The 57671-nt window shown below is 62.8% G+C and carries 46 protein-coding genes, 1 tRNA gene and 3 pseudogenes (2 of these 50 only partly in view); 25 read left to right on the forward strand and 25 right to left on the reverse strand.

All coding sequences use genetic code 11. The annotated features are described in order from the left end of the window. Both QX124_RS11585 and QX124_RS11590 read left to right on the forward strand, forming a co-directional pair. Nucleotides 1–637 carry the 3' portion of an acyl-CoA dehydrogenase family protein gene (locus QX124_RS11585; RefSeq protein WP_315797219.1) on the forward strand. Its footprint begins 560 nt before the window's first position, so only the last 637 of its 1197 coding nucleotides appear in the window; its start codon lies off the left edge, out of view; the stop codon is at nucleotides 635–637. Nucleotides 638–828: 191 nt separating this feature from the next. After that, nucleotides 829–1690, forward strand: a pseudogene (locus QX124_RS11590) (tyrosine-type recombinase/integrase); the annotation flags it as partial. Nucleotides 1691–1979: 289 nt separating this feature from the next. On the opposite strand, the gene QX124_RS11595 reads toward QX124_RS11590, so the two are convergent. The 9 genes from QX124_RS11595 to QX124_RS11635 form a co-directional block, all read right to left on the reverse strand. Continuing rightward, the gene (locus tag QX124_RS11595) at nucleotides 1980–2600 is read right to left on the reverse strand and encodes a CpaD family pilus assembly lipoprotein (protein WP_315797220.1); all 621 of its coding nucleotides are present in this window, start codon (nucleotides 2598–2600) and stop codon (nucleotides 1980–1982) included. Nucleotides 2601–2623: 23 nt separating this feature from the next. After that, on the reverse strand, nucleotides 2624–3970 hold the full coding sequence (locus QX124_RS11600; RefSeq protein WP_315797221.1) for a type II and III secretion system protein family protein: 1347 nt from the start codon (nucleotides 3968–3970) through the stop codon (nucleotides 2624–2626). Between the two features lie 2 nt (nucleotides 3971–3972). Continuing rightward, nucleotides 3973–4665 (reverse strand): tetratricopeptide repeat protein, encoded by a 693-nt coding sequence (locus QX124_RS11605; protein WP_315797222.1) that lies wholly within the window; start codon nucleotides 4663–4665, stop codon nucleotides 3973–3975. A gap of 76 nt (nucleotides 4666–4741) precedes the next feature. Beyond that, entirely contained in the window at nucleotides 4742–6742 is a 2001-nt protein-coding gene (locus QX124_RS11610; protein WP_315797223.1) for a flagellar biosynthesis protein FlhA, read from the reverse strand. A gap of 69 nt (nucleotides 6743–6811) precedes the next feature. Then, nucleotides 6812–7801: an EscD/YscD/HrpQ family type III secretion system periplasmic domain-containing protein gene (locus QX124_RS11615; protein ID WP_315797224.1), complete on the reverse strand. Its 990-nt coding sequence runs from the start codon at nucleotides 7799–7801 to the stop codon at nucleotides 6812–6814. A 106-nt stretch (nucleotides 7802–7907) separates the two neighbouring features. After that, entirely contained in the window at nucleotides 7908–8090 is a 183-nt protein-coding gene (locus QX124_RS11620; RefSeq protein ID WP_315797225.1) for a hypothetical protein, read from the reverse strand. A gap of 225 nt (nucleotides 8091–8315) precedes the next feature. Then, nucleotides 8316–8831: a hypothetical protein gene (locus QX124_RS11625; protein ID WP_315797226.1), complete on the reverse strand. Its 516-nt coding sequence runs from the start codon at nucleotides 8829–8831 to the stop codon at nucleotides 8316–8318. A gap of 263 nt (nucleotides 8832–9094) precedes the next feature. Then, nucleotides 9095–9307, reverse strand: coding sequence for a hypothetical protein (locus QX124_RS11630; protein WP_315797227.1), 213 nt, complete (start codon nucleotides 9305–9307; stop codon nucleotides 9095–9097). Nucleotides 9308–9368: 61 nt separating this feature from the next. Continuing rightward, nucleotides 9369–9956: a secretin N-terminal domain-containing protein gene (locus tag QX124_RS11635; protein WP_315797228.1), complete on the reverse strand. Its 588-nt coding sequence runs from the start codon at nucleotides 9954–9956 to the stop codon at nucleotides 9369–9371. 336 nt (nucleotides 9957–10292) lie between these two features. Between QX124_RS11635 and QX124_RS11640 the strand changes: the two genes are divergently transcribed. From QX124_RS11640 to QX124_RS11735, 20 genes and pseudogenes are all read left to right on the forward strand, one after another. Further along, nucleotides 10293–10730 carry a hypothetical protein gene (locus QX124_RS11640; protein WP_315797229.1) on the forward strand — a complete coding sequence of 146 codons (438 nt, stop codon included), beginning with the start codon at nucleotides 10293–10295 and terminating at the stop codon, nucleotides 10728–10730. Next, on the forward strand, nucleotides 10727–11590 hold the full coding sequence (gene sctJ / locus QX124_RS11645; RefSeq protein ID WP_315797230.1) for a type III secretion system inner membrane ring lipoprotein SctJ: 864 nt from the start codon (nucleotides 10727–10729) through the stop codon (nucleotides 11588–11590). Before QX124_RS11640 ends, sctJ begins: the two co-directional genes overlap by 4 nt. Nucleotides 11591–11653: 63 nt before the next feature. Next, nucleotides 11654–12316: a SctK family type III secretion system sorting platform protein gene (locus tag QX124_RS11650; protein ID WP_315775765.1), complete on the forward strand. Its 663-nt coding sequence runs from the start codon at nucleotides 11654–11656 to the stop codon at nucleotides 12314–12316. Continuing rightward, complete coding sequence (sctL, locus tag QX124_RS11655) at nucleotides 12313–12930, forward strand: type III secretion system stator protein SctL (protein WP_315797231.1); 618 nt, start codon at nucleotides 12313–12315, stop codon at nucleotides 12928–12930. Before QX124_RS11650 ends, sctL begins: the two co-directional genes overlap by 4 nt. Continuing rightward, on the forward strand, nucleotides 12930–14273 hold the full coding sequence (locus QX124_RS11660) for a FliI/YscN family ATPase (RefSeq protein ID WP_409997691.1): 1344 nt from the start codon (nucleotides 12930–12932) through the stop codon (nucleotides 14271–14273). The genes sctL and QX124_RS11660 overlap by 1 nt, the downstream gene beginning before the upstream one ends. A gap of 32 nt (nucleotides 14274–14305) precedes the next feature. Next, the gene (locus QX124_RS11665; RefSeq protein ID WP_315797233.1) at nucleotides 14306–14758 is read left to right on the forward strand and encodes a hypothetical protein; all 453 of its coding nucleotides are present in this window, start codon (nucleotides 14306–14308) and stop codon (nucleotides 14756–14758) included. Next, on the forward strand, nucleotides 14755–15822 hold the full coding sequence (gene sctQ, locus QX124_RS11670; protein WP_315797234.1) for a type III secretion system cytoplasmic ring protein SctQ: 1068 nt from the start codon (nucleotides 14755–14757) through the stop codon (nucleotides 15820–15822). Before QX124_RS11665 ends, sctQ begins: the two co-directional genes overlap by 4 nt. A 9-nt stretch (nucleotides 15823–15831) precedes the next feature. Next, nucleotides 15832–16479: a type III secretion system export apparatus subunit SctR gene (sctR, locus tag QX124_RS11675; RefSeq protein WP_315735421.1), complete on the forward strand. Its 648-nt coding sequence runs from the start codon at nucleotides 15832–15834 to the stop codon at nucleotides 16477–16479. A 24-nt stretch (nucleotides 16480–16503) separates the two neighbouring features. Then, nucleotides 16504–16773: a type III secretion system export apparatus subunit SctS gene (gene sctS, locus QX124_RS11680; RefSeq protein WP_315797235.1), complete on the forward strand. Its 270-nt coding sequence runs from the start codon at nucleotides 16504–16506 to the stop codon at nucleotides 16771–16773. A gap of 51 nt (nucleotides 16774–16824) precedes the next feature. Continuing rightward, nucleotides 16825–17643: a type III secretion system export apparatus subunit SctT gene (gene sctT, locus QX124_RS11685; RefSeq protein ID WP_315751851.1), complete on the forward strand. Its 819-nt coding sequence runs from the start codon at nucleotides 16825–16827 to the stop codon at nucleotides 17641–17643. Next, complete coding sequence (locus QX124_RS11690; protein ID WP_315797236.1) at nucleotides 17640–18689, forward strand: EscU/YscU/HrcU family type III secretion system export apparatus switch protein; 1050 nt, start codon at nucleotides 17640–17642, stop codon at nucleotides 18687–18689. The genes sctT and QX124_RS11690 overlap by 4 nt, the downstream gene beginning before the upstream one ends. A 287-nt stretch (nucleotides 18690–18976) precedes the next feature. Next, the gene (locus QX124_RS11695) at nucleotides 18977–24487 is read left to right on the forward strand and encodes a hypothetical protein (RefSeq protein WP_315797237.1); all 5511 of its coding nucleotides are present in this window, start codon (nucleotides 18977–18979) and stop codon (nucleotides 24485–24487) included. A gap of 818 nt (nucleotides 24488–25305) precedes the next feature. Next, a complete protein-coding gene (locus tag QX124_RS11700; RefSeq protein WP_315797238.1) occupies nucleotides 25306–28212 on the forward strand; it encodes a helix-turn-helix transcriptional regulator in 2907 nt (968 codons plus the stop codon). 257 nt (nucleotides 28213–28469) lie between these two features. Then, nucleotides 28470–29183, forward strand: a complete 714-nt coding sequence (locus tag QX124_RS11705) for a GntR family transcriptional regulator (RefSeq protein WP_315735411.1) — start codon at nucleotides 28470–28472, stop codon at nucleotides 29181–29183. 162 nt (nucleotides 29184–29345) lie between these two features. Continuing rightward, nucleotides 29346–31205 (forward strand): ATP-binding protein, encoded by a 1860-nt coding sequence (locus QX124_RS11710; RefSeq protein WP_315797239.1) that lies wholly within the window; start codon nucleotides 29346–29348, stop codon nucleotides 31203–31205. A gap of 18 nt (nucleotides 31206–31223) precedes the next feature. Then, nucleotides 31224–32582 (forward strand): sigma-54 dependent transcriptional regulator, encoded by a 1359-nt coding sequence (locus QX124_RS11715; protein WP_315797240.1) that lies wholly within the window; start codon nucleotides 31224–31226, stop codon nucleotides 32580–32582. 282 nt (nucleotides 32583–32864) lie between these two features. Further along, nucleotides 32865–34142 (forward strand): MFS transporter, encoded by a 1278-nt coding sequence (locus QX124_RS11720; RefSeq protein ID WP_315797349.1) that lies wholly within the window; start codon nucleotides 32865–32867, stop codon nucleotides 34140–34142. Nucleotides 34143–34154: 12 nt separating this feature from the next. Beyond that, nucleotides 34155–34934: a GntR family transcriptional regulator gene (locus QX124_RS11725; RefSeq protein WP_315797241.1), complete on the forward strand. Its 780-nt coding sequence runs from the start codon at nucleotides 34155–34157 to the stop codon at nucleotides 34932–34934. Between the two features lie 325 nt (nucleotides 34935–35259). Then, nucleotides 35260–35595: pseudogene (gene tnpA / locus QX124_RS31855) on the forward strand (IS66-like element accessory protein TnpA); the annotation flags it as partial. A 114-nt stretch (nucleotides 35596–35709) separates the two neighbouring features. Then, nucleotides 35710–36423: pseudogene (locus tag QX124_RS11735) on the forward strand (transposase); the annotation flags it as partial. A 205-nt stretch (nucleotides 36424–36628) separates the two neighbouring features. Here QX124_RS11735 and QX124_RS11740 read toward each other — a convergent pair. From QX124_RS11740 to QX124_RS11785, 10 genes are all read right to left on the reverse strand, one after another. Continuing rightward, nucleotides 36629–36705: transfer RNA gene (locus QX124_RS11740), tRNA-Arg, on the reverse strand. Between the two features lie 140 nt (nucleotides 36706–36845). Continuing rightward, complete coding sequence (locus tag QX124_RS11745) at nucleotides 36846–37250, reverse strand: YccF domain-containing protein (protein ID WP_315797242.1); 405 nt, start codon at nucleotides 37248–37250, stop codon at nucleotides 36846–36848. A gap of 145 nt (nucleotides 37251–37395) precedes the next feature. Beyond that, on the reverse strand, nucleotides 37396–40497 hold the full coding sequence (locus QX124_RS11750; RefSeq protein WP_315797243.1) for an EAL domain-containing protein: 3102 nt from the start codon (nucleotides 40495–40497) through the stop codon (nucleotides 37396–37398). Between the two features lie 204 nt (nucleotides 40498–40701). Beyond that, nucleotides 40702–41772, reverse strand: coding sequence for a branched-chain amino acid ABC transporter permease (locus QX124_RS11755; protein ID WP_315735395.1), 1071 nt, complete (start codon nucleotides 41770–41772; stop codon nucleotides 40702–40704). After that, the gene (locus QX124_RS11760; protein WP_315773245.1) at nucleotides 41769–42779 is read right to left on the reverse strand and encodes a branched-chain amino acid ABC transporter permease; all 1011 of its coding nucleotides are present in this window, start codon (nucleotides 42777–42779) and stop codon (nucleotides 41769–41771) included. The genes QX124_RS11755 and QX124_RS11760 overlap by 4 nt, the downstream gene beginning before the upstream one ends. Beyond that, nucleotides 42776–43498 carry an ABC transporter ATP-binding protein gene (locus tag QX124_RS11765; RefSeq protein WP_315773244.1) on the reverse strand — a complete coding sequence of 241 codons (723 nt, stop codon included), beginning with the start codon at nucleotides 43496–43498 and terminating at the stop codon, nucleotides 42776–42778. The genes QX124_RS11760 and QX124_RS11765 overlap by 4 nt, the downstream gene beginning before the upstream one ends. Next, a complete protein-coding gene (locus QX124_RS11770; RefSeq protein ID WP_315735388.1) occupies nucleotides 43495–44259 on the reverse strand; it encodes an ABC transporter ATP-binding protein in 765 nt (254 codons plus the stop codon). The genes QX124_RS11765 and QX124_RS11770 overlap by 4 nt, the downstream gene beginning before the upstream one ends. Nucleotides 44260–44326: 67 nt before the next feature. Then, nucleotides 44327–45520, reverse strand: coding sequence for a substrate-binding domain-containing protein (locus tag QX124_RS11775; RefSeq protein ID WP_315773241.1), 1194 nt, complete (start codon nucleotides 45518–45520; stop codon nucleotides 44327–44329). Nucleotides 45521–45651: 131 nt separating this feature from the next. Further along, complete coding sequence (locus QX124_RS11780; RefSeq protein WP_315797244.1) at nucleotides 45652–47430, reverse strand: putative bifunctional diguanylate cyclase/phosphodiesterase; 1779 nt, start codon at nucleotides 47428–47430, stop codon at nucleotides 45652–45654. A 191-nt stretch (nucleotides 47431–47621) separates the two neighbouring features. Beyond that, nucleotides 47622–48590, reverse strand: a complete 969-nt coding sequence (locus QX124_RS11785; protein WP_315735382.1) for a sensor histidine kinase — start codon at nucleotides 48588–48590, stop codon at nucleotides 47622–47624. A 181-nt stretch (nucleotides 48591–48771) separates the two neighbouring features. Between QX124_RS11785 and QX124_RS11790 the strand changes: the two genes are divergently transcribed. Then, nucleotides 48772–49614: an SDR family oxidoreductase gene (locus tag QX124_RS11790; RefSeq protein WP_315797245.1), complete on the forward strand. Its 843-nt coding sequence runs from the start codon at nucleotides 48772–48774 to the stop codon at nucleotides 49612–49614. A gap of 172 nt (nucleotides 49615–49786) precedes the next feature. Here QX124_RS11790 and QX124_RS11795 read toward each other — a convergent pair whose 3' ends face one another. From QX124_RS11795 to QX124_RS11815, 5 genes are all read right to left on the reverse strand, one after another. Beyond that, nucleotides 49787–51163, reverse strand: coding sequence for a cytochrome P450 (locus QX124_RS11795; RefSeq protein ID WP_315797246.1), 1377 nt, complete (start codon nucleotides 51161–51163; stop codon nucleotides 49787–49789). A 945-nt stretch (nucleotides 51164–52108) separates the two neighbouring features. Beyond that, on the reverse strand, nucleotides 52109–52267 hold the full coding sequence (locus QX124_RS11800) for a hypothetical protein (RefSeq protein WP_213737209.1): 159 nt from the start codon (nucleotides 52265–52267) through the stop codon (nucleotides 52109–52111). 226 nt (nucleotides 52268–52493) lie between these two features. Next, nucleotides 52494–52640 (reverse strand): hypothetical protein, encoded by a 147-nt coding sequence (locus QX124_RS11805; RefSeq protein WP_315735374.1) that lies wholly within the window; start codon nucleotides 52638–52640, stop codon nucleotides 52494–52496. Between the two features lie 144 nt (nucleotides 52641–52784). Further along, complete coding sequence (locus tag QX124_RS11810) at nucleotides 52785–53564, reverse strand: hypothetical protein (protein WP_315735372.1); 780 nt, start codon at nucleotides 53562–53564, stop codon at nucleotides 52785–52787. A 250-nt stretch (nucleotides 53565–53814) separates the two neighbouring features. Then, nucleotides 53815–54126 (reverse strand): hypothetical protein, encoded by a 312-nt coding sequence (locus QX124_RS11815; RefSeq protein WP_315735370.1) that lies wholly within the window; start codon nucleotides 54124–54126, stop codon nucleotides 53815–53817. Between the two features lie 235 nt (nucleotides 54127–54361). Here QX124_RS11815 and QX124_RS11820 point away from each other — a divergent pair, with 235 nt between their 5' ends. Next, nucleotides 54362–54484 carry a hypothetical protein gene (locus QX124_RS11820; RefSeq protein ID WP_315797247.1) on the forward strand — a complete coding sequence of 41 codons (123 nt, stop codon included), beginning with the start codon at nucleotides 54362–54364 and terminating at the stop codon, nucleotides 54482–54484. 211 nt (nucleotides 54485–54695) lie between these two features. Here QX124_RS11820 and QX124_RS11825 read toward each other — a convergent pair whose 3' ends face one another. Further along, a complete protein-coding gene (locus tag QX124_RS11825) occupies nucleotides 54696–55937 on the reverse strand; it encodes an LLM class flavin-dependent oxidoreductase (RefSeq protein ID WP_315797248.1) in 1242 nt (413 codons plus the stop codon). 442 nt (nucleotides 55938–56379) lie between these two features. Between QX124_RS11825 and QX124_RS11830 the strand changes: the two genes are divergently transcribed. Continuing rightward, nucleotides 56380–57671, forward strand: the 5' portion of a protein-coding gene (locus tag QX124_RS11830; RefSeq protein ID WP_315797249.1) for a PHB depolymerase family esterase. The gene runs 175 nt beyond the window's last position; only the first 1292 of its 1467 coding nucleotides appear in the window; it begins with the start codon at nucleotides 56380–56382; the stop codon falls past the right edge of the window.

Here is a 57671-nt window from a genome sequence, read left to right on the forward strand (position 1 = left end):
GCCCGGCGCACGCGGCATCTCCGCCTTCGTCGTTTTCCCGGACGACCCCGGCTTCTCCGTCGCCGAGCGCATCGAGGTGATCGCACCGCATCCCCTGGCGACGCTCCGCCTGCAGAATTGCCGCATCCCGGCCAGCCGCCGGCTCGGCGCGCCCGGCGGCGGCTTCAAGCTGGCGATGCAGACGCTCGACATCTTCCGTGCCTCGGTGGCGGCTGCGGCCCTCGGCTTCGGTCGCCGCGCCCTCGACGAGGCGCAGGCGCATGCCTCGAGCCGGCAGATCTTCGGCGGCGCGCTGGCCGACCTGCAGATGACGCAGGCCGCCTTCGGCGACATGGCGACCGAGACCGATGCCGCAGCGCTGCTGACCTACCGCGCGGCCTGGCGCCGCGACGTGCAGAAGCTGCCGACCACGCGCGAGGCGGCGATGGCCAAGCTCGCCGCCACCGAGACCGCCCAGCGCGTCATCGACCGCGCCTTGCAGATGTTCGGCGGTCGCGGCGTCCGCAAGGGCGAGATCGTGGAGAGCCTCTACCGCGAGATCCGCGCGCTGCGCATCTACGAAGGCGCGACCGAAGTGCAGAAGCTGATCGTTGCGCGCGAGTTTCTGAAGGCGCGGGCCGGCGTGGTGCGTGGTTGAGGCGCGCTGCGCGTCGGGCCCGCAGACGCAAGGGCGCCTGCCAGCCGGGATCCCTGTCGCACGCAGCCTCGCCCATGGTCACGCGGCGGCCTCGGTCGTCACGCAGCAGTTGGATTTCGATCTCGTCGAAGGCGAACCGAGCGATCACCTGCAATGGGTCGACCACCCGTTTTCCGAACGTCCACGGATCGGAGACCGAGAAGCTGAGAGGAAGGGCCGTCGTAAGAGGCGGCGCCGGAACAGCAACTCGAACTGTTGGCCTTCTTGGAGGCATTCTCACCTACGCCGTAGAATTGGGAATTATCGCTATTAATCCGGCGCATGGAATTCGAAAACCGAAAGACAACGTGCGAAAGAGACGCCTTTGGAGGCGGAACACCGAACGTTGGGTCGGATGCTACGAGAAGCCGTCGGGGAGAAATACGTAACGTTCTTGGACATCGTTCGGCAAATTGCGCTGACCGGCTGTCGACGCAGCGAGATGATCAATCTGAAATGGACGGAAGTTGACACCGAGTCGAGTTGCTTGCGGCTGGAGGACAGCAAGGAAGGAGCATCTATCCGGCCCATCGGCCTACCCGTTGTCGAATATCTCGAGGTCGAATATCTCGAGCGCCAGCGCAAGGATACTTCATGCACATACGTGTTCCCGGGGCAAGGCGATGACAATGCGTTCGGCAGCTTCCCAAATCAATGGAAGCACATCTTTGAACACTCCCCGCTATGGGACATCACCCTGCACGTTCTACGTCATAGCTTCGCGAGTATCGCCAACGACCTCGGCTTTACCGAGGTAACCATTGCTGCGCTCGTGGGGCATGCCAAAGGTTCGATGACCAGCAAGTACATCCATACGCTTGATACGACGCTCATCATGGCGGCAGACACAATCTCTGGCTACATTCAAGGCGTCCTTGGCGGAACGGAGTTTAACCAAACGGCGCATGCTTTGGACCGAAGTTCTCGAAAAGCCGCTCTCGTCCGCTTCTTACAGAGGCTTCTTCGTGCAGTGAACTCGAAGCGACCGAGGGAGAGAGCGACTTAGCCGCATAATCCAACACGTACAACTTGGTAGCTGAGCCAGCGCGCCGTGACGCTGCGACGTCGAGATCCGCTGTCTCGAACCCGACCGCGTCTTCACGTGGAAGTCGGAGGCGTACCTCCTCTGGATACTTCGCCCCCGACCTCTTTCGCAGGAAAATATTTGAGCTCTCCGAGGGCTTGCGATCAAGAAATCTGCGGATCAACGGCACCATCGCCTCCGCTTTATCCTTAAGCAACGTGCGACGCTGAGGTCTCTCCAGGTCGGAACGGCGACGGCTGAGCTCTCCGGTTTGAACAATCATTGCGCGGGATGAGCCGTGGTCTGCGGGTGGTCCTCGCCGGTTGGTTCGGCACGGGTTGGTTGCTCCCCGCGCAAATTCGCGACCGCGCGGGTGGCCGGTTCCCCTTCCGCGCGGCTGCGTCCTTTTCCGGCTTGAAGATCCTCCGGATCCGCAACCATGCCGCCAAGGGCCGCAGCCGTGCTGCAGCCGAGGGCCGGATCGGCAGCATTGTCGGCGAAGATGCCGCGATTGAAGCTATCCGACAGATGGCAGCGAACGGAGCTGATGAGCAGGCGATCGATGTGAACACGCGTCGCGTGGTGCATTGCCGAGGCAACGTCATGCCTGACGTGGGAGCGATCCACGCCGGCTCGGATGATGGAATGCTCGATCGCCGCCGTGCATGGCCCCGGCGGTCCTTCGATCCAGGCACGGACGCTTTCAGGGCGGCCATTCGCCGTCGCGGCCACGAAGTGTTCGACGCCGGAACTCGCCGTAGAACAGCGTCCTGCAGGTACATCGTAGACGTAATGAACGGTCTCACCTGCGAGCTGCGGTGGCGGTGCCGTCCGGTCCACAGCGCAGCTTGCAGCCAGCACCGCGAGGGCGATGGCGAGGCCGCTTCTGATCGGTGCCATGTTTATCGCTCCTTGGAGGACCGTCATTCGATCAGGAAGCCGGCATCGCCACGCAATCTCCGGCCCGGCACCGGCACCTCGATCGGGCCTGCCCCGGGGCGGGTCGTTCCAAGACGGCCGAATATGATGCGCTCAAGCTCGGAAGGCGGCCCGACGAAGTCGGTCGGGACCGGTATGCGTGCCGATTCGCTGATCGGGCGAACGATTGTCGGCGTGACGATGATGATTAGTTCGGATTCGTTCTTCCGGAACTGTGTCGACCTGAACAGAGCCCCCAGTACCGGCAGGTCGCCCAGCCCCGGCAACATGTCCAGGCCGGTGTTGAACTTGTTCTGCAGTAGTCCGGCGATTACGAAGCTCTCCCCGCTGCCGAGCTCGACTGTGGTCTCCGCCCGCCGGGTAATCAGGCTCGGGACGCGGGCGCCGTTCATGATCAGGGCGCCTTCGTTCGAGAGCTCGCTGACCTCGGGCTTGACCTGCAGGTTGACCAGACGATCGGAGAGCACCGTCGGTGTGAACTCCAGTCCCACGCCGTAGCGACGAAAGTCGATCGAGATGCGGTCCAGCCCTTGGGCGACGGGGATCGGAAATTCGCCGCCTGCCAGGAAGTTCGCCTTCTGACCCGAAACAGCGGTGAGCGTGGGTTCTGCCAGGATTGAAACCAGTCCCTCCTGAGCGAGCGCATCCACGATGGCAGTCACGCTGTAGCTGCCGTTCGCTGGCGTATTGATCCTGCCTGAGGCCGCCGACGAGAGCCCAAAGCTGAAGCCACCGGCCGAGCCTGCCGCCTCCCAGTTGACGCCGAGTTGCTTCACCGCGTTGCGCGAGACTTCGGCAATACGGACCCGCAGGTTCACCTGCGTGCTACCGCCGATCTTCAACTGATTGAGCAGCACCTCGTCCTCGCCGAGGAACTGCGCGCAGGTGGAGCGGACCTTCTCGGCGATGTCGGCGTTGGGCACCAGCCCGCTCAGCACCGCGCCGCGCGGCGTCCGCGACAGCCTGACGTCGAGGTCTGCGAATTGAGCTCGCAGCAGCTGCCGTAGATCACTCTCGTCATAGGCAATCGCAATCCGGAACGTCGCGACGGTCGCGCCGGATTCGTCGAGCGCGAAGAGCGTCGTACGGCCGGGCTTTTTGCCGAAAACGAAGACGCGGTTGGCGGCCGCGACCTGGACGTCCGCAACAGCCGGCTCGGCGACGAAGACCTTGGAAGCCGGACGGGGCAAAGTCAGCATCTCGCCCTGAGACGCGTAGATCCGCACCTGTTGCCGCGCGTTGGATGACGCCGGCGCGCAATGAACCAGCATCATAAGGATCACCACGATCGAGGTCAGCCAGGCGGATGGCGAAATTCGAAACGGTCCCATCGTCAGCGCCGCATCGCCGAGAGCATCTTGAGATTGAGCCTCACGTCCTCTTCCCGAAGGTCGACCCGCGCAAGCTTGGCGGCGCCATCGCGATCTCCGCTCAGCGCCATAGCGATCACGAGGTTCTGGCGTGCACGAGGCGAGGCGCTCTCACCGAGCGCGATCGGCCGCAGAACCGTCATCGCGTCGGCGTACCGGCCCGTCAAGGTAAGCGACAGGCCCAGATTGTTGCTTGCGATCATGTCGGCGGGAGCGATTGCGAGCACCTGACGATAGGCTGTCTGAGCTTCGTCATGGCGGCCGAGCATGTCGAGAGCCACTCCGAGACCGTTGAGCGCCGGAATGTTCTCGGGGTCCGAGGTGAGCACGCTGGTGAAGATTGCCAGGGCGGGCTCGGCTTGATGTCTGGCGAGCTCGCTTCGCGCTTTTCTGATTCGATCGTCCTTGTCTTCCATCCCGGCGACTTGGTTGGCGGGAGCTGCTGCGGCTGCCGTGGAGGCCGGGAGATTGCGACCCTCGACCGAGGCGCGTGCGGTCGTGGGCGTCGGCACCGGTCCGCCAATGTCTGGGCTCAGCGACGAACAGGCGCAGAGCAGACCGGCGATGCTGCCAGCCAGCGCCATTCGCCTGCAAACACCGGCACTTGGCTTCAGATGGTTGTTGAACGCGGTTTCCCGGCCTTCAGAGCTACGCATGTACTTCCTACGGATATTGCACTGTCTTGTAGTTCAGGTCTCGAAACCTCGCAGGTGTCGTCGCGGGTTGACTGGTTCATTGCATCGCCGGGATCGGGGAAGGTTCAGCCTGCTCGCGTGATTCATCCAATCCAAGGACGGCGATCGGCTCGACCCGAAAGTCCTTTGAGATTTCCTGATAGGAGAGCACGACCACATTGAGACCGGACGGCGCAAGCAGCGTCCAGACCACCCGGCGCAGGTCGGCGGAGGCCAGTACAATACTCGGCGATGCGGCAAGATGATCGACGTCGGCAAGCTGCCGGGTCAACGCATCAAGCAGGCGCGTGCTGACGGCAGGATCGAGAGACGTCTGAGCGTTTTCATCGAGGGCGTGCACGGCCGTTCGGATCGCTTCCTCTGTCCGTCGATCAAGCACGAAGCAGCGCAAGGTCCGATCAAAGCCTGAGCTTTCGAAGCAGATCTGCCGGCGCAGCGCCAGCCGCACGTGCTCGACCAGCATGACGCTGCTCTGCTCCCGCATTCCCCACTCGGCCAGCGTCTCAAGAATCAGCCGCAGATTGCGGATGGAGACCCGCTCGTCGAGCAGCCGGCGAAGGACATCGGTGATGCGCTGTGTAGGGACCACACGCAAGGCCTCGCGCACCAAGTCGGCGTAGTCAGCCTCTAACTGGTTGAGCAGGCGCTTGGTCTCCTGTATGCCGAGGAACTCCGGCGCATAGCGGACAAGAACGCGCCGCAGCTCGGCATCGACTGCGGAGATGGCCGGTCCCCCCGCCGTTCGGGCTGCCGGCTGATCCAGTTCACCGGACGAGAGCAGAAGAGGCACGCCATGCAGCTCGATCCTGAAATGACCGGGCGCCAGGTCGCTGCTTTCGTCGACTGCCGCCCCTGGACAGGCGCATCCGAGCCAGTCTGCCACGTCCTGTCGTGTCCGCCTGATCCGATCATGAATACCGGCTCCCCGCAGTTCATCGCACAAGGCGGCTTCCGCGAGGATCATGATCGGTGCAGACTTGGCCGCCGGGATAGCGATCCGCGAACTTCTCGCGGGCTCTGACGGGTCGGACCGTTGCGCCGTGCCGGAGGTTCGTTGTGCGCGCCGCCGAGCCAAGAGCATCGCAACGCCGGAGCCGCCGAACACGGTGGCCATAAAAAGGAAAATCGGCGCCGGAAAACCCGGTACGAACGCCAGCCCGAGCATCATGAGACCGGCCAGTTGCAGGGATTGCGGCTGCGACGTGATCTGCTCCATGATCTCGGAACCAAGATTGCTCGGCGCTTCTGTCGCAACCCGGGTCACGACCGTTCCCGCCGCCATCGACACGAACAGCGCCGGGACTTGGGAGACCAGGCCGTCGCCGATCGTCAACAACGAGTAGAGCTGGATCGCTTCGCTGATACGCAGCCTGTGCTGCACGGTGCCGACAACGATGCCGCCAACGAGGTTGACGGCGATGATGATGAGACCGGCGATCGCATCACCTTTGACGAACTTCATGGCGCCGTCCATCGCTCCGTAGAGCTGGCTCTCGCGCTCCAGCCGGCGTCGGCGGCGCCGGGCCTCGGCCTGGTTGATGTCGCCGTTGCGAAGGTCGGCATCGATGCTCATCTGCTTGCCCGGCAGCGCATCGAGCGTGAATCGGGCAGCAACTTCGGCGACCCGTTCAGATCCTTTGGTGATGACGACGAACTGGACGATCGTGATGATCAGGAACACCACGAGCCCAACCACGACGTTGCTGGAAACGACGAACTCGCCAAAGGTCTGAACGATGGATCCGGCATCGGCCTGGCTGAGCACTAGGCGCGTAATGGTGATGGAAATCGAGAGCCGGAACACCGTGGATATGAGAATGATTGCCGGAAGTGCGGAGAATTCGACCGCGGCGTTCAAGTAGAACGCCACCATCAGCAGCAGAATCGACGCGCCGATGTTGACGGACACCATGACGTCGACGAGCGCCGTCGGAATCGGCAGGATCATCGCCATGATCGTGCTGACGATCAGGATGACGACGAGAAGCTCGCGCTTGTCGTTCGACCAGCGGGTCAAGCTCTCGACAATGGCCGTCATAGTCCGCAGTTCCATCCGAGCGGGATCGAAACCTTCGTCACATTGATCGAAACGCAGAGCGGCATGGTCTTACAAGCTCACGGCGAGCAGGTCTGCGCCGCGACGCAATACGACCCGGTCTTGTTCGATTCGATCGACGATCCACCCTTCGCTGATAACGGCGCCTGCGAACAGTTTCTGACCGCGTCCATCAATGACATACGGCCCATTTCCGGCCCAAATCGCCTGAACGGTCAAAGGGGCGCTACGCTTTACAGACTTCGCCTCAACCTGGCTCGTCAACACGATGGCAATGCCGAACGTGCCGTCGAACCATCGCTCAATGTCGCGCCACTTGCCTAACGCCGCGGGTTCAATGTTTCCTCTCGCCGTGATGGCGCTTGAGTCGCTGACAATCTCGACGGTCGTGAGGCCCGCAGTCAGCAATCGCTGGCGCAGCGCGTCCGCCGCGCCGTTCAAATCCGCCACCGGCGCGCCGGGCTCCGCGCCGGCCCGTCCCGTTCTGTCTTGGCCGGGCAGTAATGCGGGGGTAAGGGTGGGGGCGGGCGAATTGGGCGCGTGCCTGCTCGGATATTTCGTCGAACAGTCGGAGTCGCAGCGCGGGGATCTCAGCCGCTCAGCTGTGGCATAGCCGCCATCGCCGGGCACCTTGTCCGCACCAGCGGGAAATCCCTGCAGAAGCAGGGCTAGACAGACCAGGATCGCGGCGGTCCCGAGTCCATACCTCAAGAAGGTATAGCGGGTCGTTCTGCGCTTGCGGGTGCAGCGGAGCTGAATTCCATTCAGAACGATATCGGCCGGATAACGACTGATCCGTGCTTCTCCGGCACCGAGCAGGGTGCCGTTCAGCAGAACATTATCTGCGGTGCTTTCGATTTCGCAACAGTCCGCCTCTAGCGCGAACCGCGCGTGCAAAGGAGCCAGACAGTCATCCATGAGAACGACATCGGCGTCCATCGAGTGACCCACCAGATAGGTCCCGGCGTCGAGTTCTTGCCGGACGCCGGCATGAAGGCCCGATCGGATCGTGAGTTCGAATGGGGACGGTGATGCCGGCATTCTCTGCCTCTCCATCAGGACCTAGCAGCCATGTTGGCAGCGGAGCGCTCGGTACGAACGCCCCGTGCCGTAAGCGGTTGGTAGCTGTCCGAGGGCGATCGCTGGATCAGCCGACGTTCGGGCGCTGCTGCGCGACCGTCTCGATCGATCCCCAGTGCGTCTTCTTGGTCGTGATCTCGGCATTCGTCTTGATCGCTTCGTCGAAGGCACTCTTCATCTTCGCGATCGCGCTGTCGATGCTCGAGTTCGATGACGTCGTCGAAGAAACGGAGCCTGTTGAATGGGACATCGCTTTATCTCTCTATGTTTGTGTTGCGTTGAGGATTGGGCTGTCGGGGAATGCCCTCCAGCCGGGAGGTGATCGTTCGCGTTGTCCACGCTGATCACCTCTCGGCTGAAGCGGCGGCTTGGATCCCGTCCCGAGGCGCACCTTGCGAGGTGCGCCTCTCGCGGCTTCCTTCAACGTCCTGGTCTCATCGCCCTCGTCGCGTTGCGAGAATGAGGCCTCGTTGCTTTACTCAGCTCTGTCGGTGATATGGTTGTCGGCCGAGAGGTGTCCCGCGGAGCGGTCGCATGGCGATCCCGAGCTTGAATCCGCGAGTTGCAGAATGATCGAGGAAAGCTTGTCGAGGATGTTGTTCTTCGTCGCTTGGTCAAGGCCCTTTGCCTCTGAGACTTGGCTGACGAGCTGATTCAGCGTCTTGAGTATCGAGCTGTTCGCGCCGGGTTGATGGGATGGGCCGGACACGAGTTGCTTCAGGATCTTCGCGATCCCGTCGAGCAGCTGACCTTTGGCGGGATCGCTGGGCCCAGTGGAATTCGTGATCTGATGGGTCAGGTCACCAAGGATCTTGGCAACGCGGCCGCTGTTCCGCGCGTCGCACTGGCCCGGTCCGCCCCTCAGGATGCTGATGGCCGCCGAGATCAGAGCCGCCTTGTCTGCAGGTGTCTTTGCGTCCCCGACCAATCCAAGAACGTCCGATGCTATGGAAGACGTCCGCGGATCTTGCTGCTGCGAGGCGGGCGGCATCGACGACTGCCACCAATCCCCCGCATCACAGCGATGAGCCGGATGAGCTGACGACCCGCCGGACGTGGGCTGAAATCCTGCAAAGCCGGGCCAGGACGACGCGTGTCCGTGCGGACCCATCATGTGACCGGTGTGAGCTTCACGTGAGGATGATGCGTGGGAGCTGACCCTAGACATGCAACTCTCTCCTTGTTTGCGATCCGATGTCTTATCTGTCTTGTTCTGAGCAAAGGGCATAACGAGGCGTCGGTCGGCATGCTCCGTCACGGATCCGGGGTTGCACTATTCTCGTCGCCGACGGATGCCATCTCCTGAATACCGTCCTGAGCAACAGTCATGAGCATGAACGCGGCCGCCTGCGGCATTGCGCTGAGAAACGCCTCCTCGAACTTTGCTTGATCCTCAGCCGAGACTGCCCCGCTGCTGCTCGGGGCGCTTGCCGTCGCGGTCGTCATGCTCGAAGCTTCTACGGCCATTCTGACACTCCTTTGATCCGTCCGGTCGATCTGGCAGGACTTGCGAACCCGTTGATTTGCGTCATGGCACGTCGCCTGGAGCGTTGAGCTTGACCACTTGGACGTGCTCCCCGCGATAGACGGTGACTGACGATGGCTGGTCAGCTCGAGGCTGCAGTGCTGCGAGCGTACGCTCCACCGTTTGGATGTATTGCGGGGGACCCGAGACCAGGGCCATGTTGGCCTGCTTGATGGATCTGAGTGAGAATCGCGCGTCGGAGAGCGCGAGATCGCGAAGTGCGGCTTCGAGACGCTGGAGCGGCACGGCACCGAGTTGAACGAGCCTGCTCGAAGCTTCCTTGTTGCTGGTGACATAAATCCGGAAGCCGTCGAAATACCAGTCGAGTCCGTAGTTCCGGGATAGATGCTCGATGAATTCTCTGGCCTTGAGTTCAGGCAGAGGCCCGCGCACACGTCCCCGTACGTCCGGGCTCACCTCTAACCGCAGGCCGGTATTCCGTCCGAATTCCTGAAGAACGTTGCCAAGGTCTTGGTCGACGATGGTGTACCTGTAGGACTCGGTCGGCCAAGCAGGTTCACCCGCGTCTGCGGACGTGGCGTGGATTGCAGTCGCCGAGAGCGTCAGGCAGACGGTCGCGATCGCAGCCACGCTGCGCAATGGGACCAGAACCAGAGATGCCAAATGGTCGCATGGGAGAACGTGGCCTTCGTGCGACCTTGTCGCGGAACAATCGTGGCAATCGTGTAGTTGATCGCGCGTACCCACGAGCAGACTCACATGTACTTGTTGCTATCAGCTCGTCTCATTCAATCACAGCGGTCGCGGGTGCGTCGGAGAATATATTAGGAAAATATTATGCTCTGCCCGGCTGGGTGCCGTGCAAAGCTCTGTCTGATCTGCCCGGCTGTCCTTGTGAGTCACTATTTGTTTGGAGTGAGCAATGGCGAAAACACGAGGAGTCCTGAGACGGCCTGGAGCGGCGACATGATGACGGTTGCGCCGTTGGGTGGCGTCACAGCCTCCGGAACAGTTGGTGTCAGTTTCGGAGCCGTTGAGCCCGGAGCGGCCGCCCAGCAGTCGTTTCAGGACGCTCTGCATAGATCGGTCACTAAGCTGCCTATGGAGCCTGAGCACGCCGTCGACCAACTCGGCGGCAAGGTGATGGAGTGGATGGAGAGCTCGTACGAGCGGGTCCAGCGCAATGCCGCGCCCGAGCTCAATCTCATGCCGGAGCCGGCAGCATCCGGTCCAGCATCTTCCAACATTGGCGGAGCGGCCCTGGGAGTGGACAAGCCAGACGCGGGCCGTCAGGCCCTGCAAATGCTGGAGCACGCATTCTCGTTTGCCATTGAGGCGACGCTGATGTCGAAAATCTCGACCGAGTCGACCCGAATCTTCAACACGTTCTTGAAGGGACAATGAGAATGGTCGGTTGCGGCAAACAATGGCTGGCCGCTCGAGGGCACGGATTGAATTTGGCGCTGGTGCTGGGCTTGGCGTTCATGCTGAGCGGTTGCAAGGGTGAGCTCTATAGCCGCTTGAGCGAGAAGGAGGCTAATCTGATGATGGCCCTTCTGCTGCGCAACGGAATCGCCGCCGACCGACTCCAGGCAAAGGACGGTAGCAATACTGTCAGGGTCGAGCAGGAGCGATTTGCCGACGCTGTGACGCTGCTGAATGCGTCCGGGTTGCCGCATGCGAAGTTCGAAGACATGGGCAGCATATTCTCAAGCAACGGTCTGGTGTCGTCACCCACAGAGGAGCGAGTCAGGTTGATTCACGCGCTCAATCAAGAGTTGGCAAGGACGATCATGGAGATCGACGGAGTCATCTCTGCCCGAGTCCACGTGGTGCTGCCTAAGATAGACCCGTTGCGTCACGATCAGGTTCCGTCGTCGGCGGCATCGGTGTTCATCAAGCATGACGCGCGCGCCGAAATCGCCGTGCTCCTACCGCAGATCAAGACCCTCATTGCCAACAGTGTCGAAGGACTGACGTACGACAGGGTGGCCGTGGTTTTCGTGCGTGGCAGTTCGGATCCCGTCGAGGTCAGCCCTTCCACGTCGATCGAGACGACGGCATCCGTTCTATCTCACGACGGATCTGCCCTGCGTGACGGTCCGCTCATCCTGCTGGTGTCAGCCGCGGTAGGGGTGGGGCTGCTGGGATCGATCGGAATCTTCCAGCTCTGGCGTCGGGCACGCGTGGGATATGCGCAACGCAACGCGCCGCGTCGGGAGGCGCGAAGGCCGGCGCGCGATCCGCTGCGTGTCGTATCCTAGTGCGATTGAAGTGGGCGTGGCCGGCAAATGAGTAGGCTTGTGCAACCTGGAGCATCCCTTGGTTTGCGTGATCCGAAGGTCGGCGGTGGCTGCGAACCCGGCGCGCCGGTGGGGCATCGGCCGGTGATCGATATGGACACGTTTTGCCGATTGCCGGCACGCTACATCCACGTTGAACGATTTCTCGCGTGCGTACCGGGCGTTTCGCCCGGGCTTGCCGCACGGATACTCGCCTGCGACCGACTCCACCGAGATATCTCAGAGCGGATCGTTGTGCATTATGAGCTTGATTGCTGCACAGCAGCCGACGTCGCTGACACGCGCAGTCGCATTGCGCTTCTCGACTGCGAGCAGCTATGCCGCGTCGGTGAGCTGGCCGGCGGTGTTTGGCATGCCCACGCAATTCGTTCCACGGTCCTCAAGACTACGCTCCGGGAGCATCTCGGAGAATTCGATTCCCGACTCCACAAGGTCGCGCTCGCCAATATCGATCTGTCGCCTAAACCCGATCGCCCCCCGAATCCATCTGCGCTTGCGGACGTCATCCGAGGTGATGGGATGCAATGTCTCAATGCCGCAATCTGGCGACTCCCCGCCACCCTGCGCAGCCGCATCCTTCTTCGATTTCCGATTGACTCGCCGCTGGGCTCCTCGGTCTCGCGGCGACACCAACAGCTTGGTCCGGAGATTGTTGATCGCGTTCTAGCCGATGGGATGGTGCCGTGAAAGCCCCCGAGAGTGACAAGCCTGCCGGCACGTTCCATCCGCTCGGACCCGTGGTTCGAGCCGAAGAGGCGGAGACCTGGTTTTCCGCGGCTGCCTCTCTTGCCGACGCCCGGCGGCAATGCGAGCAGATCGCCGCGCAGGCCCGGCTCGCGTTCGAAGAGCAGCGCATGAGAGGCTTCGAGGATGGTCGTCTCGCGGGAGTTGAGGAGGCGGCCCGCCTGATTGCGGAAACGAAGGTCACGGTTGATGATTTCGTCGCCGATCTGCAAGACGAACTTATCACGCTCGTCGTCGAGATCATCAGGGAGATCCTCGGAAGTTTTGAGCCGGACGATCTCGCCGCGCGCGCCATCACCAGAGCACTCGAAGAGATGCGTTCCGGTACGGCTCTCGTGCTGATGACTGCGCCGCAGGAGATGGAGTCCATCCGTGGACGAGTGGCCACGCTGCTGGAGGATGGGGCCGACCAGCTCACCATCGTGTCGGACCCGCAGTTTGCGCCGGGGCGCTGTATGCTTTGGAGCGAGTTCGGGCAGATCGATGTTTCCGTTGACGCTCAACTGGAGCAGTTCGCCTTGGCGCTGCGTGCCGGTTTCGAGGGGGTGGAGCCATGATGCCGGCAGGCTCTGCCACGCACCGACTCGCGCGAATCCTGCCGCAGTTGCGTGAAGCTGCAGGCCGTTCGCAACTGCGCCCGATCCGCGGGCGCGTGATTCAGGTGTCGGGGACCCTCATCAGGGCGATCGTTCCCGATGCGCGTGTTGGCGATATCTGTTTGCTCCGGTCTGCCCATGCCTCGGCTGATCTGCGGGCCGAGATCGTGGGCATCGAAGGCGGTGTCGCGTTGCTGACGCCTCTCGGAGACGTGGCGGGTCTCTCAACAAGAACGGAAGTCGTCTCGACAAGGCAGGCCCTCGGCATCATGGTTGGGCCAGCGCTGCTCGGCCGCGTCGTCGACGGGCTCGGGCGCCCTCTCGACGTTCAGGAACGAGGATGGCCCGAGTTCGACCAGATTCGACGAGTCCGCGGAGCTGCGCCGGCGCCCTTGGCACGGCGGCTCGTTGACGGCCCTTTGTCACTTGGCATCCGGGCGATCGATGGTCTGCTCAGCTGCGGCGAGGGGCAGCGGATCGGCATCTATGGCGAACCCGGCGCGGGCAAATCGTCGCTTGTCGCCCAGATCGTCCAGAACGCGGACGTCGACGTCTGCGTCGTCGCACTGATTGGCGAGCGTGGGCGCGAAGTTCGAGAAATGGTCGAGCGCTGCCTGGCCGGAGCGGCTCGGGCGCGATCAGTCGTGATTGTCGCAACCTCCGACCGGCCGCCGACGGAGCGCGTCACGGCCGCCTATGTCGCCGTGACGATCGCGGAGTACTTCCGGGATTGCAACGCACGCGTGCTCCTGGTGCAGGACAGTGTCACTCGCTTTGCGAGGGCATTGCGTGAGATCGGACTGGCCGCGGGCGAGCCGCCGACGCGCCGGGGCTTTCCGCCGTCGGTGTTTGCGGCATTGCCCGAGTTGCTCGAGCGGTCCGGTCCCGGAGTCGCCGGCTCAATCACTGCATTTTACACCGTGCTGGTTGAGGGGGATGGTACCGCGGATCCGATCGCGGAGGAGACGCGCAGCATTCTGGACGGGCACATCGCGTTGTCACCTAAGCTCGCACAGTCAGCGCATTTCCCTGCGATTGACATCGTGTCCAGCCTCAGCCGCGTCATGGATCAGGTCGTGACGAGCCGTCATCGCTCTGCAGCCAGGAGGGTGCGTGAACTCATAGCTCGCTATGCAGAGCTTGAGTTCCTGCTGCAGGTTGGGGAGTACAAGGCCGGATCCGATCCGATCGCCGATGAGGCGATCGCCAAGCAGGATGCTATCAAGTCCTTTCTGCGGCAGGGCCTCGGCGAGGTCGTTCCGTGGGATCGCACGATCCATCAACTCGAGCAGCTCGCGTCATGAGGTACGATCCACTGCTCACGCGCATACGCAGGATGCGGATCGTTCTCGGAGAGAGGGAGCGGCGGGCGAATTCCGCGCTTCAGCGCGGCGTGGAGGCACAGGTCGAAGCGGCTGCAGAACTGACGCAGATCAATCATGCGGTTGCGTTGCAAGCAGCGGCGCGTGGCGCACGCGAACGTCAGATCTACCAGCAGATGGTAGGGCGTCCAATTTCCGCGCGGGAGATCACCCAACTTGACGCGCAACTCAGGCGCCTCGAGTCGCTGGCAATGGCGCTTGCCGAGCAGCGCCTTGCGAGCATCCGTACGCTCGACCAGGCGCGTAACCAAGTTCAGGGTCTGCGCCTCGAATTCATGAAGGCTCATCAGAGGCGTCGCAAGTGGGATGAGTTATCGCAGCAATCACGTCGCCGTCGCGAGAGCCGTGAGACGTTGCTAGAGGAGATCGCTGATTCGGACGGCAGGGCGGCGGGGCGGCAAGCATGAACGCGCCATTCCCCGCTCGCAGGCGCGGAGCGCCTGACGGTGAGATCACCGAATTTCATCCGGACGTGCTATCCATTGCTGATGCTCTACGTGCCCGTCGTTGGTGTCGGCGACTGGCTGAACTCACCTGCGAGTTGGCGGGTCTGCCGCTGCGGATCTCCTTCTCGGGCGCCTCCTCGGGCGTTTCGAGCCGGCCGGCGTGTCGTCTGCATTTTACGATCGGCGGTGATCCATGCGCCGTAAGTCTGCCTGTCGAGGTGATCGATGCAACGCTGCAGGCGATTGAAGGTCCACCTCGAACTACGCTCGCCGAGCCCGATCTGCTGCTTCTGATCGAGTTCGCCTGCGCCGCCATACTTGATGCAATCGAGGAGACGCTCGGCCTCCCCGTCATCCTCACGCATGCTTCCTTCGATGGCAGCGTTCCGGACTCGAGCGGAATCCTGTGTCGCGGCAGGTTTGGCGAACGATCGTTCAGTGCTTGCCTGTCTTTGCCAGAGCCATACGAATCCCGTTTGGCAAATCAAGTTCAAGCATTGGGTCCGGCTGCTGCCGCTGGAGTTCCGATCTGCGCGGCCTTCCGGCTTGGTGCTACGCGCGTCAGCGCCCGCTTGCTTGCGAGCTTACGGCCGGGAGACGTCGTGATCATCGAACACGCGATGCCGGATGGACGCGTCGCCGCCGTCTTCGGCGAGCGTCGTCTCACCTCATGCCGCTTCGAGGGAAGCGACGCGACAGTGGTGGACACGTTGCACCAGATCAGAGGCGATCTTCATCATCATTGGATGGCTGTGGACATGAAGGCACATGAAAGCGTCGATACGGGCGCAGACGATGTGAGCCTGGACGACCTCCAGATCAAGCTCCTATTTGAGATCGGCCAGCTTGAGATACCTCTCGGCGAGCTGCGCATGATCGCGCCCGGCTATGTCTTCAATCTCGGTCGGGATCCGCGACATGCAATTGAGATTCACGCGGGGAATCGGCGGATCGGGCAGGGCGAGATCGTCAGGATCGGCGAGGCAATCGGCGTGCGGATCAACAGATTGTTCAATCACGAATGAGCTGAAGCCGTGACCCAGTTCAATTTGTTCGCTGTTCTCGCGGTCATCGCCGGACTTGGCCTTGTCATCTTTGTCGTCGTGACGATGACATCGTTCGTCAAGATCGCCGTGGTCCTGTTCCTGATCCGGAACGCGCTGGGAGTGCAGCAGACGCCTCCAAACCTCGTGCTATATGCCATTGCGCTGGTTCTGACGGCCTATGTCAGCGCGCCGCTAGTGCAGACCGTGTATGAGCGCGTCAATGATCGTCCCAGCGAGTTTCAAACCTTTACCGACTGGAAAGATGCTGCTGAGCGGGCAGGCCAGCCAATTCGCGAACATCTGAGCCGGTTCACGACGGTCGCGGAACGAGAGTTCTTCGTCACTGCCACTGGCAGCTTATGGCCCGATAGCAGCAGGGCCAAGCTATCGAGCGAAGATCTCGTTATTCTCGTTCCCTCCTTCATGAGCTCGGAGCTCAAGCGCGCCTTCGAGATCGGCTTCCTGCTCTATCTGCCCTTCATCGCGATTGATCTCGTGGTGTCCGCGGTTTTGATGTCCCTTGGCATGTCGATGGTGCCGCCATCGACGATCTCCGTCCCATTCAAGTTGTTCTTGTTCGTGATGGTCGAGGGCTGGTCCAAGCTGATGCATGGCCTGGTGTTGAGTTACGGATAGCCTGCGAGATGGGTAGGGGAAGCAATGGGCCAAGCGACAATCGTCGATCATCTGGTCAGGGGTCTGACGGTCGTTCTCATATTTGCCATGCCTCCCCTGGGTGTGGCGATGGTTGTTGGCCTCCTCGTCTCAATTCTTCAGGCCGCAACCCAGATCCAGGATCAGGTGCTGCCGCAGACGATCAAACTGATCGCCGTCGTGGCCACGCTGGCGGTGTTCGGCGCAGTGTTGGCGGCACCGCTGATCCAATATGCCGATCAGATCCTTGTAGATTTTCCTGCACTGACGCGTTGACGGGCCTTCCCTTCATCGTGCTCGGAGGGGCATGGGCGACGCGGAGTGGCGATGGGGCTTGACCTCATGCCGTTGGACAGCATCGAGGCGGGGGCCAATCTCGTCTTCCGTCATCTTCTTTCGTTGGCGCTCGCCATCGCGCGTCCCAGCGCCTTCGTCATGACCTTTCCCGTGTTTGTTCGCCTCGGGCTGACCGGCTTGATTCGTGGTGCCTTCGTGGTCGCGATCTCGCTACCGGTCATGACCGGACTTGTTGAGGTGCTTCCTCCGATCGGCACGCAAACATTGCGATTGGTCGCGGTCGGGTTCAAGGAAGCGATCATCGGAGGGCTCCTTGGTCTGCTGCTTGGGATCCCGTTCTGGGCCGCCGAGGTCGCGGGCGACCTGCTCGACTACGAACGTCAGGCGCCCGATGCCCAGCTTCAGGATCCCAACGCCATGACCGAGTCCACCGCGTCTGGTACGCTTTTTATGCTCGCTGCGGTGGTTCTGTTCGTCGCAGCCGACGGCTTTCATAGCGTCGTCGAAGCCCTTTATGGCAGCTACAGGCTCTGGCCGGTCATTGAGCTCGCGCCTTTGCTGCGCGCGGAGAGCGGCCTATTGGCGCTGGAAATGCTCGTCCGCGTGCTGCAGTTGGCATTGATCCTGGCATTTCCAGTGCTGGCGGCCATGTTCGTTGCGATGTTCGCGCTGATGGTGATTGCCCGTTTCGCACCGCAGTTGAATGTGTTCGATCTTTCGATGGCGGCGCGCAACCTGGTCTATTTCCTGGTTCTGCCGCTCTATGCGGCCTTTCTGCTCGATCACTTCGGTACTCAGCTTGGAGAGTTGACCGGAATCTTGGACCAACTAGGGCAGTTCCTGCGATGAGTGAGGATGGCGGCACTGAGGAGCGGACGCTGCCTCCGAGCGAGCGGAAGTTACGTAAGGCGCGCGAAAAGGGACAGGTCTTTCGCAGCACCGATATGGTCGCCGGTGCATGCCTGTCGTCCATGCTGCTCTATCTCTGGCTGATCTTGCCGGAGCTTTTCGCGCGGTTACGGGGAGCCATGATGCTCGTGGGCGATGCGGGCGGGCAACCGTTTCGGGAAGCTGCGGGCACGATCGGAACGATGATGTACGAGGCCGCCGTGCCATACCTTGCAAAGGGGGCGGCCATCGTCGTCCTAATGTCCCTCGTCGTCAACGTCGCCGTCACCAAGGGGATCGTCTTCAGCCTTGACCCTATCAAGCCCCGCGCGGAGCGCTTGCATCCCGCAAAGGGTTTGAAGCGGATTTTCGCGCTCAAGAGCCTGATCGAGCTGGTGAAGAGTCTGGTCAAGACGACCCTCCTCGTCACGATCTCGGTTTTCGTCCTCGAGATGTCGCTCAACTCCCTGGTTCACACGCCAGGATGCGGTCTTTCGTGCCTCGTGCCAGTGACCGGGGCGGTCATGGCACCGCTCCTCGTCGCGGCAATAGTCATGCTGATGGTGGGCGGCCTTATCGACGTTCTGGTGCAGCGCGGACTGTTCATGCGCGAGATGCGGATGACACGAAGCGAGGCGAAGCGCGAGCGGAGAGACCAGGAAGGCCTGCCGGAGGTGCGCTCTGCGCAACGCCGTCAGCGGCAATCGCTGGCGCACGGTGGAGGGCGGGGAGGAATCGAAAGCGCAACAGTGGTCATCGAGGGCGACGATGTGATGGTCGGGCTGCGTTATGTTCCGGGCGAGACACAGGTCCCAAGGCTCGTGTGCAAAGGACGTTCCGTCCGTGCGCACAATCTCACCGAAGCTGCGGCTGAGCTTGGCATTCCTCGTTTCCGCAATCCAGACCTCGCAGAGGAACTCGATCGCCGTATCGCTCAGGACCATTACATCACCGAGGAGTTTTTCCAGCCGGTGGTGTCGGCCTTGCGCGCGTGCGGCATGTCCTGAGTGTAGCCGTGCTGCCCCACAGTATTTTCACAATATATTTCGGATCGGCCGCCGGCTGATGTCCTAAACTGTCGTTCGGACATGATCGCCGAGCGGGCTGCATGGCTGACGAACTGCGTCTGCCAGAGCAGAGCCGCCGCCGCTAACGGGGAGACGCACGAATGCGGATAGATGACGCAGGTGGCTCGGTTGTCGCCAGTCCTCCTCCTCCGCCGCCGCCCCCACCCCCACCCCCGCCTCCTCCCCCGCCACCGCCGCGGCCGAAGTCCGCGGCATCGTCGTCGGGCATGCTCGATCGCAATTCGGCGCGCAGCGTTGGATCATCATCGACCGCACCTTCGCCGCTCTTTCAGCCCCTTCGACCTTTCATAGGTCCGGTTCTGCAGCCGACGCCTGTGTTGCTTGGCCCGCCTGCTCCGCCGAAAGCGGCGGCAACATGTCCGGGAGTTCCCGCCCCGGCGCCGGCGGCGCCGGTCCCGGACGCAGTTTCGCAGGCAAAATCTGTTCAGACAAAAGCGCAGACCACTCTCGACGGTGATGCTGGAAAGCTGCATAAACTGCAGACCGAACTGAATGATGCACAGGGAACGAAGGCTCCGATCGGGTACGGTCGCGGCGCGGGCGCCGCGGTGGCTGCGCATCAAGCCCATATCAGCGATCTGAAGAAGCAGGTTGCGGCCGCTCAGCAGCAAGTCACCGCCGACCAGGCGGTGTTGAGTTCGGCCAAGAGCAATCTGAGTGCCGCACAACGCATCGACGCCGCCGCAGCGAACTACAAGCCGGCACCGCCGCCGGTCACCGTGAAAGATCCGGTCGCGCGGAAAGTTGTCCCGCTCGTCGACGCGGCCTCGGCCCAGGTTTCCGCGGGAAAGGCCAAGGTCACCGCCGATACGGCTGCTCTCGAACAGACCAAATCGCAGCTCGGCCGTCTGGACACCGAGATGGATCGGGGGATCAGCGCCGGAACATTGCACCGTCTGTCGTTGCTGAATCAGCAGCAGGATGCGCAGCAACACAAGCTGGCGACGGACCAGCGCAAGCTTGATGCCGCGAGCGCCGACCTTGCGGCAGGGAAAAGCGTCGTCTACGGGCAGCAGGCCGCGGCGGACAAGAAAGAGCTCGAGAGCGCTTCCACAGCGCTGAAGAAAGCCGGTGTCACGATCGACCAGAACGACAATCCGACCCAGGCGAATTTGACGCCATCGCAGCTGCGCGCCTATGACGACTTCACCGTCGCGCGGAGCAAGCTCAACGCCGATGTCGGCATGGTCGCGCAGGGCAAGGCCCAGCTCCAGTATTATGCTTCGAATTCCGAGAAATACGGGACGGTTGCGAAGGATGCCCAGGATCGGGTGAACGACGCTCTGCATCCATTGGGGTACACCATACGTGCAACGCGCGGCAGCGATCCGCAGCAGGCATCGCTCGATCTCAAGCTCGCGAACGGGAACGCTGATTACCAGAATGCAGGCTGGGCCGCAGCTCAGCACCGGGTGGCATTTGCGGCGGCAGCGCAGACCGATCTTGAGGCAGCGCAGGACTCCGATCTTGCCAAATTGTCCCCGCAAGCCCGGCAGACCGCTACCACGGCGAAGATCGAATACGATCAGGCAAGCGCCTATCAGAACAAAGTCGGGACCGACCTCGCCCTGATCAAGGGCCACCAGGCCGTCTCGGATGCGCAGGCCGCCTATATCAAGAATCCGACGGCCGCCACGGAGCTCAAGCTGAACCAAGCGCAGCATCAGTTGCGCGAGCTCTCGACAATGTCCGACATTGCGACGGCGGGCTTCAAGTCGGCAACCGGGCTTGCCTACGCCGACCAGCGCAATACGACATTGGCTAATCTGGAGCAGACCTATAGCCATGTTCCCTTGCCCTCAAACTCGCCGGTGTTGCAGCAGATAGCGCAGGCAAGAACTGACGCGGCATCGGCCGGCCTGATCACGAAAGAGCTGGCTGCAACGACCAACAGGCTTGTTCAGGATTATCGTGTCACACAGAGCGAGGCGGCGGTCGCAACCGCGCGGCAGTCCGCCAACACTGATTCGGTACAAGCTGGCAATGTACAGGCTGTGGGTTTCACCAAAGCGAGCAGCGCCCTGACGACGGCTCAGCAATCGCTTCAATATGCAAAGCTTCAACAGAAGCTGGCTCAATATCAGCTGCTGGACTCCCAGTTTCGGCTGACATTGCCGCAAAATCTACTTGATCCGCAAACGGTCTCTGACCAGAGCGCGCTCTCGCATGCGTACAATACATTCTTTGCGCAGCATCCGGGTGCCTTGAGCGATGGCGCGGTCGCTGAGCAGCTTGCGAGCCTCAAAGACGCGAACGCGCGAGTGGATATCGGTCAAGGGCTACATGAGCTGCAGGATGCCATCGACAGGGAAGACAAAGCGCTCGGCAACCGCAGCCTTCTGCAGAAGGGCGGCGATTGGGTCGGGGGGCTGTTCGGTGCCAACCGGTCTGAGCTCGAGTCGGATCTGCAGGACAAGAAAGAGGCGCTCACGGCCCTGCAGAAAAATCAGGGAGGGATGACTGCCCAGGAGGTCAACGGCGAGTATCTGAACATCATGGGTAATCTGGCCACCCAGAATGACCGGATGTTCGAGAACGAGCGCAAGACCGACGCCAATTGGTCGAGTGCACAGGAAGTCGTGCGCGACGTCGCGATCGCCGCGGCTGCGACCGCGGTTACGATGGCCACGGCCGGAGCCGGCGCGCCGGTATTGGCCGCCCTTGCGGCGGGCACATTGGTGGGAACGGGAACGGCCGAAGCCATCGACACGGCCCAGAATGCAGCAACTGTGTTCGGTGGCGGCGACATTCACAGCGATCCTCACATCTCACTCGACGCAGCGCTGACCAACAACTTCTTCAAGGGTGGCGGCAGCTGGGATGAGGTGAAGCAGGCGGGCGTTGATGCGACCGTATCGGGCGTGCAATCCCTCGGCGCAGCAGGGGGGGCGTTGACGGGCGGAGCCACGGAGGCCTTCCTTACGCGCGGCCTCGACCAGGCTGCAAGCTCGGTCGTCTCGAAGCTCGCAACCGGATCAACGGTCATGGTTGCCAATCAGGGGGTGATGGGTCTCGGCAACGTGGCGGGGACGTATGTCGAGTCCCAATATCAGCTCTCGGAGGGACGGCTCACGCAGGATGAAGCCCAGGCGCAGATGAAGGATGCGTTCTCCGGATACTTCAAGAATCTCGCGGTGGCCGGCGTGACGGGAGGTCTGACGAAGTTTGTCGATGGCAAGGTCGCCGTGCGGACCGCAAGCGCGGCACGGCCGAATGGCCTCGTGTCGAACCCGCTTTATCAGACGGCCTCCCAATTGGGCGCGAATACCATGTTGACTGCCGGCCCCGGGCTCCTTTCCGGCAAGGCGCCGACCGCCCAAGACTATCTGTCCATCGGTCTCAATACGGTTTCCGGTGTGGCTTCTCATCACTATCAGCAGAGCAGATCCCGCACCGTGGCCGAAACGGGCCTTGCCGGTCAGCCCGCCGCGTTCGACGCGGGAAGGAAGGTGTTTGACGCCTATCAGAGTCAGGCGAGCGGGACATCGCCGAATGGCATCCGGCTGCAGGCCATGGATCCCGCCGCTTTCGCCCGTGCATATCAAAAAGCCGGCGGCCAGCATGATCCGGTGGCGGTCGATGCTTTCAGCATCTCATCGGATCAGGGGCATCGCGTCTATGTACGGACCGATAGATTGAGCCCGGACGTGGTCGCACACGAGGCGGTGCATGCACTGACCTCGGAGTCGTTCAAGAAGCTCGCAAGCACGTTGGTCATTGATTCAAGCCGGCCGCATTCGAACTTGAATGAAGGTGTGACCGAGCTTCTCGCCTCGCAGGTCGTGCCGCGCCGCGGCACATCGGCCTATGCGACGGAGGCAAAGATCGCGGAGGCCATTCGCGACCGGATGGGGGAGACCGACTTCCATAAGGCGGTTTTCGGAGGCGATCCAGCGGCACTCGCATCGTTCCGGCAGACCGCTTTGGCGTTGCACGAAAGACCTGTCAGCGAAGACTCGGCTGCAAATTGGGCCCTAGCCGCCTCGACGGCAGCCCAGCCCGCGGGTGGTGGCGGCGGCAAGCCGCCCGCGAGCGGCGGTGGTGCGGTCTCTCCGGCCTCGCCCCCGCCGGCCTCGAGCGGCTTGACTCTTGTGCTCAGCCCGAAGGCATTCGAACGATTTCAGGACCGGGTCGCTCTCCAACCCTCCAAATACGGCAGTAGCGCCGACAGGTATATCTACGTTGTGGAAACACGAGGAAACAAGCCAAGCCGACCGTTCGCCATGAACGACGCAAACATCAAACGACGAGGAGTGATCGGAGCAACAGACCGCTTTGTTGACTGGGGCGGAAGTCCGCCGCAATCAGCCAAGACATACAGCCGACGCTACGATCTACCGAAAAAGGATTTTCGTGTCGTGGTCACGGATCAGCCCTACACGGGAGTGGGCGATCGACAAGTGGCACCGCGCAGGTCAGGCCTCCGACAGGCTCTGCCCGTTGCTGCAGGAGTGGCCTCCGATGCGGTTGCCCTTGCAGCAGCCGCGCGGTTCGGATCTCTAGGCATGCTGGCGGCCTGGAACGCCACAGTTCGTGGACCGCTGAACATCGTTCAGCTCAAGCCGAAATTGGCTGCCAAGTTGAGAATACCCGAAAAAGCAGCCCCGTATTTGCGAACCGCAACAGGTGTGAGCTTCATTGCCAACGGCATGGCAAACGACATCGTCAGTGTGACGAGCGGCCACCTGCTGAGCTTCCAATATGGTGGAGCAGCTGTCATCGGCTCCGCGCAAATCGTCTTGGGAGCGCGGAGCTATTTCAGTGGCTATGGCGCGCTTAGATCGCGTGGAGCTACCGATACGGTCCGGTCAACCGACACCAGTCTGAGCGAAATCGCGGACAGGAATAACGTACCGGACGAGGTGATCGGACGCGTCAATGCGAGAGATCCCGCGCATCCGCTTAAACTAATTAATCCAGATAAGTCGATCTCCATCAAGAGCAACGATGAGCAGCTCACTTTCCGCCAGATCGCCAGAAAGGAAAATAAGTCCGTCAGGAAGGTGCTCGAGGATGTCGGGCGTCGCGAGAAACTGGCAATTCCCGGGCGATTCACGTCTAAGGGGAGGCAGATCACCGCTCGGATCAAATCAGGCGAGGACCTGGATGCCTTTGCAGCGAGAAATGGCTCCTCCGCGCGGGCGATCATCAAGGCGCACCGGGATCGGATTCCAAGCACGTATACAAGCAATCCCGATTCGCATGCAGTTTGGACCGGCGCGGGGTTGAGGATTCCCGGGTCGTTTGACAACTCGCGAGGCCTATCTTGGACAGGAATTGCCTGGCGAACCGGCCGTTCTGCGCAGCAGTTGAAGTCCCTTAATGGGGCGGCCAGCGGAACCAACAGCAGAGAGACGGCTCCCGAAATCGTACATATCCCTCCAGCATCTTCCTGGGACACGACTCGACTGTCTCGCCGCATGCAGATAACCGGAAGTGCCGGTTTGATTGCTGGCAATGTTACTGAGCTTGTCTACGATATTCACGGTAATATCGGGGCTATCCCAGGCGCGGTCGGCGTCGCGGTTGGATCCGGCTTATCGATCTACGCGATGCTGCGCCGCAGAGCTCCGGCGAACTATCAAGTAGTAACGTCTGTTTCCTTCTCGCTGAAGGGGCTCAATCGCGCTTGGCCCGCTTTCGGGCACGTCAGCGATGTCGTTGTGACCTTCGTCAAGGATAAAGGGCTGGAAGGACTGAGTTGGTTACAGAGGTGACGGATCCCATGCGTCTCCTCTCTGCAGGGACGCCGAGTGGCGGGACGTCGTGGCGACAACGCGCCCTCGGCAACATTGACATACGCCGAGCACCCTCGGCCTAAGTGACCTCAAGCCGGCGACCCCGACGTCGGTGCAGACGCACGAGCAATTCGTCTGGCGCGCTCGAAGCGCGACGATTCGCGTATATGGTTCTGTAATGGGAGAGATACGCAGTCCGCCCGGAGCGCCCAGCCCCGGCGGCTGGCAGGTTTCAATCGACCACACCTTCCCGGCGACCGCAGTACGTCGACGTGTGCCGCGCAGGGGAGCGACGCCCTCGTAAGATTGCTTTAGCCGACTCTCACCAAGCGTGGCAGTCGTATCCTCCCGGCAACCTTTCGGAACTTCACTTTGACAACAACAGCCATGATCGCATCTGCAGGCGAGGGCGCTAAATCTCGCCACAAACGCGAGACGCGAAGCAGGCATCGTCAAGAAAGCGACTCAATGATGGTTCGAACCTCAGTTGAGTCGATTTATTGAAAATCGTAAGGGTTGTGGGCCTTCGGAGCAGGCAATCATTGGCTGAAGTTGACATGGAGATCGTCATCGATCTCGATCCTTCGACTCTCGCTGGTCGCCATTGCGCGACAGTCTTCGCGAGATGAGCCCAATGTGCGCAGCGCAACATTGATTTGCCGCTTGGTATTATCGTGCCGAGCTGATATTTTCTCAACGCAATCTTAAGTTTCGTGGGCGGTTGAATCGCACAGGCGGCAGTGCGTCTTGCCGCAGCCATGAAAAGAGTATCGTGTAGGTTGGCTATTGGTTAGCGCATGAGGGATAGCGGTGTTCCGCTTATAGGAAGGGACCAGGAGTCGAACCGGCTTCGCGGGCTTCTCCCGGACAAGAATGGACGCGCTGTTGGTGCGGTCCTAGTAGGAGAGGCTGGAATTGGCAAGAGCCGTCTGGTCGAGGCACTGGCCCAAACTGCGAAGCAGCGCGGCTTCTGTGTGGCGAGGGGGGCCGCCTACGAGATGGCCGAACCTCTGCCATATGGATTGTTTGCCGACACGTTCTCCCAATGGGCTCGCGAGCAGCCGACACTCCTCAACCATGCTCGCAATGACATGATTCGGCCGCTGTCTCGCGTGGTGCCGGCGTTCGCGGCCGCTGCGGATCTTCCTGCTCTCAAAGGACTCTCCGGACCGGACGAGCGGTTTCGACTGTTCGAATCCGCGGTTCATCTGCTTCATGCGGTTGCAGTCGAGTCTCCACTACTGCTCGTGCTCGAGGACCTGCACTGGGCCGATCGCGAATCCTGGTCGATGTTGCTGCATTGCTTACGCTCGACGCGATCTCTGCCGCTGCTGACCGTCATCACTCTCCGTCCCGACGAGACCGGCGGCGAGCCTCTGGAACTCAATGCGCTGATGCGCGAGAGCGAGCTTCATCGGATCGCGGTTCGCTCGCTCGAGCCGGCGGACACGATGCGCATGCTGGAGTCATTGGCAGACGAGCGGCTGCCTGCATCGCTTGCCACGGCAATTCACCGTGAGACTGGCGGCAATCCGTTCTATGTGCGCCAGCTCTTCAACCACCTTGTCGAAGAGGGAAAGCTTGCTGGGCGCCAGGGCCAATGGCCCGCCGATCTCGTGAACAACGGTATCGGCATCCCGGCCGGACTGCGTCCGTTGCTGTCGCGACGGTTCGCGCGGCTCTCGGGGCCGACCTTGGGAATGCTGCGGATCGCTGCGATATTTCCCGAAGGGTTCGATCTCGGCCGATTGCAGCTTCTGATATCGGATTCCGAAGAGACGATTCTGGACCATATCGACGAGGCGATGAGGGCTGGGGTACTCGTCGTTCGCGGTGATGGCTACGTCTTTGCGCATGCGTTGTTGCGGCGCGCCTTGTACGACCAGCTGAACCCCGATCGGAGAGCGATTTTGCATCGACGCGCGGCGACGCGTCTCGCTGAGCTCGATGCCGATCCTGGAGAGATTGCGCATCAGTATCACGCTTCGCAGCGCATCCCGGGTGCTGAAATCGGCGAGGTCTTCGCACTGAACGCAGCCGAGCGCGCGCGAGCGAACTATATCAGCGAGCACGAAGCTGTATTCCTTCGGATCGCTTGCGATCTCGCAGGCGATGCTGTCTCGGACGAGATGCTCCGTGATCTCGCGCTTGCGCAGGCTGCATCACTCGACGTCGAAGCCGCCGATGCGACGACGCGCTTTCTGTTCAGCCGACGCTGGGAGCGGCGGCCATCATGGACCATGAGTTTCCTGGTGGCGATTGTCCGCAGGCTGCGGGACGCCGGCGCTCCCGCTGAGATGTGGCAGCCTCTGGTGGAGCGCGGACTGCAAGCCTGCGATGATCGCCGAGATTTGCACTGGGCTCGATTGGAGGTGCTCCGACAGGACTGGCGGTGCCGATGGAATGACGGGACGTTTGAGGCGATCTACCACGCGCCGGATCCGCGTGCGCTCGATCTCGTTCGTCAGCTTGGAGACGAAGAGGATCGTGCCTCGGCGCTCGACCTGTATGCTCCGCGATCCATCGAACAGACAGAGCAGGTGCAACGTTGGGCCGCCGAATGGCAGAATCCGGCGGCCATCATCCGGGCTCGAGAGGTCGTGACCCATGATTGGATCTATCGGCATGGGCAACTCGCCATGGGGGTCGAAACTGCGCACGACCTGTTGCGGGATGCCAAGTGTTTCGGGTCGCTTCCTGGTCGGATCGAGGCTTTAACCTCTCTCGCGATTGCCGAGGCGAGCCTGGGTCATTTGGCAAGCTCAGACGCGGCGCTGCGCGACGCGCGTGCGCTGGCTGTCCGATTGGGACCGTGGCACCGCTTGCATCTTGCCCTGGAGCTTTCCGCGGTCGCATGGCGTGCCTATTTGTATGGTGGCGACTGGCCGGCGATTGGCCGAGTCGCTTCGCGTGCGCTGCAGATCGTCAAGGATCATCCGGTGCGCCTTGGACAAATCGTGCTTGGCTTCGCCGCTCTGACTGAAGCATTCTTGCCTGGCGAAAACGAATATGACGTTCGCATTGAGGCGCTGCTCCGATCCTTGGAGAACACGAATTCCGACAGACAGCTGTCGGATGATGCCCTTGGGCTCGGAGTCTGTGCCGCTTGGCAGCGTGAGGACGTCAAGCGTGCGCGCCGGTTCGAAGCGTTGGTCCGCGCTCCAAAACACGGGAACACGATCGGTGCAGCCGGTGAATGCCGTGAATTCATCCTCGGACGCCTCGCGGCCCTTCAGGATCACACGGTTGCGGCACGCACACACTTCGCAAAGGCCCGCGGCGATCTTGACCGGGCAGGCCAAGTCTGCCTCCGAGCGCTCGTCGATCTTGATGAGGCGACCGTTGCGGGAACCTCAGGGGACAAGCCGTCATCGCGTGCGCTGCTACAGCGGGGACGCGAGCAGTTCGTAGCACTCGGCATGCGAAGCTGGCAGGAGCGCGTTGATCGAGCACGGATAGAGGGAGTCGAGGTGGAGTCACGCAACTTATACGCGCGAGGTCCTGATGATCTCTCACCACGAGAAATGGAGATCCTCAGCAAGCTCGCTGCCGGCAGCCGCTCCAAGGCCATTGCCGCGGAACTACGCCTCAGTGTGCCGACCGTCAATCGGCACATTGCGAACATATATATGAAGATCGGCGTGAGCTCGCGCGCCGCAGCAACCGCTTACGCGATGAGACACCGTCTCAGCATGCTCCAGTGAAGCAGTACACATCGATTGCATAGTTTTTATGATGGTGACGGCTGCAATGAGTGCGTAAGCTTACGGTGTATAAAAAATGAAAGTCATGGGTGGACAACGAGTAGCAGGGCAAGGAGTCGACGTCGGGCGTCGTCGAATCCCTTCGTGCGTGCTCGTCGGCGCTGTCGGAGCATTCCGGGGACGAGTCAGACGCCTCTCGGGAGCTACGTCTGCGGCCGGCAAGTTGCGTCGCCCAGGGTGGTTCAAGGGGACGTGGCATGCGTGATACCGACGGGGATATCAGCAAGGTAGACACCGCTTACACTAAGCTCAAGGACCTCGTCATCCATTATGATCTGGTCCCTGACGGCAAGGTCCGGGTGCTTCCGGGAGAGCATCTGCATATTGACGATCTGGCGGATCGCGTCAATGCGAGCGCCACGCCTGTGCGCCAAGCGCTGGAGCGCCTACAAGGCGAGGGGCTGATCGACAGCATCGCGAAGCGAGGCTTCTTCTCCAAGGTTCCGAACGCGTCCGAGCTGCAGGATCTGTATGAATTTGCCCGGCTGGTTCTTGAGCACAATATTACGAGGCCACTCGATCCGTCCTCGGTTGCGCGTCTCGGCCGGGGTTTGATGAAAGTGGAAGCCGTTGCAGTGGGCCACTCGGCAACGAAGTGCGTCAAGCATCATGCGATGACCATCGAGAGCGTCTTCGAGCAGATCACGCAGCTGTCGCGAAACGGGCAGATGCTGAGAATGATGCGGAACTTCAATGATCGCAGCCGGTATGTCCGATGCCTCTCGATCTTGCAAAGCCCGGATCACGGCGCGCAGGTACGAGAATGTCTCGAGCTGATCGAATTGCTCCGCGATCAAGATCCGAAAGGTGCAAGCGCTAAATTGGAAACGCACATGTGTCGGATGATCGTCGATCTGCCCGAGCTCATCAGGGACGCTAGGTCACGCTGGACGATGGCCGCGGCCATATAGATCTCGTTTGACGTTTGATTGTAATGCCCATGGGTACATCGACCTTCGACCTGTGAGAGGGTCCAAGACCCCGGTTGCGAGTGAAGCTCTGGATCCGGCATGCGCGGGGAGAATTCGCGGGGCGACCGAAGCCAAAATCAGGCCCATCATTTGAGCCCTGGCGTGAGCGAGAGGGTGGCGATGTCGGCGTGGTTTTCGAGCCGACTAGGCTTGCCGGGTGGGCTCTCAAGGGCTTGGCCGGCTATCGCCGCAATTGCTGTCCTGGCGATCGTGGGAGTCGCGCTGCTGTCCTACCGATTGGCCCTGAGCGCTGGCCTCGCGCAGATGAGCCGCGACTCCGACGATCGGCTTACGTTGATCGCCAGCACGTTCGATGCAACCGTTGCCCGCTTCCGATATCTGCCCACGGTTCTTTCACTCGCCGATCCGGTGCGCCGGCTGTTCCGGACACCGGGCGATGGGGCAGTTGTCGAAGCTGCCAACCGTTATCTTAAGTCGCTAAATCAGGCCGCGGGATCGGCCGAGCTCTACGTGCTGGACACGGCCGGGGTGACGCTGGCAGCAAGCAACTATGATGGAGCAAAGAGCTTCGTCGGGCATGCGTACGACTTTCGCCCCTATTTCCAGAGCGCAATCCGTGACGGGGAAGGGCAGCTCTATGCCGTTGGGGTGACGACCGGCTTGCCTGGCTACTTCTTGTCGCAACGGATCACCGAAGGCGAGCTTACGATCGGGGTCGCCGTCGTGAAGATCGATTTGACGCCGCTGGAAGCCGATTGGGTCAGGGCCGGTGATCTGGTGGCCATGGAAGATGAAGGAGGCGTGCTCATCCTGGCCAGCCGCGCGCAGTGGAAATATCATCCGTTGCGAAGGCTACCCTCGACCGCGGTCGCGCGTCTGAACGCGTCCCGGCAGTTCGGCGACACGATCGAGAATGCTCCGATCCTCGGTTCGTCGGCCGAATCGGGCGAGGTATCGGTCGAACTGGGCGACGACGATGGCGTCCACGAATATGCGCTGCGTGCGCGGCCTCTGCCGGCGCATGGATGGCAGCTGCTCATTTTTTCGGACATCGGGGAGGCTCGTCGGCATGCAATGACCATCGCGGTCACGGCCGGTTTTGCCGTTCTCACGGTACAGCTGCTTGGGCTTGTCGCTCATCAATGGCGGCAATCGATGAAAGCCAAGGGCGAAGCTAACGAGCTGCTGGAACGAAGTGTTGCGGAGCGCACGATGGAGCTGCGCGAAGCCAATCGTCAACTGACAAGTGAAGTCCTGGAACGGACGCGCACCGAGCAGGAATTGCGACAAACCCACGAGAGCCTGGTGCAGAGTGCGAAGCTTGCCAGTCTTGGACAAGCCCTGGCGGGAGTGGCGCATGAAATCAACCAGCCACTCGCGGCGCTCACCACTTACATCGCAAGCAGCCGAGTCTTGTTGCAACGCAACGAGATCGAACGAACGGCCCTGAACCTCGACCTGATGTCATCCATAGCCGAGCGAATGATGGCATTGATCGGTCACTTGCGCATGTTTGCCCGCAAGGAGACCGGTGCAACCAGCAGAGTCGATGTCGGTGTGACACTCGGCAATGCGATGCGGCTCCTGCAGTACCGGATCAGAAATGAAGGTATCGAGGTTGTCTTGGACTTGCCCGCGGAGCCGGCTCACGTTGAGGCGAATCCGATCCGTCTCGAGCAGGTCTTCGTCAACCTGCTCTCGAACGCGGTCCAGTCGATGCGTGATCGCCCGCGCCGAGTTCTCAGCGGTTGCATCCGGCGTGCGGAGAGCACGGTTACGATCGAGGTCGCAGACACCGGGAGCGGAATCTCCGCGGATCACATGAAATCGCTGTTCGATCCGTTCTTCACCACCAAGGAAATCGGCGAAGGGCTCGGCCTCGGCCTTTCAATCAGCTATGGGATCGTGAGGGAGCTCGGAGGCACGATTTCGGTTGAGAGTGAACTGCAAATCGGAAGCCGGTTTCGGGTGACCTTGCCGACGCCGCCCGAGCCGGCCTAGACTTATCGGGGTGTGTGGATGAGCAAATCGATTCTTGTCGTTGACGACGAGGAGATCGTTCGCAGCTCGATCAGACAATGGCTGGAGCTGGGCGGCTTCGAAGCGCGCACAGCCCGAAATGCTGACGAGGCGCTGTCGATGCTTCAGGCCGAGCTGCCTGACGTGGTACTGACCGACTTCCGGATGCCGCATCGATCCGGCATCGAACTCATGCGCGACGTGCAGCGAATCGATCCCGACATTCCGGTCGTCCTGCTCACTGCTCACGGCGACGTTGCCCTCGCGGTTGCGGCCATGCGCGAGGGCGTCTACGACTTTTTGCAGAAACCTGCCAACCCGGATCATATGTCTGCCGTGCTGGCACGGGCGGCAGAACAATCAGGATTGAAGCGTCAACTCAGGCATCTCACGAGCCGGCTCGGCGCCGAAGGTGAGCTGGAGCGACGTCTCCTCGGGACATCGCCCGCGATGGCCACGCTGCGAAAGTCCGTTGGCGAGCTCGCCGAGCACGACCGGGATGTGATCCTCTTCGGCGAGAGCGGCACGGGAAAGGAGGTCGTCGCTCGCGCACTGCATGACCTCGGTCCGCGGGCACGAGCTCCATTCGTTGCGGTGAATTGCGCGGCTATACCCGCCGAGCTGTTCGAGAGCGAGTTGCTGGGTCACGAGGCGGGCGCGTTCACTGGTGCACGCGGGGCTCGCATCGGGAAGTTCGAACATGCCAGCGGCGGAACTCTCCTGCTCGATGAAATTGAAAGCATGCCACACGCGTTCCAGGTCAAGATCCTACGCGTTCTGCAGGAGCGCGTGGTCGAGCGGGTGGGATCGAACCGGCTGATCCCGGTCGACGTCCGTGTGATCGCGGCCGCGAAAGCCGATCTCGCCGCGGACAGCCGCAGCGGCCGCTTTCGGGCCGATCTCTACTTCCGCCTGGCAGCGGCTGAGATCCGTCTCCCGCCGTTGCGCGAACGGGGCAACGACGTGCTGCTGCTATTCCAGCATTTTGCCGGGGAAGCTGCCCGGCGCAGCGGCCGTGACCTGACGCCACTCGGAGCCGAGGATTTCGATGCACTGCTGACCCATGACTGGCCTGGCAATGTTAGAGAACTGAAGAACGTGGCTGAACGCTACGCGCTCGGCTTGGCCGCAACGGGTCGCCGCGTCGCGGAAATTCTGCGGCGAGCCCAGGGAGCGGGCGCAAGGCGCTCGCTCTCTGAGCGTGTCGCAGCTTATGAGCGCATGCTGATCGAGGCGTCTTTGCTGGAGCACAACTGGTCGGTTGTAGCGGTTATGGAAAGTCTCGGCGTGCCACGGCGGACGCTCAACGAAAAAATGGCAAGGTACGGCTTGCTGCGACCCAGCCGAACCTCCTGCTAGGCACGAGGCGGATTCCCGCTCACGCTCCGACACGGATCGGCGGAATTCCGCTTAGCGCGGCAAGCCCGTTTCACGCGAGGCGCATGCAACCATCTGAGATGGCTTTGTTTGGCGGCGCGATCGGCGGCCGCCGCCGGCTGGCACGCGGGTTGCTCAGGCATGAGCACGATTGGCCTTAGAGCCTAAGAAAACGTGCACTCGGAGGACGCCATGAAGTTTGAGCGAGCTATCAGCCCCACCCTCGTTGCGGCCGCCGATGAAGCACGCCGTGACGGCCTTGGGATGGGTCGCCGCTTGCGCGCGATCTTCGTCGGCTCGATCGGAAATCTGGTGGAATGGTATGACTTCTACGCCTATGCCGCGTTTGCGTTGTATTTCGCCAAATCGTTCTTTCCTGAGGGCGACGAGGTCGTGCAGCAGTTGAACGCCGCGCTGCTGTTTGCCGCCGGCTTTCTTGTCCGCCCACTCGGAGGCTGGCTATTCGGCCATTTTGCAGATCATCATGGCCGCCGTAATGCCTTGACCTTGTCGGTCTTGATGATGTGCTTCGGCTCGCTGATCATCGCCGTGACGCCCACCTATGCGTCAATCGGCTTTGCGGCGCCGGTCCTGCTTGGTTTCGCGCGAATCGTGCAGGGAATTAGCCTAGGCGGTGAATATGGCGCCAGCGCAACTTACCTGAGCGAGGTCGCGGACGAAAAGAACCGCGGATTCTATTCCAGCTTCCAATATGTGACGTTGATTGGCGGCCAGCTCTGCGCGATCGTCGTTCTCTTGGTCCTGCAGAAGGTGCTTCTGACGGAGGAGCAGCTTCGTGGATGGGGCTGGCGTACTCCGTTCGTCATCGGCGCGCTGCTGGCCGTCGTGGCCGCCGTCATGCGCCGCAACCTGCACGAAACGGATGTATTCACCCGCGCGAAGTCGGCAAGACAGGGGAGTTCGCTGCGCGCGCTGGGTCAGTTCCGACGCGAAGTCTTGCTTGTTGTTGGACTAACAATGGGGGGGACTGCGGCCTTCTACACCTATACCACCTACATGCAGAAATACCTGAAGCTCTCCGTCAAGCTGACCGATGATCAAACGACCATGGTCACGGCCTGTAGCCTGATCTTCGCAATGGTGCTGCAGCCGCTCTATGGCGCCCTTTCCGATCGCATCGGACGCAAATGGCTGTTGATCGGGTTCGGACTGGGCGGAACTCTGTTCACGATTCCGCTTCTGAACACGCTGCAGGGAGTCCACGACCCGTTCACCGCATTCCTCCTGATCGCGGCGGCGTGGTTGATCGTATCCGGCTATACCTCGATCAATGCGGTGGTCAAGGCCGAACTGTTCCCAACTGCAATTCGAGCAACGGGCGTAGCGCTGCCATATGCATTGACCGTTTCGATCTTCGGCGGCACGGCAGAGTCGATCGCGCTTTGGTTCAAGTCGATCGGTCACGAAAGCTGGTTCTATTTCTACCTCACCGGCTGCATTGCGACCTCTCTCGTCGTCTATCTCACCATGCGCGACACCCGGCGGCACTCGGCGATCGATCGTGAGCAGAAAGCGCGATGAGCGACGCGTCGCATGAGCGCGCGACGCGCCGCGCAGCCTTCGGCTCAAGCCCGCCGGATCAGCAATCCTCGCGCAGCAGGTATCGATATGGACAGCGAATTCAATCGAGTCGATGTTGCCTACGCCCGAATCAAGGAATTGGTCACACACTACGAGTTGACGTCGGAGTCGAAGATCATTTTGCCAGGCGAGCACCTGCGCATCGAACAGCTTGCTGATTATGTCAGGGCGAGCGCGACACCGGTGAGACAAGCTCTCGAGCGTCTTCATGGCGAGGGGCTGATTGATATCGTTCCGAAGCGAGGCTTCTTCTCGAGGGTCCCGGACGCAGCGGAGCTGCAGGACCTCTATGAGTTTGCTCGGCTGGTGCTCGCGCATAATCTCAGGAAGGCTTTGGAGCCATCGTCGGCCGTACGCTTTGGCCGAAGCGCGATGAGAATGGCGGCGCTTCCGCCCGCGAATTCGGCAAGGAATCGCGCCAAGCATTATGCTGCCGCTATCGAGGGGGTGTTCGAGCAGATCGCGCAGATATCGAGGAACGAGGAGATGCTGCGAATGATAAAAAACTTCAACGACCGCAGCCGGTATATTCGATGCCTCGTCATCTCCCGAGACGCCGATCCGGACTCCGAGCTCCGTGACTGTCTTGATATCGCGGACGGCGTCCGCAGCCAGAACGCCGCGCGCGCGTGCGCACGCCTGGAAGCCCACATGCACCGAACGACTGCAAATTTGCCAGAATTGATACGGGAAGCCAGATCTCGCTGGGCCATTGCCGCCGCTGCAGGCTGAACCATCCCACCTAATGGTCTCGCACTCACGGCGCCCGCGAAGTTCGATGGTCGATCGTTGCCATCGATCGAGCTGGTGGGTCGTTTGCGTTCGTGTGGACTGGCAAACTAGTCTTTAGCTGCAGTCTCGTGCCGACCTAACTCGACGTTTGCGGACGTGTGCAGCCGACCGCAAGGAGCCACTCCTGATAGTTGCGCTCGAACCGTTCACGGTCGGCGAGCAGCGGCCGCGGTTTTCCGCGAGCAAGGTAAGCCCCCGGCGACGGCCGCCTTGCGTCGGAGCTGACGCTTGTTGAAGCCATAGGACTAGTCCTGGAGCCAGTCCTATGGCTAAAGCGGAAGTGGAAGTGATCACGTCGGAGCGGCGACGGCGGCATTGGTCGCGGGCCGATAAGGAGCGTGTCGTTGCTGCAGCGTTAGAACCGGGAGCGACGATCCTGGAGGTGGCGCGAGCGTTCGGGGTGCATTCCAGCCAGGTGTTTCGCTGGCGCCAGCAGCTATGCGGCAAGGAGGCTGCCGCGCCGGGTTTCGCCGCCTTGACGATCGCAGCCGATCCTCACGCGGCGGCAGCTCCAACGCAGGGGCTGATCGAAGTAGAGCTCGGGGCGGAGGCCAAGATCCGGATCAGCGGCGCGGCGGATGTCGCGACGGTGACCGCGGTGATCGCGGCGCTCCAGGCGGTTCGCGATGACGATCCCGATCCCCTCCGGCACCCGGGTCTGGCTTGCGACAGGCCATACCGACATGCGCAAGGGCTTCGACGGTCTGGCGCTCAGTGGAAGGTGATCCAGCATGTACGGGAGAAGTTCTCCTGCCGCGCCTGCGAGGCGATCACGCAGCCGCCGGCGCCGTTCCATCCGATCTCGCGCGGACGCGCGGGACCGCGCCTGTTGGCGCACATCCTGTTCGCCAAATACGGGCTGCACGGCTGCGCGCAAGCCGGGCCCGATCATTGAGGTCGGCTGCTGGGCGCATGCACGGCGCAAGTTCTTTGAGATCGCACGGCTGAAGAAGGCGCCGATCGCGATCGAAGCGATCGCGAAGATCGACGCGCTGTTTGCGATCGAACGCGAGATCAACGGTCTACCGGCCCACGAACGCAAAGCCGTGCGCGACGCACGCAGCTGCCCACTCGTCGACGAGCTCCACGGCTTCCTGCGCGAACGCCGTACCAAGCTGTCCGGCAAGAGCGAGACCGCAAAAGCAATCGACTACAGCTTCAAGCGCTGGGAGGTGTTCACAATACGGCCGAGCGCGAGCTGCGCGCCGTGGCCCTCGGCCGCAAGAATTGGACCTTCGCCGGCTCCGACGAAGGCGGCCGCCGCGCTGCCGCCATCTACACGCTGATCCAGACCGCCAAGCTCAACAACGTCGACCCGCAGGCTTGGCTCGCCGACGTCCTCGCCAAGCTACCCGATCATCCGGCCAGCAAGCTCGCCGATCTGCTTCCCTGGAGCTGGCAGGCCGCCCAGACATCGGCCGCCGCCTGATCGAGCCGCTCCAGACCGTCCAGAGCAGTCGCTCGGCCCGTGGCCTTCACCGGACGCCCACGCAATTCAAGCACATCACTTGGCTTCTGACGACCAAATCCAATCGGGGCGAAGGCGCCTTTGGCGCTGAACGCAAAATACGGTCAGTAGCTGCGGGGGATGTGTCGCGGGCTCTTCCCGACTTCCGAGAGAGCTATTGATTGAGTGGCGCACCCGACACGATTCGAACGTGTGACCTTTGCCTTCGGAGGGCAACGCTCTATCCAGCTGAGCTACGGGTGCGTACGGCAAATCGTTTAGCCGATTGCCCCGGCGACGGCAACGGCCTTGGATGCTCCCGGACCGGGCGGACGGCCGCTCGCGCCGCGAGGCACGCGGGCAGTTCGGCGGGGGGCGCGGCCGGCCCGCTCCCGCCGACCGCCCTACGCCGGCACGATGGTCTTGCCGATCGGCCACAAGGCGAGCCCGGCGAGCTTCAGATGGGCCCAGGCGAAGGGCAGGCCGATGATGCTCACCGCGAGCACGATTGCGGTCAGGAGGTGGCCGAGCGCCAGCCACCAGCCGGCCAGCACGAGCCAGATGATGTTGCCGAGCAGGCCGAGAACGCCGGTTCCGACGTCCTCCATGCCGGTGAGCTCGTCGCGGCGGACCGCGCGCGAGCCGAACGGCAGCAGCGTATAGGCGGCGATGTTGAAGGCGGCGCGGGACCAGGGCAGGCCGACGATCGTGATCGCCATCACGACCGCGGCGACCAGCCAGCCAAACGCCATGTAGGCGCCGCCGCACAGGATCCAGAGGATGTTCAGAAGCAAGGAAACCGGCTGCATGACGACCTGCCAACTCCGTTGTTGCCGCTCCGGATATAGGAACGCCGCGCCGAGGCCGGTAGCGGGCCGGTCGTCGAAATCTGCGTGGCCTCGCGCCGCAGCCACGGCCGGGGCGGCCGGGCGTGGACCGTGCCGTCGAGCCGGCTCAGCCGGCGACCTGCAGGCCCCCTGCCGCCGCCTCCAGGGCAAACAGCTTGCGCAGCTCGGCCGCCGGCTTCGGGGCGCTGAACAGATAGCCCTGCATTTCGGTGCAGCCGAGCTGGCGCAGCGCCGTCTGCTGCGCCCCGGTCTCGACGCCTTCGGCCGTAGTCGTCATGTTGCTGGCGGCGGCGATGCTCACCACCGCCTGGACGATCGCCGACGAGCTGCCGGCGCCGATGTCGCTGACGAAGCAGCGGTCGATCTTGATCTTGTCGAACGGGAACCGCTTCAGATAGCTCAGCGACGAATAGCCGGTGCCGAAATCGTCGAGCGCGATGCGCACGCCCATGTCGTGCAACTGGTGCAGGATGCCGAGCGCGGCGTCGTCGTCGCTGATCAGCACCGCCTCGGTGATCTCGATCTCGAGCCGTTCGGGTGCAAGGCCGGCCGCCGACAGCGCGCCTGCGATCCGCAGCGCCAGGGTCGGCGATTTGAGCTGCACGGGCGAGACGTTCACGGCGATGCGGATGTCGGCGGGCCAATGCGCGGCCTCGGCGCAGGCGGTGCGTAACACCCAGTCGCCGATCTCGTTGATGAGCCCGGTGTCCTCGGCGAGCGGAATGAAGTCGAGCGGCGGCACCATCCCCCGCTCCGGATGACGCCAGCGCAACAGCGCCTCGCAGCCGGTCATGACGTTCTCGCTGAAGCCGAGCAGCGGCTGGTAGTGCAGCTCGAATTGGCCTTCTGTGATCGCCCGGCGCAGGTCCTGCTGCAACTGCAGCCGCGCGCGCGCGTTTTCATCCATCGCCGGCTCGAAGAAACGGAAAGTGCGGCGGCCGCCGGCCTTGGCGGCATACATTGCGAGGTCGGCATTCTTGGTCAGCTGGTCGCGCTCGACGCCGTCCTGGGGCGCCAGCGCGATGCCGATGCTGGCGTCGGTCGACAATTGGTGGCCCAGGCATTTATAGGGCTCGCGGATCGCGTCGAGGATCTCCTTCACGGCCACGATGACCTCGTCCCGGTCCGCAACGGTGGTCAGCAGCACCGCGAATTCATCGCCGCCGAGCCGGGCCACCATATCCTCCGGCGCGAGGCAGCTTTCGATGCGGCGCGCGATCGTCTTCAACAGCTCGTCGCCGACATGATGGCCGAGCGAATCGTTGATGCCCTTGAACTCGTCGACATCGATGTAGAGCAGCGCGAAGAAGGTGCCGTGGCGCACGCGTTCCAGTTCCTCGTCGATGCGCTCCTGGAACAGCACCCGGTTCGGCAGCTCGGTCAACGCATCGAAATGTGCGAGATGGGCGATCTTCTCGTCGGCGAGCCGCCGCTCCGTGGTGTCCTCGATCACGTTGATCAGATAGCGCGGCCGCTGCGCATCATCCGCGACGGCGATGCGCCGCGATGTGATGTAGCGCAAGCCCAGCCCCGGACTCTGCCAGGGATGTTCGGCGAGAAACAGCCCGTCCGACTGCTCCAGAGCCCGGTCGTCGTCCGCCGTCACCTTTTCCGCGACCGGTCGCGGCAGCAGGTCGAACGCCGTCTTGCCGACGATCTCGTCGCGTGGCACGCCGAAGCGCTGCTCGGTCGACTGGTTGACCAGCACGTAGCGGCGGTCGCGGACGTCCTTGACCATGATGTGTGACGGGATGTGGTCGATGATCTCGCGCAGGAATGCGTAGTTGCGGTCGCGCTCCTGCTCGATCCTGCGATGCTCGCTGATGTCCTCGATCGTCGTGACCCATCCGCCCGACGCCAGCGGCTTGTCGATGATGTTGAAGAAGCGTCCGGCTCCGCCCTCCGCGATCATCTGCGAGGTGCCGCCTGCTGCGGCTCTGTCGATGATGTCGGCGCAGAAGTCGGTCACGTCGCCGTTGAAGGATCCGCGCGCCTTGCAGTGCGCGATGACCTCGCTGAGGTGGGCACCGGGCCTGATCGCGTCTCTGGACAGGCCGAGCAGGTCGATGAAGCGCTGATTGAACATCACGACGCATGCGTTCGCGTCGAACGAGATCAGCCCCTGCGTCATGTTGTCCAGCGCAGTCTCGACCCGTTGCTTCTCGGTCTCCAGTTGACGCGTTGCCGCACGCCCCTGTCGCACGATCTGCCGGATCATCAGGCTGAACGTCAGGGCGATGACCGCGATCGCAAGCATCGCCGCACCTACGAGCAGCACCATCTGCGATCGCCAGTCCGCGAGCGCATCGTCGACCAGCCTATTGGCCGAGATGACGAGCGGGAAGCGCCCGATCCTGGAGGCGGACGCGATCTTCTCCAGGTTGTCGACGGAGCTCGTGAGCAGGGTCGTGCGCAGGCCACTCTCCGCGACCCCCTTCAGCAGCTCGTCGTTCCCGATCCTGGCGCCCATCAGGGATTCGGCGTGCGGGTAGCGCGCCAGCACGGCGCCGTCGGAATGGACCAGCATGATCGACGAGCCCTTCCCGAGAGCCATCGATTCCAGGAACGTCTCGTAGGTGTGCGGATCCACCCGGCGGGTCAGGAGGCCGAGGAATTCCCCGTTCGGGCCGTTCAGGCGATGCGCGACGATGGTCGCCCAGCCGCCGGTGACGCGGCTCATGACCGGCAGGATCACGAAGCTGTCCGGCCGCGATGCCGATTGCAGGTCCTTGAAGTAGGAGCGGTCCGCGACGTTGATGGCCGGCAGCGGGTCGTTGGACGACCAGTTCACGAAATTGCCGTCGACGTCGATGATCGTGAGGTCTCCCATATAGGACAGGCCACTGACCTGAGACCGCAGCATCTCGCTGATCTCGGGTTTTGCCATCTCGGTCCGGAACGCCTCCGGCGAACCGATCGACCCGAGCTGCATGCGGTGGATCGCATGCGACACCGCGGTCTCGGCATCTTCGAACTGCTGCGCGAAATGCCGGCTCAACAGCAGCACGGTATTTTCGAGCTCGCGCTCGTTGTTGGCGATCGCACGTGTCCGAAAGCCGCTGGCCATGACGATCGTCCCGATGACGATCGCTGCGGTCAGAAGCGCGCCGCACGCGATCAGCCATGGCACCGGACCGCGCCAGAGGGACGTGCCAATCCGTTCCGGCTCGCTACCGCCGGTCCCTGACGTGTCTGCTGCGCCCTGCATGCCTTGATCGACCCGGGGAGGAAATGACTTGTTGCAAGCAAGCTTGATAACAAGGCACTGGTGCCGGACCGGTTAGGAAATGCGGTTAGCCGTCGCTTAAGGGCGCGTCGAAACTTCGCGGCAAACGATAATTTCCGCATGCGAATACCGTGCGGCCAAAGCTGCGGCGGCGCCGCAGCGCGGAATTTTAAGGGTACTTGCAGCTCAGCGTGTCGCGCCCGGCTTGTTGCGGAGGCGCCCGACGACGCCGGTCGGAAAGAAATAGACGCTGGCGATGAACAGGAGGCCGAGCCACAGCAGCCAGCGGTCGGGATGCAGGAGGCCCGGCAGCAGCGGCAGGCCGGCGTCCGCCGCCGCGGTCGAGGCGATGCCCATCAGGGCCTGGAGATAGTTCTGCGCCAGGATGAAGATCGCCGCGCCGATGATTGCGCCATAGATCGTGCCCATGCCGCCGATCACCACCATCAGCAGGATGTCGAGCATGATCGAGAAGGCGAGCGAGGTGTCGGGGCCGGCATAGCGCAGCCACAGCGCGTTCAGCATGCCCGCGCACGCCGCGATGACAGCGGCGATGCAGTTGGCATAGGTGAGATGGAAGACGGTGCGGTAGCCGAGCGCCTCGGCCCGAAAGCGGTTCTCGCGGATCGCCTGCAGCACGCGGCCGAACGGCGAGTTGACGACGCGCAGCAGCGCCAGGATCATCAGTGCGCAGACCGACAGCACCAGGTAATAGGTCAGGATGCGTCCGTTGATCGGGAAGCCGAACCAGTCCTTGCTGATGAACACGGTGCCCGGGCGCAGGAGCTCCGGCAGTTGGAAGCTGCGGCCGTCCTCGCCGCCCGTCAGCCACGACAATTGCGACGCCAGCACCAGGAAGGCCGAGGCGACCGCGAGCGTGATCATGGCAAAGAAGATCGCCTCGACCCGCAGGGAGAACAGGCCGATCGCGAGCGCCAGCAGCAATGCGAGCGGCAGCCCGGCCGCGACGGCGACCGCGACCGCGGTCCAATTGGGGCCGAGGCCATAGAGCGCGATCGCGATCGCATAGGAGCCGATGCCGTAGAACATCGTGTGCGCGAACGACACCGAGCCGGTGTAGCCCAGCAGCAGGTCGTAGGACGCGACCAGCGCGGCGAAGATGCAGATCTTGGCGGCGACGTTGAGCGCCTTGGCGCCAGGAAAGATGAAGGGTGTCGCCAGCAGTGCCAGGATGATGACGGTGAGCAGGATGGACAGCGCGCGGCTACGCGGTGGGTCGCCGGACAGGATCATCATCGGCTGGTCACCGCATAGAGGCCGCGCGGCCGCCACATCAGCACGGCGACCATCAGCAGGATGTTGGAGACGAGGGCGAGCTTCGGCACCAGGAAGCCGCCATAGTTGGCAACCATCGCGACCAGCATCGCGCCGATGAAGCAGCCGGTGATCGAGCCGAGCCCGCCAATGATCACGACGATGAACACCAGCACGGTGAGCTCGTCGCCGATCGAGGCATGCACCTGCTCGCGATACAGCCCCCACATCACGCCGCCGACGCCGGCCAGCGCCGAGCCGGTCATGAACACGCCGAGGAACAGCCGGCGGATGCGATAGCCGAGCGCCTCGACCATCTCGCGGTTCTCGACGCCGGCGCGGATCAACAGGCCGATCTTGGTCCGGTTCAGCACCAGCTCGATGGCGACGAAGATCGCGAAGCCGACGAGCATGGCCAGCAACCGGTATTTCGAGATCGCGACGTCACCGATGATGAAGGATCCACGCAACGCCGTGGGCAGCGGCATGGGAATGATCTGCGGGCCGAACAACGCATACAGGGTCTGCTCGGCAACGATGAGGCCGCCGGTGGTCATCAGGATCTGCTTGAGGTGCTGGCCGTAGACCGGCAGCACCAGCACGCGCTCGACGACCAGGCCGAGCGCGCCGGTCACGCCCATCGACAGCAGCGCAGCCGGGACGAGGACGGCGAGATTGGTCAGCAGCGAGTCGGACTGGGCCCAGCCCGCCAATGGCAGCAGCACCAGGGTCGCAACGTAGGCGCCGACGGCGATGAAGGCACCGTGGCCGAAATTGAGCACGTCCATCAGGCCGAATACGAGCGTCAGGCCCGAGGCCATGATGAAGATCATCATGCCCATCGCGAGGCTCGCAACCGTCAGGGTAACCCAGGAGCTCGCTGACCCGACCAGCGGGATCATCAGGAGCGCCAGCACGACCGGCAGCAGCAGCGGCGCGATGTCGCGCTTCGGCTTGGGCAGCGCATCGGTTGCCGCGATCTCGCTCATTGATGCGCCTCCAGGCTGAGGCCGAGCAGGCGCTCCTGCAGCGGCACGTCGGCCGCGAGCGCGGCCATCTCGCCGCGATGGACGATGGTGCCGTTGTCCATCACCAGCACCTGGTCGCCGAGCTCGCGCGCGGCGTGAAAATTCTGCTCGACCAGCAGGATCGTGGCGCCACGGCGCTTGATCTCCTTGAGGCATTCGATCAGCGACACCACGATCGCCGGCGCCAGGCCCTTGGTCGGCTCGTCGATCAGCAGCAGCTTGCGCGGCTCGACGATCGCGCGCGCGATCGACAGCATCTGCTTCTGGCCGCCGGACAGGCTGCCGGCGCGCGACAGCCAGAACTTCTTCAGGGCTGGAAAGAAGCCGAAGATCCAGGCGAGCTGGGCATCGTCGAGCGGACCGTTGCGCGCCGCCAGCACCAGGTTCTCCTTGACCGTCAGGTCGGAGAACACCGCCATGCTCTCGGGCACGTAGCCGACGCCGCGCCGCGCGATGTCGGGCGTCGCGAGCTTTTCGATCGCTTCGCCCGCGAGCGTGATGGTGCCGGTCTTCGCCTGCCACAGCCCCATGATGGTGCGCAAGGTCGTGGTCTTGCCGGCGCCGTTGCGGCCAAGCAGCATCGTGGTCTGGCCCTCGGGCACCTCGAAGTCGACGCCCTGCAGGATGTGATAGCGTCCGATATAGGTCTCGACGCCCGCAAGCTTCAGTAGCGTGCTCATGCCGCGCTCCGCGGCGCGACGCCGAGATAGGCTTCCTGCACGACGGGCGAGGCGATGACCTCCGCCGGCTCGCCGTCGGCGACCAGCTGGCCGTTATGCAGCACGATGATGCGGTCGGCGAGCGAGCGCACGACGTCCATCTTGTGCTCGACCAGCAGGATGATCCTGCTCTTGTCCTGCTTGAGCCTGCCGATTAGGTCGAGCACGACCGGCACCTCGTCGATGCTCATGCCGGCGGTCGGCTCGTCGAACATGAAAACCTTCGGCTCAAGCGCCATCATCAGCGCGACCTCGAGCTTGCGCTGGTCGCCATGCGACAGCGTCGTCGCGGTGACGCTGCGGCGGCCGCCGAGCGCGACCTGGTCGAGGATCGCATCCGCGCGCGCAATCAGGTCGCGCCGCGCCATCCAGGGGCGGAGCAGATCATAGTGCACGCCGCTTTGCGCCTGGACGGCGAGCCGCACATTCTCCTCGACGCTGAGATTGGGAAACAGGTTGGTGAGCTGGAACGCACGTCCCAGCCCGGCGCGCGTGCGCAGCGGAGCCGAGAGAGTGGTGATGTCTTTGCCATCGAACAGGATGGAGCCGGAGGACGCACGCAGCTGCCCGGAGATCAGGTTGAAATAGGTCGTCTTGCCGGCGCCATTGGGCCCGACGATCGCGGTCAGCTCGCCCGGGCGGAAAGTGCAGCTGACGCTGTTGACCGCCACATGGCCGCCGAAGCGGATGGTGAGATCGCGGGTTTCGAGGGTGAGGGCCATATCGTCAGCTGTATGACTTCCAAAGTGGACGTGCCCGGCGCGAGGGCCGGGCACGGATGTCAGCATCTCAGCGCTTGTTGCGGATCGGGACGGTCATCTCGTCGATCTTGATCTCGCGCACCGGCTCGTTGACGGCCCAGGCAAGGTTCGGATCGACCTTGACGCGGAAGTGATACATGCTTTGCAGCGCCTGGTGATCCTCTTTCCGGAAGATCATCTTGCCCTTCGGCGTATCGAACTCCATGCCTTCCATCGCCGCAATCAGCTTCTCGGTATCGGTCGACTTGGCCTTGGTCACGGCGGTGACGACCGCCATCGCCGCGGAGAAGCCGCCCGCGGTGAAGAAGTCCGGCGGTGCGTTGAAGCGCTTCTGGTGCTCTGCCACCAGCCAGTCGTTCACGGGGTTCTTGGGAATGTCATAATAATAGTAGGTGGCGCCTTCCATGCCGGGCAGCCGCTTGTAGGCGGCGAGCGCCGGCAGGATGTTGCCGCCGGTCGACAGCTCGATGCCGTAGCGCTTGGGATCCATGTCCTGCAGCTTGGTGAGCGGATCGCCGGCGCCGGCCCAGATCACCCAGATGATCTTCTTGCCGGGCTTGTCCTTCAGCGCGTCGAACAGGCGCTGGCCGACGGCGGTGAAGTCGGTTGTGCTGGTCGGCACATATTCCTCGGCGCCCAGCGTCGCGCCGGTCTTGGCCAGCGCCTCCTTGAAGGCGGCGACGCCGTCGCGGCCGAAGGCGTAGTCCTGCGCCAGCGTGGCGACCGTGACGCCGGGCTTGCCGATCGCGACCGCGTTGGAGATCGCGTCCTGCGAGGAGTTGCGGCCGGTGCGGAAGATGTAGCGGTTCCACTTCTCGCCGGTGATCTGGTCGGCCACCGCCGGCTCGACGATCAGGATCTTCTTGTTCTCTTCGGCGACCGGCAGGTCCGCGAGCGCCGCCGCGGAGGAGGTCGTGCCGATCGCGATGTCGGCGCCATCGTCCTGATAGGCTTCGGAGAGCGCGGCCTTCGACAGATCGGGCTTGCCCTGGTCGTCCTTGGTGATGATGACGATCTTGCGACCGTCGATCATGTTGGTGCCCTTGGTGGCATATTCGAAGCCGAGGCGAAGACCGGCCTCGGTCTGCTTGGCATAGGCCTCGAGCGGGCCGGTCTTGCCGTAGATGAGAGCGATTTTCAGATCGTCGGCCTGGGCGGCGGTGGCCAGCAGGGCTGCAGTCAGCGATGAAACAATGCCTTTGAGAATATGTGACGTCTTCACGAGCCTTCCTCCCAGCTACCGGCGGCTGTTGTCTGCAACTGATAGTGTGCAGGCTCGGCCTGGGTCAAGGCGCTTTCGGCGGCACCCCGTGACGGCTCATTCCTCGGGCCGAGGGCTTTTCCTCCTAAAACTCAGCGCCGATAGCGGCTGCTGCGCGCATAGGCCTGGCGATTTTCCTGCACAGGGCGACTGGCGAGACTGATGCGCGCTTCGCTTGCAAGCGGGGCCGCAGGCTTCAGCTCCTCGAGGAAGATCGGACGCGAGAAGTAGTAGCCCTGCGCATAGCGGATCTTGGTCGCGGCCTGCAGATAGGCGAGCTCCTCGAACGACTCGATGCCCTCCGCGATCACCGTCATGCCCAGAGCCTCGCTCAGGGATTCGATCGCACGCAGGATGCCCTGGCTGCGCGGCCGCTTATGAATGTCGGTGATGAAGGAACGGTCGATCTTGATCTCGTCCGCCGTGATGTCGGCGAGCGCCGACAGCGACGAATAGCCGATGCCGAAATCGTCGATCGAGATGCCGACGCCGATCCCGCGCAGCAGCGGCACGATCTCGTCCTGGAAATGGCTGCGAGTCACGAACGCGTCCTCGGTGACCTCGATCATGAACCGCTTGGGAAAGCCGGTTGCTGCAATCGCCCGGGCGAAGGGCTGCATGAATTCCGGATTCGACGCCTGTTTTGCCGCGACGTTGATGCTGATCGTCGCCTCGGGTCCAAACGCGTCGTTGATCAGATCGATCGACTTGACGATCTCGGCCAGCACGAGATGGGCGAGCTCGTCGATCAGGCCGAGCTCGACGGCGAGATTGATGAAGGAGCCGGGAGCCTGGATCACGCCTTCATTGTCGCGCAGGCGCACCAGCGCCTCGATGCCCTTGATCTCCTCGGTGCGGATGTCGACCTTGGCCTGGAACGCGCAGCAGAAGCGCTTTTCGAGGATCGCGAGCCGCAGCGACTGCTCGACCTTCATGCGCGCCAGCGCCTCGTGCTCCATTGCGCTCGAGAAGAAGGCCAGTGCGCCCTTGCCGCCGTTCTTGACGCGATACATCGCGAGATCGGCGTTCTGGCGCAGCACGTCGTAGCTCGCGCCGTGCTCGGGAAACAGGCTGACGCCAACGGACGCCGAGGCGAATACCTCGGCGCCGTCGATGAAGAAGGGCGCGTTCAGGCGGTTCACCATGTCCTGGAGGAATTCGGCGACCTCCTCGGCGCGCTCGATCGGATGCAGCAGCAGCAGGAACTCGTCGCCGCTGATGCGCGACAGCAGGTCCGATTCGCGCAGGTCGCGGCTGATACGCTTGGCGAGCTCGACCAGCAGCGCATCGCCGGTGGCGTGGCCGTAATAGTCGTTGATGTATTTGAAATTATCGAGATCGAGAAAGGCGAGCGCGAAGCGTCCGTCGACCCGGCCGCGCCGGACCAGATGGTCGGCGCGATGCTCGACCACGCGGCGCATCGGCAGGCCGGTCAGCTCGTCGTAATAGGCGGCCCGAAAAAGCTGGTCCTCGAACTCCTTCTGCTCGCTGATGTCGGCCGAGCTGGAGATGAGGACGACTTGGTCACCGATGCGGACCGGTCGATGCGCGGTCAGCAGGGTCTGCGCGCCGCGCTCGCCTGCCACTTTTTCCTCGCCGATCACCGTTCGCCCCCGGCCGAGGATCTCGCGGCAGGCGGTGCGCCGGTTATGGAGATGCGGCGCCGAGAGGCCGTCGATGCTGTTGGCGGCGGCGCCGAGCTGAACGGCGGCCGTATCGTTGACCAGCAGAAAGCGACCGTGCTCGTCCTGGACCGTGACGCCCGACGGCAGCTGGCTGAGGACGCTGCGCAGGAAGCGCAGCTCGGCCTCGGTCGAGCCCAGCCCCTCGTTCGGCCCGGGGGAAAAGTTGAATCGGTCGCTGCTGTACATGCGCCGATTGTGCAAAGTTCCCGCTTCATTTTAGTTAAGCGCTACGTAGAAACACGGAACGCGCGAGCCAAGTATTGGAAATGACGGAGCTTTGTGCCGCGGCGTCATTAACCGTTCGTGAATCGGAGTAGCGACGCGGCCGCACGCATGCGGCGAAAGTCGTAGGCAGCAATGGCCGCCCGGCGGCCGGCTCAGTTCGGTGGCACGCGACACTGCAAGGTGCAGTGAAGGCCGGATTCGAGAAACCTGGTCTCGGTCCTGCCATCGAACGACGACAGCACGGACTTCAGCAATTTGCTCCCGAAACCGGGCTTGCCGATCGGACCGATCGGTGGACCCCCGGCCTCGTCCCAGGTCAGATCGAGGCGGTCCTCCTGCATCGTCCACGACACCTGAAGGAAGCCGCGCGGCGAGGCAAAGGCGCCGTACTTGCCGGCATTGGTCGCAAGCTCGTGAAAGATCAAAGCGAGGCTGACGGCGAGCTTGGCAGGCAGGAATAGCGGCGGGCCGTTGAGCTCGAAGCGGACATGGCCATATGGTCCGAGCTCCGAGACCAGCAGATCCTTCAGGTCGCAGCCCTGTCCGTCGGCGCGCGCGATCAGGTCGTCGGCGGTCGCGAGCGCGCGGATGCGCTGGTCGATGCGGCTCCACACCTGCGGCTGGTCGTACAGCACCTGATGCAGCACGGCGTGAATGGTCGAGGTCTTGTTCTTGAGCCGGTGATGCAGCTCGTCGACCAGGAGCTTGCGATACTGCTCCTCCTGGGCGAGGCGCCGGGCGATCTCGCGCTGTTTGCCGGCCAGGCGCCGGTAGTGATCGACGCCCCAGATCACCAGCATCGCCACGACCATATACATCGCCATCAGCGCGAGCCGGGCGCCATCGGCCGGACCGCCGCCAAAATCGAGCGTCAGGCCGAGCGCTGCGCCTGCGATCGCCGTTGCCAGGCCGACGCCCGATCCGCCCATCGCGGTGGCGAAGAAGACGGCCGCCATGTAGGGCGTGAAGAACACGTCGGGCCGCAGATGCGCCATGCCGTAGCGGATCGCCGTGGCTGCGAGCAGGCACATCGCTGCAAACATGCAGCTCCATGTCAGGGAAGGCTGCTGCTCGCCGCGCCAGATCCGCTTGATGTCGTCGATGAGTCGCGTCATGGACATCCATGAGCCTCAACTGCGCAACCAAATTAAGGCCGACGTGGCGGTAATTTGTCCGGTTGATGGAAGCCGCCTTGCGTGTGTTGCAGGTTGGCGCGCACGATGATGGTTCCGCGGCGGAACTCAGGCGCTTATTATTCCGTCGCCAAGAATGAGCACGCAGCAACAACGGAAGGAGCAGGGAATGGGACGGTTGGAGGGCAAGGTCGCCGTGATCACGGGCGCGACCAGCGGGATCGGGCTGCGGACGGCGGAGATCTTCGTGGCCGAGGGGGCGAAGGTCGTCGTTGCAGGCCGGCGCAGCGCCGAGGGCGAGGCGCTGGCGCGCCGGCTCGGAGCGGACTGCGTCTTCCGGCAGACCGACGTCACCGTCGACGAGCAGATGCGGGCATTGATCGATGGCGCGGCCGAGCGCTTCGGCCGGCTCGATTGCGTGTTCAACAATGCCGGCGGCCCGGCGCAGACCGGCGGCATCGAAGGGCTCGACGCCGATCGCTTCGACCAGGCCATGGCGGTGCTGGTGCGCAGCGTCATGCTCGGCATGAAATACGCCGCGCCCCACATGAAGCGGCAAGGCGCCGGCAGCATCATCAACAACGGCTCGATCGCCGGCCGGCTCGCGGGCTATTCGACCTCGGTGGTCTACAGCACGGCGAAGGCGGCCGTGATCCATCTGACGAAATGCGTGGCGATGGAGCTCGGCGAGTCCGGCGTGCGCGTCAACTCGATCTCGCCCGGACTGATCGCCACCGGCATCTTCGGCAAGGCGCTCGGTCTGTCGACCGAGGCCGCCGAGAAGACGCCGGAGACGATCCGCAACGCCTATGCCACGGCGCAGCCGATTCCGCGTGCCGGCCTGCCCGACGACATCGCCTACGCGGCGGTGTTTCTCGCCAGCGACGAAGCCAGCTTCATCAACGGCCATGATCTCGTCATCGACGGCGCCATCACCGGCGGCCGCAACTGGAGCCAGCAGCAGCAGGGCTATCAGGCGATGCGCAAGCTGTTGGGGGACGCGGTGGAGTAGGGACGGCGAAGTATACATTTCGTCATGCCCGGGCATCCACGTCTCTCATCTGCGAGTTGCAGCAGGATGGATGGCCGGGTCAAGCCCGGCCATGACGAGGAGGAAGACGAGGAGGAAAGCGTCCGCAACAAACCAAGATCCTTGGCGCCCTTGCTGTATCAATGCGCGCGGGTCACACCGCCTTCAGCATCACCTTCAGCCCGTCGCGCGGCTTCGGGATCGGCCAGACCTGCCAGCTCGGCTGATAGCCGGGGGCGAAGGAGACCTCGAGGTTGGAGAGGAAGTGCCGGGCAAAGCACTTTACCTGCATGTAGGCGAAGTGCAGGCCGAGGCACATATGCGCGCCGCCGCCGAACGGCACCCAGGCGAAGCGGTGGCGGCCGCGCTGGGCCTCGTCGGTGAAGCGCATCGGATCGAAGCGCTCGGGCTCGGGCCAGATCTCCGGCATGTGATGCGTGAACATCGGATTGATGCCGACGCCGGTGCCGGCGGGAATCGCATAGCCCTTGAAGGTGAAGTCCCGGACCGGGCGGCGCGGCAATGATGGCACCGGCGGCATCAGCCGCAAGGTCTCCTGGAACGCCATCTCGGTGAGCTTCATCTTCTCCAGATGCTCCGAGCTCATCGGATCGCCCTCTGCAAGGCCGAGGCTCGCGACCTCGTCGCGCAGCTTCTGCTGCCACTCTGGATGCGCGGCGAGCTGGGCGACGAACGAGGTGATCGACGAGGTCAGCGTGTCGTGCGCGGCCATCATCAGGAAGCTCATGTGATCGACGATGTCCTGCGTCGACAGCAGCGCGCCGCGGTCGTCGGTGGCGCGGCACAGATGCGAGAACAGGTCCTCGCCGTCGCCGCGCGCGCGGCGCAGCGGGATCTGCTCGGAGAAATAGGCGACGATGCGCTGGCGGCCCTTGACGCCGCGCGCCATCTGCGTGCCCGGCAGCGGCCGGCGGATCGGCGCCACCGCGGCCGCGACCATGTCGACGAAGGCGCGGTTGATCGCATCGACCTCGGGCCCGATCTCGCTCCCCAGGAAGGACGTCGCCGCGAGATCCAGCGTGAGCTGCTTGATCGCGGGATAGAACAGCATCTCGCCGGGATTTGCCTTCCACTGCGCGATGCGTGCGGCGATGCCGCGGTCGAGGCCGGCGAGATAGGACTTCATCGGCCCGGCCTTGAAGGCGACCGACAGCGCCTTGCGGTGCATGCGATGCTCCTCGAAATCGAGCAGCATCAGGCCGCGCGGAAACAGCAGATTGAGGATGTGGCCCCAGCCATGGGCCGACGAGAACAGCTTGGTCTGGTCGAACAGCACAAGCTCGTTGGCTTCGGGGCCGAGCAGCACGACGTTGACGTCGCCGAACATGTGGGTGCGGTAGACGGGGCCATACTTCCTGGCGTTGCGCTCGACGTGACCCTTGGGGTCGGCGAGCGTCTCGAATGTCTTGCCGATGATCGGCCAGCCTTCGTCGCCGGGGATATGGGTGAGTGAATTGCGCCGTGGCGGGGTCAGCCTGATCGCTTCAGAGACCACATGCTGCATCGACATCGCGGGGCTTCCTCTCGTCTGATGGCGGTGTCTCGGATCTGACTTCGTTTCGGTCAGTGGCACAGTGACAGACACCGTGGCCTGCATTGTCGGGCGGTTGCGGCCCTGATGCAATACGCTCCGGTGTCTCATGATCCGCCAGTTGTGCTGCGTCGCACGCGGCTGCGATCTCGCGGCGCGTTGATGCGTCCGAGGGATGGAATATTCCGTCCTCCTCCAGTCAGAGGGCACGGGGAATGCCGGGCGCTGGCCGCACCCATGGCCCGCCTGCAGAAAAAAATGCAGGCGGCAGGTACCATAGGTTCAGCCGAGGCATCCCGGCATTCCCCGCGCGATGGTTTGAACGGCTGCTTCGCGTGCTCCCCGGTGCGCCGGGCTTGTTGGTCACCGTTGCCTGCGCGACGCGTGAGCGCCACCGCAAGCGTAACACCAGCATCGGGGTGCCAGGACCACGCGACTTGACCGTGCGCATCGCCGTCGTTCGTCCGCGCGGCGTCAACCACGCTGCGACATCGACACGCCCACCGCATCCCGCCTCAACGTTCGTGACGACCGCGAAGCGCCCCTCTTATCGAGACGGGACGGTGGGAGAGAAGCATGAATTCTGATAAAGAGAAACAGGAATATTTTTGCGGGCAGGACTGGACAGGGGTGATGTGATTGAGGTGGTTCGCGAAATGAGTTTTTCGGCGCGCACCGTCTCGCGGCGATCGACCTGTGATCGGCAGGTCGGCGCGGTGGTGTTTCTTTTCTCAAGATGTTTTGCTGGAAGCGATTTGCTCGTCGGGCCCGACGGTCGCCATCAGCTTCCTGCTGTTGTCGCCGGTGGGCGACGCCGCGATATCGGCGATCGATCGACGCAGGTTCAGCGGATCATGTCTCGCTGCGAGGAGGTCCCGCCACCGCCGGAAGCTGCCACGCGTTCCGACGCGGGCGTCAGGATCATCAGCCGCCCGATTTGTTGATTTTCTTCACCTTGGCGTCGGTTGCCTCGATCGAGGCCGCCAGCTCCAGGATCGCCTTTGCCAGGAGGTCGGCGGCCTCCTTGGGGTCCTGCGACCGTTCGGCGCGCAGCGCGTAGTTCTTGGCTGAGGAGAGTGACATTGGCGATCTTTCCCACGGAAAAGCCCGCCGGGTCGAGACGGCGGGCTGCCTGACGCGTCCTACGCGCGAGCGGTCCCTTGCAAGGCCATGCTCGATTCGCAGTGAGCATGGCAGGCCCGGGTTAAGAAAATCCTCGTGGCGCCCAATCGCCGATGGCCGCCAGGTCGCCACCGACGGCTCGAGGTGTGGAGATCCACTGCTACCAAACGCTGGCGATCAGTCGACCTCAGAACTTGTAGGCGATGCCGACCGTTGCGGTGTGGGTGCGTGTCGTGACATGCGCGGTGAAGCGGTCGTCGAAGCCGACGCCGCCGGTGGTGAAGAAGGGCTGCGTCCAGGTGCCGAAATCGGCGGAGCGATAGTCGGCACGCACGATCCAGTTTCCGCCGACCACAACGGCGCAGCCATCCGCGGCTGCGCTTCGAGGGGCAGGTCGGCTGCCAGCGCCGATCCCGAGTGCCGCGCCTTGTGGACCACGGACGCGGATCATGCTTTCGCGCACGCGCTAGTAGGTCGATTAAAAGAAGATCTTCCAAACGTAGTTCAAGGCATCGCCAAAATGTGCCTTGGCAAAGTCGATTAGAGCCGCCCTCGCCGCCGCAATTGTCCCCTCTTTGATCGTTCCCGCAAACCGCTTGCCGAGCATCCCAAGCCGCTCAAGGGCGATCTTCACGTAGCCAGCGCTGACAATTCGGGATCGCAGCTTGTTGAGCGTCCCTTGGAGGCCTTCCAGAGCAAAGTCGCGTTCTTGGGAGTGCGTGGCGCTATATCCGTTATCAGAACGGACTTCTTCGATAACATTTTCAAGTGATGAGATCGCCTTCTTCGCTGTCGGGTCGTCTTCCTCTAATTGAATGGGCGCCCACTCGCCGTCCGGATTCTCAAAATCCAGGACCTTTATGTCCAAGTTGACGAAATGGTTTTCGAGAGAGATTAGCGCAGGTACAAGCCAATCATTGCTCCGTCCGGCTGCTTCGTAGGTGGAGAACGGAAGATCTTCGTCCTGGATGAGAGTATTCCATACGTCATCGAATTCGGGACTTGACGAAAAAATCGCGGGTCCGAATGGGTCGCGCTTAATCTTGATCATTTCACGTTTAACCAGCCATGCCACCGCACGGTCCCAGATCATCCAACGCTCGATGAGGCTTCCTCCTTCGGGGTTCGGATCATCTAAATCCGGATACCGGCCCTTTATTTTAAACTCCGGAAGAGGAGTGCTCGCTTCGTGCAATGCCACTGCAATCGCCAGGGCATAGTAAATTGGCGCTCGGGCCACGAACTCCGCCTTGTCCATTTCTTTTCCCTCAACCTAAACGACGTATACATTTGTGTTATAAATCGGCAAGAGTATTGGATGATTGCGCGGCTATGTCGGTGACGCGCTAGGACGTATGACGCCAAATATCGCGATAGCGGAGCGCTTAAGCTAGCGGCTATGAGTGCGGATGAGGGCGGTGTGTCATCCCTTTCCGCGGCTGCGAAGCTGTCGCCCAACTGTCGTCCAGACCGGAAGGATCCGCGCGGCCTGCTTGAGGTGCCGGTTTTCAAAGCGCGACGCCATAACGATAGGCGAGCTTGGCCCGGCCCTTTATCCGCATGCCTCGCCGCGAGACCTCGAGAGCGATTTGGTCGCGGTCGATTCGGGTCATCAGGACGCCGCAGCAGTCATAATGCGCAATTCCAATGTCGCGGCCTGTTTCGACGTGCAATTCCATGCGGGCCGGGTCTGGGCCGAAATTGCGCACGATCGCGTCGTCGCCATAAAAGCGCTTGATCGTGTCCTTGATGAAAATGACTTCATCAGCAGACAAGGGAGCGGGCGGCTGCGGAGGGCACTGGGGTTTGGCAGCGGGCATGGCGCTCAAAGTAGCGCCCGGGCAGTTTGGAGCCAAGCCTCGCCTGCCCCATGGTTTGACTGTTCTCACTGTCATCGACGAGCGCACGACCGCTCGCTTCAGGACTAGCCGCGCTCAGAACTTGTAGCCGACGCCGACCGTCGCCGTATGCGTTCGCGTCGTCACATGCGCGGTGAAGCGGTCGTCGAAGCCGACACCGACGCCGCCGGCGACGAAGAATGTCCGCCTCGCCACCGTGCTCGGCCTCGTCGTCTACCCGCAATTCCAGAAGCCGGTCGACCTGCCGGCCCTGCGCGAGACGCTGAAGCAGATAGCGACCATCGCCGACTGCGAGAAGCTCGTCGCGGCGGTGAGGTAGTCACGCGCTCGACCGTTCGAGTTGCGCCTTGCCGCCATATTAGAGTCCAACCATTAAGGCCGTCATGGCCGGACTTGTCCCGGCGATCCACGTCGTTCGAGATAGTGGATGGACGTGGATGCCCGGGTCAAGCCCGGGCATGACGAGTAACTAATTAGCGGCATCGAATGCCGCGATATTGCGCGTGCCACGGAGCGGCTTCGCCCCACGCTCACCCTCGCTGTTTCGCCGCCGCCTCCTGCAGATCCGGGGCATTCACGGCCGGAATCGCGATCCGTCCTGGCCCCGTCTGCGACAGCGCGGCGGCGGCCTTGTCGTTGTCCATGATCTTGGCCATCACGGCCTGGCCCGCGCGCTCGAAGATGGCGCGGTTCTCGATGACGAATTTCTGCGAGCGGCGCAGGCCGTCGATGTAGCCGTTGATCTCCGGCACGACGTAGCGCGCGACCATGTCCCAGCTGCGCCGCGAAGCTTCCGGGTTGGCCCAGTCGTGCACGAAGCCGATGATGTGGCCGACGCCGCCCGACACCTGCATCAGGTTCCTGATCGTCTTGACGAGATCGTCCGGCGTGCCGATCGTCGACGCCGCGCCCTCGACGAAGGCGGTCTTGTCGACGGCCTCGTCCGGCGATGAGAAGGCCTTCAGGCCGGGCCGCATCAGGGTGCCGACGGTGTACTCGTTGTGCCAGCGCATCAGTCCCGCGCCGGCCTCGCGCCGTGCCTGCTCGCGCGTCTCCGCGATGTGCCAGGACAGCAGCACGCGCCAGTCGGCGCGGCTCACTGTCGTGCCGTGCTTCTTCGCCGCGTCCTCGGCAAACTCCCATTGCTGCGGCAGCGCCATCAGCCCCTGCGTCGACATCGAGCCGAGCGAGATGATGCCGATGCCGTATTTGCCGGCCAACGTCATGCCGGACGGCGAGATCTGCGAGGCCACGACGAACGGCATCTCCTCCTGCAACGGCAGGATCTGCAAGGCCGCATCGTTCATCGTGAACCAGTCGCTCTTGGCGGTGACGCGCTCGCCGTTGAACAGGCGGCGGATGATGGCGATCGCCTCGTCCTGACGGTCGCGCTGCGTCATCGGATCGATGCCCAGAGTGTGGGCATCGGAGGCGAGCGCGCCGGGGCCCGAGCCGAAGATGGCGCGGCCGCCGGTCATGTGATCGAGCTGCACCATCCGCTGCGCGACGTTGTAGGGATGATGGTAGGGCAGCGAGATCACGCCGGTGCCGAGCCTGATGCGCTTGGTGCGCTCGCCGGCGGCGGCGAGAAACATCTCGGGGGAAGCGATCATCTCCCAGCCGCTGGAATGATGCTCGCCGCACCAGAACTCATCGTAGCCGAGCTCGTCGAGCTGCGCGACCAGATCGAGGTCGCGGCGGAATTGCAGCATCGGATGCTCGCCGATCGGATGATGCGGAGCGAGGAACGCTCCGAATTTGAGCCGCGCCATGCGTTTTCTCCCAAGCGGAATTCGTTGTTGCTTGCCGATCAGGCTAATTGGCGCATCGGAGTCAGGCAATCACCTTGGCGCGTATGCCGATCGGTGCATGGCTGCCATTTGTTTGTTTACTGATCGCCGATCGGTACGGCACACTTCCCGCTGACATGGTCGATTCGCGATGTGGCTCGAATGATGATTTCCAAATCGCGGTCGTCGGCCTTTGCGGTTGCGGAGTCTGTCGCGTTCACGCCAACGGCGATATTCGTGGTGCTCGGTTCGCATTTCGGTGATTGCTGCGTGAAGCGCCGCGTCGGCGTGGCATTTAGATCGCAGCAAGACCGAAATTCGCAATCAAATTGCTGACGTCCGGGATGGTGTGGGCTTTTTCTTTTGCACTGCAACAACCATCTGGGTGATGGTGGATTGTCTACCCGCTGCCGTGAATACGCGAATGCCTAAGGAGCTGCCGTTGTCCCTCGCCGAAAATGTTGAGTATTTGCGACGGCTGCGCGAGCTGAACAGTATTACCGGATTTGCCGATTTTCATCGTCAGCCGCGTCGCGCTCCAGAGAATCCCCTGATCGAGATCGAGCACTTCGGCACCAACCCTGGGCGCCTGAAGATGTTTGCCTATGTGCCGGCGCAGCGTCAGCCGCTGGCGCCGCTGGTCGTCGTGCTGCATGGCTGCGGGCAGGGCGCCGCCGACTACGATCTCGGCGCCGGCTGGTCGACGCTCGCCAAGCATTTCGGCTTCGCGCTGCTGCTGCCGGAGCAGCAGCGGGTCAACAATCCGCAGCGCTGCTTCAACTGGTTTCAGTCCGAAGACATCACGCGTGATCAGGGCGAGGTCGCCTCGATCCGTCAGATGATTGCGCGCATGGTGGCGGATTGTGCCATCGATCCCAGGCGCATCTACGTCACCGGCCTGTCGGCGGGCGGCGCGATGACCATGGCGCTGCTCTCGGCGCATCCCGAATTGTTCGCTGCCGGCGCTGTCATCGCCGGGCTGCCGTTCGGCACCGCGCGCAGCATGCGCGACGCGATCCTGCAGATGCGGATGCCGCCGGCGCGCCCCGCAGGCGAGCTCGGCGATCTCGTTCGTCGTGCCTCGAACCACCGCGGCAAGTGGCCGAAGCTGTCGGTGTGGCACGGCACAGCGGACTACACCGTGCATCCGGACAATGCCGGCGAGATCGTCAAGCAGTGGCTGGACCTGCACCATCTGCCGCTGGCGCCGATGGCCGCGGCCGAGGTGAACGGCTATCCGCATGAGCAATGGTGGAATGCCGACGGCGAGACCGTCGTGGAATCGTTCACGATCTCCAACATGGCGCATGGCACGCCGATCGGGATCGCGGCCAACGACAAGCGCTATGGCAAGGCCGGGCCGTTCCTGCTCGAGGCCGGCATTTCCTCGTCCTATCACATCGCGAAATTCTTCGGCGTCACCGATTGGATTCGTCCGCTCAAGGCGGCCACGACGTCGCCGAGCACGAAGCTGATCCCGCAGGTGTCGCCGATCTCGGCGGTGCCGGCCTTCACCAAGACCTTGCGACGCGCGGCGGACGCTCCATCGCCCGCTGCGGAACCGGTCGACGTCAAGCCGGCCGAGATCAAGGTGGTCGAGCCCAGAATGTCGCCGACCGGCATGCTGCTCTCTGCACCGGCATCCGCTGCGGTCCCGCAGCCCGAGGTCGAGCCCCAGTCGCCGTCGCGGAAAGCGGCCAAGTCCAAGCCGGACCA

Source organism: Bradyrhizobium sp. SZCCHNRI3043, from assembly GCF_032377735.1.
In the GTDB taxonomy this organism is placed as follows: Bacteria; Pseudomonadota; Alphaproteobacteria; order Rhizobiales; family Xanthobacteraceae; genus Bradyrhizobium.

Coding starts and splice junctions, on each gene's coding strand:
- sctS (WP_315797235.1), top strand. CDS start 16,504: ATGGGCCAAGCGACAATCGTCGATCATCTGGTCAGGGGTCTGACGGTC.
- QX124_RS11600 (WP_315797221.1), bottom strand. CDS start 3,970: ATGGGACCGTTTCGAATTTCGCCATCCGCCTGGCTGACCTCGATCGTG.
- QX124_RS11790 (WP_315797245.1), top strand. CDS start 48,772: ATGGGACGGTTGGAGGGCAAGGTCGCCGTGATCACGGGCGCGACCAGC.
- QX124_RS11640 (WP_315797229.1), top strand. CDS start 10,293: ATGATGACGGTTGCGCCGTTGGGTGGCGTCACAGCCTCCGGAACAGTT.
- QX124_RS11595 (WP_315797220.1), bottom strand. CDS start 2,600: ATGGCACCGATCAGAAGCGGCCTCGCCATCGCCCTCGCGGTGCTGGCT.
- QX124_RS11780 (WP_315797244.1), bottom strand. CDS start 47,430: ATGTACAGCAGCGACCGATTCAACTTTTCCCCCGGGCCGAACGAGGGG.
- QX124_RS11625 (WP_315797226.1), bottom strand. CDS start 8,831: ATGCCGCCCGCCTCGCAGCAGCAAGATCCGCGGACGTCTTCCATAGCA.
- QX124_RS11755 (WP_315735395.1), bottom strand. CDS start 41,772: ATGATGATCCTGTCCGGCGACCCACCGCGTAGCCGCGCGCTGTCCATC.
- QX124_RS11700 (WP_315797238.1), top strand. CDS start 25,306: ATGAGGGATAGCGGTGTTCCGCTTATAGGAAGGGACCAGGAGTCGAAC.
- sctT (WP_315751851.1), top strand. CDS start 16,825: ATGGGGCTTGACCTCATGCCGTTGGACAGCATCGAGGCGGGGGCCAAT.
- QX124_RS11815 (WP_315735370.1), bottom strand. CDS start 54,126: ATGCCCGCTGCCAAACCCCAGTGCCCTCCGCAGCCGCCCGCTCCCTTG.
- QX124_RS11605 (WP_315797222.1), bottom strand. CDS start 4,665: ATGCGTAGCTCTGAAGGCCGGGAAACCGCGTTCAACAACCATCTGAAG.
- QX124_RS11695 (WP_315797237.1), top strand. CDS start 18,977: ATGCTCGATCGCAATTCGGCGCGCAGCGTTGGATCATCATCGACCGCA.
- QX124_RS11760 (WP_315773245.1), bottom strand. CDS start 42,779: ATGAGCGAGATCGCGGCAACCGATGCGCTGCCCAAGCCGAAGCGCGAC.
- QX124_RS11785 (WP_315735382.1), bottom strand. CDS start 48,590: ATGTCCATGACGCGACTCATCGACGACATCAAGCGGATCTGGCGCGGC.
- QX124_RS11770 (WP_315735388.1), bottom strand. CDS start 44,259: ATGGCCCTCACCCTCGAAACCCGCGATCTCACCATCCGCTTCGGCGGC.
- QX124_RS11825 (WP_315797248.1), bottom strand. CDS start 55,937: ATGGCGCGGCTCAAATTCGGAGCGTTCCTCGCTCCGCATCATCCGATC.
- QX124_RS11620 (WP_315797225.1), bottom strand. CDS start 8,090: ATGTCCCATTCAACAGGCTCCGTTTCTTCGACGACGTCATCGAACTCG.
- QX124_RS11745 (WP_315797242.1), bottom strand. CDS start 37,250: ATGCAGCCGGTTTCCTTGCTTCTGAACATCCTCTGGATCCTGTGCGGC.
- QX124_RS11715 (WP_315797240.1), top strand. CDS start 31,224: ATGAGCAAATCGATTCTTGTCGTTGACGACGAGGAGATCGTTCGCAGC.
- QX124_RS11725 (WP_315797241.1), top strand. CDS start 34,155: ATGAGCGCGCGACGCGCCGCGCAGCCTTCGGCTCAAGCCCGCCGGATC.
- QX124_RS11665 (WP_315797233.1), top strand. CDS start 14,306: ATGCGGATCGTTCTCGGAGAGAGGGAGCGGCGGGCGAATTCCGCGCTT.
- sctQ (WP_315797234.1), top strand. CDS start 14,755: ATGAACGCGCCATTCCCCGCTCGCAGGCGCGGAGCGCCTGACGGTGAG.
- QX124_RS11705 (WP_315735411.1), top strand. CDS start 28,470: ATGCGTGATACCGACGGGGATATCAGCAAGGTAGACACCGCTTACACT.
- QX124_RS11720 (WP_315797349.1), top strand. CDS start 32,865: ATGGGTCGCCGCTTGCGCGCGATCTTCGTCGGCTCGATCGGAAATCTG.
- QX124_RS11615 (WP_315797224.1), bottom strand. CDS start 7,801: ATGCCGGCATCACCGTCCCCATTCGAACTCACGATCCGATCGGGCCTT.
- QX124_RS11765 (WP_315773244.1), bottom strand. CDS start 43,498: ATGAGCACGCTACTGAAGCTTGCGGGCGTCGAGACCTATATCGGACGC.
- QX124_RS11750 (WP_315797243.1), bottom strand. CDS start 40,497: ATGCAGGGCGCAGCAGACACGTCAGGGACCGGCGGTAGCGAGCCGGAA.
- sctJ (WP_315797230.1), top strand. CDS start 10,727: ATGAGAATGGTCGGTTGCGGCAAACAATGGCTGGCCGCTCGAGGGCAC.
- QX124_RS11660 (WP_409997691.1), top strand. CDS start 12,930: ATGCCGGCAGGCTCTGCCACGCACCGACTCGCGCGAATCCTGCCGCAG.
- QX124_RS11690 (WP_315797236.1), top strand. CDS start 17,640: ATGAGTGAGGATGGCGGCACTGAGGAGCGGACGCTGCCTCCGAGCGAG.
- QX124_RS11810 (WP_315735372.1), bottom strand. CDS start 53,564: ATGGACAAGGCGGAGTTCGTGGCCCGAGCGCCAATTTACTATGCCCTG.
- QX124_RS11800 (WP_213737209.1), bottom strand. CDS start 52,267: ATGTCACTCTCCTCAGCCAAGAACTACGCGCTGCGCGCCGAACGGTCG.
- QX124_RS11610 (WP_315797223.1), bottom strand. CDS start 6,742: ATGACGGCCATTGTCGAGAGCTTGACCCGCTGGTCGAACGACAAGCGC.
- QX124_RS11630 (WP_315797227.1), bottom strand. CDS start 9,307: ATGGCCGTAGAAGCTTCGAGCATGACGACCGCGACGGCAAGCGCCCCG.
- QX124_RS11795 (WP_315797246.1), bottom strand. CDS start 51,163: ATGTCGATGCAGCATGTGGTCTCTGAAGCGATCAGGCTGACCCCGCCA.